The 57671-nt window shown below is 42.1% G+C and carries 32 protein-coding genes and 2 pseudogenes (2 of these 34 cut by a window edge); 28 read left to right on the top strand and 6 right to left on the bottom strand.

The genetic code is table 11. The features are described 5' to 3' along the window. From KTR07_RS11155 to KTR07_RS11085, 15 genes are all read left to right on the top strand, one after another. Positions 1-514, top strand: partial view of a DUF4992 family lipoprotein gene (locus KTR07_RS11155; protein WP_008765818.1) — the 3' end only. The gene continues 962 nt to the left of window position 1, outside the view; 514 of the gene's 1476 nt are visible here — the last part of the coding sequence; its start codon lies off the left edge, out of view; it ends in the stop codon at positions 512-514. A 29-nt stretch (positions 515-543) separates the two neighbouring features. Further along, positions 544-3852 carry a TonB-dependent receptor gene (locus tag KTR07_RS11150; RefSeq protein ID WP_011107583.1) on the top strand — a complete coding sequence of 1103 codons (3309 nt, stop codon included), beginning with the start codon at positions 544-546 and terminating at the stop codon, positions 3850-3852. A 14-nt stretch (positions 3853-3866) separates the two neighbouring features. After that, positions 3867-6080: a RagB/SusD family nutrient uptake outer membrane protein gene (locus KTR07_RS11145; RefSeq protein ID WP_008765815.1), complete on the top strand. Its 2214-nt coding sequence runs from the start codon at positions 3867-3869 to the stop codon at positions 6078-6080. A gap of 385 nt (positions 6081-6465) precedes the next feature. Further along, entirely contained in the window at positions 6466-6636 is a 171-nt protein-coding gene (locus KTR07_RS11140; protein WP_162303119.1) for a hypothetical protein, read from the top strand. Positions 6637-6728: 92 nt separating this feature from the next. After that, positions 6729-8174, top strand: a complete 1446-nt coding sequence (locus tag KTR07_RS11135) for a DUF4992 family lipoprotein (RefSeq protein ID WP_008765814.1) — start codon at positions 6729-6731, stop codon at positions 8172-8174. Between the two features lie 32 nt (positions 8175-8206). Next, a complete protein-coding gene (locus KTR07_RS11130; RefSeq protein WP_008761665.1) occupies positions 8207-11515 on the top strand; it encodes a TonB-dependent receptor in 3309 nt (1102 codons plus the stop codon). Positions 11516-11531: 16 nt separating this feature from the next. Then, entirely contained in the window at positions 11532-13799 is a 2268-nt protein-coding gene (locus tag KTR07_RS11125) for a RagB/SusD family nutrient uptake outer membrane protein (protein WP_008765813.1), read from the top strand. Between the two features lie 226 nt (positions 13800-14025). Beyond that, positions 14026-15765, top strand: a complete 1740-nt coding sequence (locus KTR07_RS11120) for a thrombospondin type 3 repeat-containing protein (protein WP_008765812.1) — start codon at positions 14026-14028, stop codon at positions 15763-15765. A 73-nt stretch (positions 15766-15838) separates the two neighbouring features. Beyond that, positions 15839-16507, top strand: a complete 669-nt coding sequence (locus KTR07_RS11115; RefSeq protein ID WP_008765811.1) for a DUF3826 domain-containing protein — start codon at positions 15839-15841, stop codon at positions 16505-16507. A gap of 243 nt (positions 16508-16750) precedes the next feature. Further along, positions 16751-17680, top strand: a complete 930-nt coding sequence (locus KTR07_RS11110) for a glycoside hydrolase family 43 protein (protein ID WP_055217731.1) — start codon at positions 16751-16753, stop codon at positions 17678-17680. 51 nt (positions 17681-17731) lie between these two features. After that, a complete protein-coding gene (locus tag KTR07_RS11105) occupies positions 17732-21061 on the top strand; it encodes a glycosyl hydrolase family 65 protein (RefSeq protein WP_008765809.1) in 3330 nt (1109 codons plus the stop codon). A 32-nt stretch (positions 21062-21093) separates the two neighbouring features. Further along, complete coding sequence (locus KTR07_RS11100) at positions 21094-23955, top strand: glycoside hydrolase family 78 protein (protein ID WP_008765808.1); 2862 nt, start codon at positions 21094-21096, stop codon at positions 23953-23955. A gap of 36 nt (positions 23956-23991) precedes the next feature. Beyond that, the gene (locus KTR07_RS11095) at positions 23992-25329 is read left to right on the top strand and encodes a glycoside hydrolase family 28 protein (protein ID WP_055217737.1); all 1338 of its coding nucleotides are present in this window, start codon (positions 23992-23994) and stop codon (positions 25327-25329) included. Positions 25330-25366: 37 nt separating this feature from the next. After that, entirely contained in the window at positions 25367-27328 is a 1962-nt protein-coding gene (locus tag KTR07_RS11090; protein ID WP_055217740.1) for a DUF3826 domain-containing protein, read from the top strand. 169 nt (positions 27329-27497) lie between these two features. Continuing rightward, complete coding sequence (locus tag KTR07_RS11085) at positions 27498-28280, top strand: patatin-like phospholipase family protein (RefSeq protein WP_055217742.1); 783 nt, start codon at positions 27498-27500, stop codon at positions 28278-28280. Here the strand turns inward: KTR07_RS11085 and KTR07_RS11080 are convergent. The 5 genes from KTR07_RS11080 to KTR07_RS11060 form a co-directional block, all read right to left on the bottom strand. After that, entirely contained in the window at positions 28268-29155 is an 888-nt protein-coding gene (locus KTR07_RS11080) for an SDR family NAD(P)-dependent oxidoreductase (RefSeq protein WP_055217745.1), read from the bottom strand. The genes KTR07_RS11085 and KTR07_RS11080 overlap by 13 nt on opposite strands. Positions 29156-29330: 175 nt before the next feature. Beyond that, entirely contained in the window at positions 29331-33203 is a 3873-nt protein-coding gene (locus tag KTR07_RS11075) for a family 78 glycoside hydrolase catalytic domain (RefSeq protein ID WP_113748511.1), read from the bottom strand. Further along, the gene (locus tag KTR07_RS11070; protein ID WP_011107572.1) at positions 33196-34647 is read right to left on the bottom strand and encodes a glycoside hydrolase family 140 protein; all 1452 of its coding nucleotides are present in this window, start codon (positions 34645-34647) and stop codon (positions 33196-33198) included. Before KTR07_RS11070 ends, KTR07_RS11075 begins: the two co-directional genes overlap by 8 nt. Before the next feature lie 36 nt (positions 34648-34683). Beyond that, entirely contained in the window at positions 34684-35886 is a 1203-nt protein-coding gene (locus KTR07_RS11065; RefSeq protein WP_011107571.1) for a glycoside hydrolase family 88 protein, read from the bottom strand. 13 nt (positions 35887-35899) lie between these two features. Beyond that, positions 35900-38368, bottom strand: coding sequence for a glycoside hydrolase N-terminal domain-containing protein (locus KTR07_RS11060; RefSeq protein WP_181981938.1), 2469 nt, complete (start codon positions 38366-38368; stop codon positions 35900-35902). A 228-nt stretch (positions 38369-38596) separates the two neighbouring features. Between KTR07_RS11060 and KTR07_RS11055 the strand changes: the two genes are divergently transcribed. The 10 genes and pseudogenes from KTR07_RS11055 to KTR07_RS11010 all read left to right on the top strand — a co-directional run bounded on the left by KTR07_RS11055 (position 38597) and on the right by KTR07_RS11010 (position 52620). Further along, positions 38597-39595, top strand: a complete 999-nt coding sequence (locus KTR07_RS11055) for a quinone-dependent dihydroorotate dehydrogenase (protein WP_008765799.1) — start codon at positions 38597-38599, stop codon at positions 39593-39595. Positions 39596-39600: 5 nt separating this feature from the next. After that, positions 39601-40389: an alpha/beta hydrolase gene (locus KTR07_RS11050; RefSeq protein WP_008765798.1), complete on the top strand. Its 789-nt coding sequence runs from the start codon at positions 39601-39603 to the stop codon at positions 40387-40389. A 66-nt stretch (positions 40390-40455) separates the two neighbouring features. Next, positions 40456-41247 (top strand): head GIN domain-containing protein, encoded by a 792-nt coding sequence (locus tag KTR07_RS11045; RefSeq protein WP_008765797.1) that lies wholly within the window; start codon positions 40456-40458, stop codon positions 41245-41247. 234 nt (positions 41248-41481) lie between these two features. Further along, on the top strand, positions 41482-42210 hold the full coding sequence (locus KTR07_RS11040; RefSeq protein WP_008761650.1) for a nitroreductase family protein: 729 nt from the start codon (positions 41482-41484) through the stop codon (positions 42208-42210). 7 nt (positions 42211-42217) lie between these two features. Then, a pseudogene (locus KTR07_RS11035) lies at positions 42218-42409 on the top strand (PD-(D/E)XK nuclease domain-containing protein); the annotation flags it as partial. Between the two features lie 540 nt (positions 42410-42949). Next, complete coding sequence (locus KTR07_RS11030) at positions 42950-43684, top strand: DUF5131 family protein (RefSeq protein WP_008765796.1); 735 nt, start codon at positions 42950-42952, stop codon at positions 43682-43684. Between the two features lie 135 nt (positions 43685-43819). Next, on the top strand, positions 43820-45916 hold the full coding sequence (locus KTR07_RS11025) for a glycoside hydrolase family 127 protein (RefSeq protein WP_008765795.1): 2097 nt from the start codon (positions 43820-43822) through the stop codon (positions 45914-45916). 19 nt (positions 45917-45935) lie between these two features. After that, positions 45936-47795: a right-handed parallel beta-helix repeat-containing protein gene (locus tag KTR07_RS11020; protein WP_008765794.1), complete on the top strand. Its 1860-nt coding sequence runs from the start codon at positions 45936-45938 to the stop codon at positions 47793-47795. 6 nt (positions 47796-47801) lie between these two features. Further along, a complete protein-coding gene (locus KTR07_RS11015; protein ID WP_061473207.1) occupies positions 47802-50006 on the top strand; it encodes an amylo-alpha-1,6-glucosidase in 2205 nt (734 codons plus the stop codon). Between the two features lie 205 nt (positions 50007-50211). Further along, a complete protein-coding gene (locus KTR07_RS11010; protein ID WP_008765792.1) occupies positions 50212-52620 on the top strand; it encodes an ABC transporter permease in 2409 nt (802 codons plus the stop codon). A gap of 481 nt (positions 52621-53101) precedes the next feature. Here the strand turns inward: KTR07_RS11010 and KTR07_RS11005 are convergent, their stop codons facing one another. After that, entirely contained in the window at positions 53102-53647 is a 546-nt protein-coding gene (locus KTR07_RS11005) for a GNAT family N-acetyltransferase (RefSeq protein ID WP_008765791.1), read from the bottom strand. 147 nt (positions 53648-53794) lie between these two features. Between KTR07_RS11005 and KTR07_RS11000 the strand changes: the two are divergent. The 3 genes and pseudogenes from KTR07_RS11000 to KTR07_RS10990 all read left to right on the top strand — a co-directional run. Then, positions 53795-54556 (top strand): annotated as a pseudogene (locus KTR07_RS11000) (CDGSH iron-sulfur domain-containing protein). A gap of 156 nt (positions 54557-54712) precedes the next feature. Then, the gene (locus tag KTR07_RS10995) at positions 54713-57412 is read left to right on the top strand and encodes a hypothetical protein (protein ID WP_061473743.1); all 2700 of its coding nucleotides are present in this window, start codon (positions 54713-54715) and stop codon (positions 57410-57412) included. Positions 57413-57473: 61 nt separating this feature from the next. Further along, a protein-coding gene (locus KTR07_RS10990) for a malectin domain-containing carbohydrate-binding protein (RefSeq protein ID WP_055228946.1) crosses the window boundary here: on the top strand, positions 57474-57671 show its beginning. The gene runs 4068 nt beyond the window's last position; 198 of the gene's 4266 nt are visible here — the first part of the coding sequence; its start codon is at positions 57474-57476; its stop codon lies beyond the right edge, outside the window.

The following is a 57671-nucleotide window of genomic DNA, read 5'->3' as shown; positions in this document are numbered from 1 at the left end:
CAGTACTATTTATTATACGGTTCCCGGATCTGCCTATTTTGTTCAGATGAGAGGACGTACTCCGTCAAACTTTAGCGGATCTGGCTGGAGTACATCGCTTCGGAAAATGAGTAATTGTACGTTCTATCAAATTGGCACTAACAATCGTTTCTTTAATAATGTAATAAACAGTAATAGTGCTGTGTTCTTTTTGGAAATGCAGAATACTATTTTTGCAGACTGTGTCGTAAGTTCGGCCACAGGAACTGAAGGTGTTTTCAGACGGATCTGTAATGCGGGAAATTATGGTAATGTAAATTATACACTTGGATATAATACTTATTATTATAGTGCTGTTCCGGGAGGATTCCTTGATTATGATACTAGTGATGAGAATGGACGAGACCATTCGGGAACAGCTATTAAGGTAGAGCCAAAGTTTGTGAATGCTGCTAACGGTGATTTTACTTTGAGTAGCTCGGAGCATATTGCGAATCGTTGTGGAGATCCACGTTGGCTTCCGACAACAGAATGAATACAATGTATAAACAATAACAGAATACTATGAGTAAAAGATATTTCATTTTAGGCTTATGTATGCTTTTTATACAAGCCTTTGCGCAAATCGTCTATGCCCAAAATGCACGTACGGTGACCGGGGTTGTTGTGGACGAATTTGGTGACCCAATTATTGGGGCTGCAATTAAGATTGTAGATTCTACGGTAGGCACGATAAGTGATATTGATGGTAAATTTAGCCTTCCCGTCCCGGAAGGGGGAAGATTGGCTGTTTCATTTGTAGGATACGTTTCTCAAACAATAACGAATTTGAATAATCCAAAGATTGTATTGAAAGAAGATGTAGCTAATCTGGATGAGGTGGTTATTGTAGGTTATGGTACACAAAAAATGAAAAACATAACGGGGGCGATTGAAACCATTACTCCGGATGAGATTAAAGATCTTTCGGTGGGTAACTTAGGTGATGCATTGAGCGGAATGATGAGTGGTTTGCATGTAAATTCGGGTGGTGGTCGTCCGGGTAGTACCCCAAGTCTACAAATACGCCAAAGTAATATCAATACCAGCATTACTCCCAATTCAACGCGTGGAGGTGATGCAGATCCTAGCCCATTATATGTAATTGACGATTTTATTTCTACAGAGGATGCATTTAATAATTTGGATGTGAGTGAAGTAGAAAGTATTACGGTTTTGAAAGATGCTTCGGCAGCTGTATATGGGGCACGTGCGGCTTACGGTGTCATATTGGTGAAAACCAAGCGCGGTAAGGTAGGTACACCTTCCATATCTTATACAGGGCAATTCGGTTTTACTGATGCTTTGAAAAAACCTAAGATGCTAAGTGCTTATGATTATGGACGTATTTATAATGCCGCACGTGTAGCTGGAACTTCTACCGGTGAATCGGAATCGGATAATAGAAGAACGCAATATTTCCAGGCTGACGAATTGGAAGCAATGAGAGGACTGAACTACGATTTGCTGGATGATGAGTGGAGTGCGGCTTGGACGCAACGCCACAGTTTCAGTATTAATGGCGGTACAGAGAAGGCTACTTATTTTGCGGGTGCATCTTACTATAATCAAGAAGGTAATATGGGACGTTTAGATTATGATCGTTGGAACTTCCGTGCGGGTGTTAATGCTAATATCGGTAAGTGGATTAAAGCCTCCTTACAGTTCTCAGGTGACATGGGTGAACAGAATAACTCACGTAATGGTATAACCAGTGGTGGGACAGATGCTGATTTTAATTCTCTAATGACACATTTGCCTTTTGTGCCCGGATATGTAGGTGGACGTCCTGTTATATATACAGGTATGGAAAATGTGTCTTCGGGCTTAAGTGCTGTACGACTATTCCATTTTGGAGCAGTTCAGGATTCTCCTGACAATACTCAAAATCAGACAAATAATATGTCCATAAACGGTTCATTGGAATATGATTTTGGTTGGAGCAAATGGTTGAAGGGGCTAAAAGTGAAAGGTTCTTATTCGAGGAGCATTATCAATAATAAGAGTAATAATATCGGTACTAAAATGAATGTCTACAGGCTGCTGGAACGTGGTGGCAGTGGAAATCACCTTTATACTGGCGATGATATAAATATAGATGATAGCAATTTTGGTACTTTTACTTTGGATAATGGTAATTTATTGAGCCGTGCGATGAATAAAACGGATAACTACCAGATGAACTTGACAGTCAGCTACGCACGTCAGTTTGGTTTGCATAATGTGAATGGATTGTTTTCTATTGAAAAGGCAGAATCGGAATATGAATATCTGACCGGTACTGTAACTGATCCTTTCAGCTTTACCGATGGACAATCTAATTCGACAGCTACCGGTGCGGATCAAACGACTACGTTCGGTCGTACGGAATCGGGTATGCTCTCTTATATCGGTCGTCTGAACTACTCGTATGCAGACAAGTATTTGTTTGAGTTCCTGCTTCGTTCGGATGCATCTACCAAATTTGCTCCTAGTAACTACTGGGGAATGTTCCCTTCATGGTCAGCAGGTTGGGTTATCTCGGAAGAAAGCTGGTTTAATAAAGAAAAACTAGGTATTGATTTCTTGAAAATTCGTGGTTCATTCGGTATTTTGGGAAGAGATAATATACAACCTTGGTTGTGGACACAACTTTATAGCCGAAATGCAGATGGAGGTCCTATATTTGGTACAGCCACCAATACCTATAGTGGTGCAACATTCCAAATGCCGCAAAGAGGGGTCAACGCAGATGTACATTGGGATAAAACCTACAAGACCAATTTAGGTATCGATGTCAGGATGCTGGATAGTAGACTGGGTATTACATTAGATGCTTACTATGATATGGGACGTGAGTTGTTCACAACTTTCACGGGTACTTCTTTCTATCCGACTACTGTAGGTACGCAGGCTACTCCTGAGAACTTTGGAGAAGTTGATACGTATGGTTTAGAACTTACTTTGAATTGGAAAGATAAAATCGGTAAAGATTTTTCTTATTGGGTAAAAATGACTACCGGTTACAGTGATAACAAGATTAAAGAAGCCGGATTCCAGGCTACTCCCGGTTTTGATGACATTGTTCGGGGTGAACGTTCCGACCGTGGTGTGTGGGGATACGAATGTATTGGCATGTTCCGCACCTATCAGGATATCGAAGAGTATTTCGCAGTGAATAAGATCACTTCTTATCTTGGGAATACGAAAGATAACATTCATCCGGGTATGTTGATCTATCGTGATGTACGTGGTCAGCGTAATGCCGATGGTACTTATGGTGAAGCAGATGGCGTGATTGATCAGAATGACTATGTGAAGATTTCCAATCGTGCCAATAATCCTTATGGATTGACTTTTAATTTTGGTGCTTCGTATAAGAACTTCTCATTCAGTGCTCAATTTGGTGCAAGCTGGGGTACTTATGCTCTTGTACAGACAGACTTACGTCAGGAAAAATACGATGATCTGGAATATAAAAATGTATCTGCCATGTGGAAAGATATGTATGTGTATGAAGATGTATTGGATGCCGGTGGTAATGTAGTGGCGCCAATGAACCGGAGTGCTAAATATCCAAACTTAAGATATAGTGCCATAAACGGTCAGGCTTCTACATTTTGGAAAGTTAGCGCAGCCAGCGTTCGATTACGTAATTTGACAGTTGCTTATAGCCTTCCGAAGGAATGGACAAATCGGATCGGCATCAGCAGTTGCCGTCTGAATTTGACTGCTCAGAACCTTTTAAACTTTTACAATCCTTATCCTGATGGTGTTTGGAGTACATGGGGAGGCACTTATGGAAGATATCCTAATTTGCGTAAAGTAACTTTAGGTGTTAATGTCTCATTCTAATATCAAAGAAGATTATGAAAGAAAAGATAAATAAAATATGTTTGACAGCATCGATGGTGACAGGACTAATCTGTTTTACTGGATGCAGCGATGATTTTCTGAAAGACAAGAAAGTATATGGAAGCTATGACGCTTCGGTTGTGTACGAAAATTATGAAACAGCCAAAAGTCGTGTGGACTTTTTATATCAGTCTTTATTGCCTAGTTCTACCGGAGGTTCCAATGCTTTGACCGATATAACCAGTGCGGGTATTGATGACGATTTTTCCAAATGTACGGAGGAATATGGAGACTACTCTATTTTCAATGATCCTACGGCATCTCTTACTATTCAGACTGTTCCCGATTATTTTTATGTAATCAACAGTGAAAGAAGTCCTTGGGGACGTATCCGCGAATGTAATAATGTGATTGAAGGTGTGACGGGAAGTGCGACTCTTTCGCAGACAGAGAAAGAACAATTACTCGGACAAGCTTACTTTTTTCGTGCATGGCGTTATTATCTGTTGGTGAAAATGTATGGTGGTGTTCCCATTGTAGACCACGTCCAGAATCCGGTGATAGGTGATGGTAATGGTGAGAATCTGGTCATTCCTCGTTCCTCGACTAAGGCTTGTATAGACTTTATATGCGATGACTTGGAACTGGCAGCCAGCTATCTTCCTGCACGTTGGCAGAATGAAGGGCAGGATTACGGACGCATAACCGCCGGTGCAGCACTTGCTCTAAAAGGTCGTACATTGTTGCTTTATGCTAGTCCACTTTTTAACCGTGCCGATGACGCATCTCGTTGGAAAGATGCTTACGACGCCAATTTTGCTGCCATCACTAAACTGAATGAAGGTAACTTCGGACTTGCTTATGAAGGCAATGGCGGAGAAGACAATGCCAAGAATTGGGCCAGAATGTTCGCCACTTATACAGGTGGAAGCGAAGCCGTATTTGTTACTTTATATAATAATGTGTCTCCTATTGCTTCACAAAACATCAACCGATACAACTTGTGGGAGCAGGGAATCCGACCAGGAAATATAAACGGAGGCGGAGGAAAGACTCCTACAGCGGAAATAATAGACATCTTCCCGATGATTGACGGTAAGAAACCGATGGAATCAGGAGTTCATTATGACCCTAAAAAGTTCTTTCTAAATCGTGACCCGCGTTTCTACCGTACATTTGCATTTCCGGGGGTAGAGTGGAAATTCAACAGTGGCAATGTCGATTTTTCAGGAGCAACGATGTCTGGTTTATGCCCAACCCGTTATACCAGTGGTGCGAACTATGAACTTTGGAATTATTGTTGGTATACTACGGCTGATGAGCGTAATAATCCGAGTAGAAGCGGTTTTGCAGCCGATATGCTGGGCACTAAGAATAGAGGAGTCTATGTTCGTAAACGTTCGGATGATTTTGATTTGGGCACTAGTCTTTATGTGTTTACTGATAACAGCAGTGGTGATCAGCAGGGATTCAGACGATCGGCAGCTCCTTACATGGAGATACGGTATGCGGAAGTATTGCTGAATCTGGCAGAATCAGCTTGTGGTGCGGGCGGCACTTATCATGCGGAAGGGGTCAAGGCGCTGAAAGCCGTACGTGGCAGAGTAGGCTATACGAGTGCAAATAATTATGGCCTGGATGCGGCGATTGAAACTGACCGTGCTAAATTGTTTGAAGCTATATTGTATGAACGTCAGGTAGAGTTGGCTTTTGAAGGTAAACGTGCGTATGATATGCGTCGTTGGATGCTATTTGACGGAGGTGTAGGACAAGGTGCTTTGAATGCAAGTTGGGCATTGAGTGGCTTTGGAGGTAATACTTGTACTTATTTGGGTGTGACTCCGATGAATGAACGTGGTAAGAGATATCGCATAGAAATCAATGTTGAAGGTACCGGGTCTGCAAATAATGACAGTGATCCGATTAAAAACGTAGAGCGACCAGCAGCACTGACATTGAATGAGAAGATTGCTACGGAAGCAGACGGAGAAACGATTCTTGATCCGGCTGTGTCAAGTATATGTACATTCTATGATACCTATTTCTCACGTAAAGATATCAGTCTTGATGGTAATGTGCTGGACATTAATCCTTATTTCCAACCCAGATATTATTTCTTTGGATTGCGTCAAAGTGCACAGCAAACTAATGCGACATTGTATCAGACCATTGGTTGGGAAGATTATGCTCACGGTGGTATGGGTACTTTCGACCCATTGGCAGAATAAAAGATTTTTCTGATTCCCGGAAAAAAGTAATTTAATATAAAAAGGTGGCCTCAAGGCACTTTCCTTTTAATAGGAAAAGTGTCTTGAGGCCTTTTTTTGCATATAATTTCCAATTAACTTCATTTTTGTTCTTTTTATGTGATTACATATCTTTAAATCATACGTCCTTTTTATGTATGAAGAAAAAGAAGAGTGGTATATGTATTTTATGATTATTTAAGTAGTTTACTAACATGTCTTCATTCAAGAGCTTATGGGAAGCTTCTTATAATTGTTATCAAGATGGAAAGCAATTCACAAGATTAACTGACTGTCAAAGTAGGGAGCTGAATAAATTGCATTTTCACTTTAATGCCTCACTCATCAGAGTGTGAATATAGCTAAAGTGAAAGTATTAGAAAAAGGAAAGGCATCATTAATGGTATCAGTTAAAGTGCTGTGCCATAATATATTTCTCATTAAACGATTTATTTTAGTGTTAGGAATCAAACCGAACAAAGAAATAAATCGAAAACTGTGGAAAGAAGCCATTAGTTTTGCAGCCATTACTGCATAAATGTGAATGAAATGTTTAACGGACTATTGTATATAATATTCAACTTAAATATTGATAACATAAGAACGTATTGTTTAATTTAAATTTAATGTATGAAAAGTAATCGTTTATTTTTACGAAGAAGAACACGTGGACTGTTATTCGCTACGTTATTATTTCTTTTAAGTAGCTGTACCATAGGGTATCACGAAGACGAATCTTTTGAGTCGGATGTGAAAAATGCTACACTGGAATCTCCCCAATTGGAGAATGTAAAAGTGGAACTTGATGCCACAGGAGAAAATGCAACTATTGAATGGCCTGTAGTGCATGGAGCAGAAGGTTATGAGTTTTCTTGGTATGTAGTTGATGATCCTGAAAATCCGATAGCTGTAGTTGAAGGAGAGTTTATCGATGGTTGTAGCGTTGAATTGGAAGTAGAAGAAGATACAAAATATAAATTCTTAATTAAAACCATTGGAAATAAACAGTTTAATAACAAAGATGCAGAAAAAGCCTGTGAAATAAGTTTTTCAACTTTACTTGAAACATATGCATCCATTCCTAGTGGAGTAGATTTGACTCAATGGTTTATTGATAATCCGCTTCCAGAGACTGATATGGAACCTAATGAAGATGGCACTTTAAAAGAGTTGGCATATGAATTAGAGGCTAACGGTGAATATACTATATCAGGTCCAATAGATTTTGGAGCACGTAAAGTTACAATTCGTGGAAATAAAATTAATCATTCGAAAATTACATTTGGTCAAAGTGGTAGAATATTAACACAGAATGGTTTGAAGATAAAGTTTATGGATTTCTATTGTAATGCAATGGAGAAAGGTTCTTCTGATGCTTCATTAATTGGATTAAGTAAGACTCCAAATGAACAATTAAAAGTATCTTCTGGAGAATACGTTATTAAAGATCCCATCGTTATTCAGTTTTGTAATGTATATGACCTTAATAGGCATTTATTATATGATTCAGGGAAAAAATATTGTGTGGAAAACTTTACAGTAAAAGCTTCTTTTATTAGATGTAATCAGTCTAATACGATTGTGTATTTTAATAAAGGTAGTTTTATTAATATAACATTTAAAGAGAGTACTCTTTGCAGTACTGTACAGAATGGAAGTTATTTTGCACAGGTAAATGGTAACAGACCTAACAAGATTACTGGATATTCAAATGGAACTTTTAATTTTTATAATTGTACAGTATACAATCTTGCTTATAGCAAAGACTTTACTAATTGGAATAGCTATAGAGGACAAGCATGCTTAACACTAAATTTCTCCAGAACTATTTTTGTAGATTGTGGTAAAGGAGATATGACGAATAAAATAATGGGTAATGCAAATATGTCTAGAAATTTTGAATATAATACTTATTGGTATAATGGTAGTCAAAGTAATGATAAATATGATACAAATACTCTTGATACAGATCCTGGCTTCATTAATGCTGCGAATGGTGATTTTACTGTAACTGGAGCAAGCCAGCTTGAAAAGAGAACTGGTGATCCACGGTGGCTTCCACTTGTTGAAGAGTAAGTAAAGTAGTATGATAATAAAAATTAAATGCAATGAATAAGAAAAATATTATTCTCAGTTTATTCATCGGTACACTGTTGACTTTTGTTATGCCATTGTGTGCCCAGAATCAGACAGTAACTGGACTTGTTGTAGATGTAAGTGGTGAACCGATAATAGGTGCTACTGTCATGGTGGTAAATGGGACAGTAGGTACAGTGACAGATATTGATGGGAAATTTAATATTAAGGTTGCTCCAAAAAGCAAATTGAAAGTTTCCTTTGTTGGATATACTTCACAAATTATATCTGATTTAAAAAATCCTAGGATTGTACTTTTAGAAGATCAACTGAAATTAGATGAAGTTGTAGTACTTGGTGATTATGGTTCTCAGAAATTACGTAATGCAACAGGTGCCATTGAAACGATTTCCACCGAAGAATTGAAAGATTTGTCAGTGGGTAGTTTGGGTGACGCGTTAGCTGGTAAAATAAATGGTTTACATGTATCACTTAGTGGTGGGCGCCCAGGTAGTACACCAAGCTTACAGATTCGTCAAAGTTCAGTGAATACTACCATTACTCCAAGTTCTGATTTAGGAGGTAATGCAAGCCCTACTCCACTATATGTTATTGATGGCTTTATTGCAGATGAAGGTGCTTTCAATAATTTAGATATAAATGAAGTAGAAAATGTGACTGTTTTAAAGGATGCTGCAGCGGCTGTATATGGAGCACGTGCTGCGTATGGTGTTGTGCTGGTTAAGACTAAACAAGGAAAAGTCGGTGCTCCCAAAATTTCTTATTCAGGACAGTTTGGTTATACAGATGCATTGATGTTACCTAAGATGCTAAATGCCTATGATTACGGTCGTATATACAATGCTGCTCGTGCTGCTAATACTGCTACTAAGGATCAAGAATCCGATGACTTGAGGGTACAACTTTTTCAATCTGATGAATTGGAGGCAATGAAGGGTATGAATTATAATTTATTAGATAAAGAATGGAGTGCGGCTTTGACGCAGCGTCATAGTGTCAACATTAGCGGGGGAACAGAAAAAGCAACTTATTTCGGTGGTGTTTCGTATTATCAGCAAGAAGGTAATATAGGGCGCTTGGACTATAATCGTTGGAACTATCGTGCTGGTGTAAATGCTAATATTTCAAAATGGATGAAAGCTTCTTTGCAGGTATCTGGTAATTATGGAGAGACAAATAAACCTAAAAATGTAAAAGGTGGTGGCTCTGATGGTGATTTTGAATCTTTAATGTTACATGTACCTTATGTGCCTGATCAAGTAAATGGATATTATATTTTTCATTCAGGTATGGAAAATATAACTAATCCAAGTGATCAGCAGAAGTATAATTTTGCAGCAGTACAGAATGCGTCAGATAATGTTGAGAATCAGAATCAGAATTTTTCTCTTAACGGTTCATTAGAGTATGATTTTGGTTGGAGTAAATACTTACGTGGTTTGAAGGTAAAAGCTTCTTATTCAAAAAATATAAGTACAGGGAAAACAAATACTATCGGTACAAAAATCGATGTATATCGCCTTATATCCCGTGGTGGCAGTGGTGGTCACCTTTATGTTGGTGACGAGATTGAATACAATGCTAATACATTGGGATTGTATGAGTTGAATAATGGCAACTCTTTGGGGCGTAGTATGAATCGCTCAGATAGTTATCAAATGAACTTAACAGTAAGCTATGCACGTCAGTTTGGTAAGCATTATGTCAGTGGTTTGTTCTCTATTGAAAAAGCAGAATCAGAATGGGAAGATTTGAATGGTAGTCTTACAGACCCATTACCTTTTACAGATGGCCAATCTAGTTCTGTGGATTCCAATGCAGAAGGTTTTGCTCAAACTGTGACGTTTAACCGCAGTGAGTCTGGTATGCTTTCTTATGTTGGTCGTGTGAATTATTCATATGATGATAAATATTTGTTTGAGTTTATGCTCCGTTCTGATGCCTCTGCCAAATTTGCTCCTCAGAATTATTGGGGAATGTTCCCTTCATGGTCTGCCGGCTGGGTTATTTCAGATGAAAAATGGTTTGATAAAGACAAGACAAAAATCGACTTTTTGAAGATACGTGGTTCGTTTGGTATTCTTGGTAAAGATAATGTGAATGCTTGGCTTTGGACTCAGCTTTACACCCGTAATCCAGACAAAGGACCGATCTTTGGAACTAATTCTAGTACAAATACAAGTGCTACGATTCGTATGCCGAAACAAGGAGTAAATCCTGATGTACATTGGGATAAGACTTATAAAACTAATTTTGGTATTGATATGGCCTTTTTGAAGAATCGAATGAGCGCTAATTTGGACTTCTATTATGATATGGGCCGTGAAATGTTTGCTTCACATCAAGGAACTTCTTATTATCCGAATACGGTAGGAATACAACCTGCTCCAGAAAACTTTGGTGAGGTAGATACATATGGTGTTGAATTGTCATTAGGATGGAAGGATAAAATTGGAAAAGACATGTCATATTGGGTAAAACTTACAACAGGATACAATGATAATAAAATCAGAGAGACAGGTTGGAAGGCTGCATATGATTTTGATAAATTAGTGAGAAATGAACGTTCTGATAGAGGACTATGGGGTTATGAATGTATAGGTATGTTCCGTAGTTATCAGGAAATTAATGAGTACTTTGATAAATATAGTATTACTAAATATTTAGGAAATACAAAAGAAAATGTACATCCTGGTATGCTGATTTATAAGGATGTACGTGGACAATATGATGAATCAACTGGAACTTTTGGTCCGGCAGATGGTATTGTTGATGAACAAGATTATATAAAAATTTCTCACCGTGCTAGTAATCCTTACGGTGGAACTTTAAATTTCGGTTTCTCTTATAAAGATTTTTCTATTAGTGCGCAGTTTGGTGCAAGTTGGGGAGCATATTCCTTAGTTCCTACAACTATGCGTAAAGAAAGTTACTCTGAATATAGTAATGTGTCGGCAATGTGGAAAGATATGTTTGTATATGAGGATATTTATGACGCTAATAATATAGTTACAGTAGCACAAAACAGAAATGCAAAATACCCGAATATTCGCTATAGTAGCGTAAATGGTGCACCCTCTACTTTTTGGAAAGTAAGTGCAGCAACAGTGCAACTTCGTAATATGACAGTAGCTTATGCATTGCCTAAAGAATGGCTAAAAATAATTGGCATTAGTAGTTGCCGTTTCAATCTTACTTGCCAAAATGTATTTAACTTCCTAAACCCTTATCCAGAAGGAGCATGGGCTTCTTGGGCGGGAAGCTATGGATATTATCCGAACTTACGTAAATTCACGTTAGGTGTTAATGTTTCATTTTAATAATTTGAATACAATGATGAAGAAAATAAATAAGTATGGTTCAATTGCATTACTGACCATAACAGCTGCCATCTTTACAGGTTGTAGTGATCAATTTTTGGAAGACAAAAAATTATATGGAAGTTTTAACGGTACGACTATTTATGAAAACTATGAGTCAGCTGATAACCGTATAGCTTACTTGTATTATATCATGCTGCCGAGTGCGACGGGTGGATCTGATCTGACTGGTTCTATGGGTGATATGCCAAGCACAGGAACAAGTGATCAATATTCGAAATGTACAGAAGAATATGGAGGGATATCAGGTTTGATGAATCCTAATTCTCCTCTAGATTATGAAACTGTTACTGATTATTTTAATCTAGATAACAATTATTCTCCTTGGGTGCGTATTCGTGAGTGTAATGATATGATCGAAGGAGTGATTGGCAGTGAAAGTTTAACTGAACGCCAAAAGCAGTTATTGTTGGGACAAGCATTTTTCTTCCGTGCATGGCGTTATTATTTAATGGTAATGATGTATGGTGGTGTACCTATTATTGATAATGTACAAAATCCTATAATTGGAGATAGTGAAGGTATTCATTTGGTAGTTCCACGCTCGTCTACAAAAGAATGTATTGATTTTATTTGCAAAGATTTGCAAACAGCTGCTGATTATCTGCCAGCACGTTGGGAGTCAGAAAATAAGAATTTTGGACGCATAACATCGGGGGCAGCATTGGCTTTAAAAGGTCGTGTGGAATTGTTATATGCCAGTCCGCTTTTTAATAGGGCGGATGATGTTACACGATGGGAAACTGCATATCAAACAAACTTAGCTGCTGTAAAAAAACTGGAAGAAGGTAATTTTGGATTGGCTTATGAAAACAATTCAGGAAAGAATGCAGCAGGTTGGGGAAAGATATTCTCCGATTATATTGGCTCAGAAGGTGGTGGAGGAACTGTTTCTGAGGCAGTATTAGTAACTTTATATAATAATGTATCACCAGCCGAGCACTTACAGCTTGAAAAATGGAATGGATGGGAACATTCTCTTCGCCCAGCTAATGCTGGAGGTGGGGGTGGTATGACTCCCACTGCAGAAATGGTTGATCTTTTTCCAATGGCGGATGGGAAGAAACCAAATGACATGAATGGATCTTATGATTATAATCAAGAACTTTTCTTTTTAAACCGCGATCCAAGATTTTATCGCACTTTTGCGTTCCCTGGTGTAGAATGGAAGTTTGATAGTGATGACTTGAAATCTTTTGGTGAAAAAGGTCAATTACCTTATGGCATTAATGGGTATACTACAGGGAATAATTACAAGTTGTGGAATTATTGTTGGTATGATAATGTAGATGATCGTAATAGTAACTCTAAGTCAGGCTATGCAGCTGATTGTCTAGGTACCAAAAATACGGGGATTTATTTGCGTAAGCGTACAGATGATTTAGCACTCAATTCTAATCCTTTATATATCTTTGAAAAGACTTCAGGTAATGGATTCAGACAGTCTGCTGCTCCATATATGGAAATACGTTTTGCCGAAGTATTATTGAATTATGCGGAGGCTGCTTGTGGGGCAAATCATTTTGACGAGGCAGTGAATGCTCTTAAACGAATTCGTAAGCGTGTAGGATATACAGATAATTGTGGATTAGATCCAGCTATTTTTAATGATCGTGCCAAACTATTTGAGGCTATACTTTATGAACGTCAAATAGAACTTGCTTATGAAGGTAAACGTTTCCACGATGTGCGACGTTGGATGTTATTTGATGGTGGAGTGGGCCAAGAAGCACTGAAATCGACTTGGAAACTTACAGGTTTTAATGGCAATACATGTAACTATTTAGGAGTTGAACCATTGAATGGTCAGAGAAGACATCGGATTGAGGTTTATGCAAAAAATTTTATTGCTGCTAAAAGTAATAATGTCTACAATGAAGATAAAACAATAAAAGAAACCTATGATGAATTATGGAATAAACGTCCGACAGCATTAAGTTTGACTGAAGATATAACTTGTACAGAATCAGCCGATGATGAAATAACATATGCAGATGCAAAGGTAAAGGCATTGGCTCAGTTTTATCAAGAACATTTTAAACGTAAAAATCTTAGTACTGACGGTAATGATGAAACTATTCTTCCAACATTTAAACCTTATTATTATATCTTAGGTTTTAAGAAGAATGCGATGCAAAACAATGTGTCATTAGAACAAAATATAGGATGGGGCGACTATTGGAGAGGTGGAGCTGATGGTACCTTTGATCCTTTGGCAGAGTGAATTCGTTTATCAAAATAATTACTTGATCTGAAGAATGTTCATTCTGAAATAAACCTAAGGACCATTTATCACTTTGATCTTTTGAAAAGAATATTAAGGAATAAGTGGTCCTTTTGTATTTAAAGTTAGAATAGAAAAATATATTATATTTTCTGATTACATATTTCCTTGTTTTGCGTCTTATTATTGTATTTTAGAATGATCAATCTCACAAAACCTAATAAAAATGAAGAAGAAACATGTACTTTTAGTAGCTTTTGCAGCTGCAATGTTGACTCCGACCGTTGTATGGGCACAATACCCGCAGATAACTGACGAAGCCAAAGCGAATTATACAAAGATGATGACCGAGGAACGGAAACGTTCTGATGAAGCATGGGAGAAAGCGTTACCTATAGTACTGAAAGAAGCAAAAGAAGGACGTCCTTATATCTCATGGGCTGGTCGTCCCTATGATTTGCCACAAGCTAGAATTCCCTCGTTTCCGGGTGCTGAAGGAGGTGGAATGTATAGTTTTGGTGGTCGTGGAGGTAAAGTAATTACGGTTACTAATCTGAATGATCGTGGTCCGGGTTCATTCCGCGAAGCTTGTGAGACAGGTGGTGCACGTATTATTGTATTCAATGTGGCTGGTATCATTCGTCTGGAATCTCCGATTATTGTTCGAGCACCTTACGTTACTATTGCCGGACAGACAGCACCGGGTGATGGTGTCTGCATTGCCGGAGAATCATTTTGGGTGGATACACACGACGTAGTTGTACGTCATATGAGATTCCGTCGTGGAGAAACAAAAGTATGGCATCGTGACGACTCTTTCGGTGGTAATCCGATTGGTAATATCATGATAGACCACTGTTCATGTACATGGGGACTGGACGAAAATATTTCTTTCTATCGTCATATGTACGATCCGAGTGAAGGCCAATATGAAAGCAAGGACTTGAAACTTCCGACAGTCAATGTGACTATTCAGAATACAATTTCTGCAAAAGCTCTGGATACCTATAATCATGCATTCGGTAGCACACTGGGAGGTGAGAACTGTGCATTTATGCGTAACCTTTGGGCCAGCAACTCTGGTCGCAATCCGTCTGTAGGCTGGAATGGAGTATTCAACTTCGTTAATAATGTAGTATTTAATTGGGTGCATCGTTCTTCTGATGGTGGCGATTATACCGCCATGTTCAATATGATCAATAACTATTATAAACCCGGTCCTGCTACTCCAAAGAATAATACGGTAGGCTGCCGTATTCTGAAACCGGAAGCCGGACGCAGTAAACTGAATTATAAGGTATACGGTCGCGTGTATGCTGATGGTAACGTTATGGAAGGCTATCCGGAAATCACGAAAGATAACTGGAATGGTGGTATCCAAATCGAGAGTCAGCCAAATACAGCCGGATATACTGAGAATATGCGGAGCTATGAGCCGTTTGCAATGCCTTATATCAAAATTACATCAGCTAATGATGCTTATGATTATGTGACAAAACATGTCGGTGCCAATATACCCTGCCGTGATATCGTGGACGAACGCATCATAGAAGAAGTAAAAACAGGTATTCCTTATTATGATAAGAAACTTGCGAAGGATGCTAATGGTGATCTTACAGGCCTGTCTCCTAAGTCAATGGGAGAGGACGGTCAGTTTAAATATCGTCGTTTACCCAAAGATTCTTATAAGATAGGTATCATTACTGATATTCGTCAGATGGGTGGTTTCCCCGAATACAAAGGGACTCCGTATGTAGATACTGATGGTGACGGTATGCCGGATGAATGGGAAATTGCTAATGGATTGAATCCGAATGATCCAAGTGATGCTAATAAAGATTGTACAGGTGATGGATATACGAATATTGAAAAGTATATCAATGGAATCAGTACAAAACACAAAGTAGACTGGAGAGATTTAAAAAATAACTACGATACATTGGCTGAGAAAGGAAAATTAATGTAATCTGCAACCGGTATCGGTATAAGATACCGGGACTGGGTTTCCTTTTGGCATATGGTATAAAAAATAAGATGAAATGAAAAAGATAGTTTTAATGTCTCTGTTGTTTCTTTGCGGTTGGATATCTGCTGGAGCAGTCGATTTGAACAAAGAGAATCGTGATCCGAAATATGTGGAGTCTATCGTCAACCGTTCGCAAAAGATTGTAGATAAACTCGGACTGACGGATGCAAAAGTGGCTGAAGATGTTTGTAATGTGATTGCCAATCGCTATTTCGAATTGAATGATATTTATGAAATACGGGATGCAAAGGTGAAGGCAGTCAAAGAATCGGGGTTGACCGGTGATGCGAAAAATGAAGCATTGAAGGCTGCTGAAAACGAAAAAGATGCGGCTTTGTACCGTTCTCATTTTGCCTTTCCGGCCAGCTTGTCTCTCTTCTTGAATGAAGAACAGATAGAAGCGGTGAAAGATGGAATGACTTATGGTGTGGTGAAAGTGACTTATGAAGCTACGCTTGATATGATTCCTTCTTTGAAAGAAGAAGAAAAGGTACAAATCTATGCCTGGTTGGTGGAAGCGCGTGAGTTTGCCATGGATGCGGAAAATTCAAATAAGAAACATGCGGCTTTCGGCAAGTACAAAGGACGTATCAACAATTATCTGGCCAAGAGGGGATATAATTTGACGAAAGAACGTGAAGAGTGGGCCAAACGTGTGAAAGCACGGGGAGGAACGCTGTAAAAGTATAGAATCCGGTAAAAAAAGGATTGGTAACCAATGAGATACTATAAAAAGAAGTGGAATTCTTTCCCATTATTAAATGGTTAGTTTGTTTGATGGAGGAAAAGGGTGGCTCGGAGAGTCGCCCTTTTTATCGTCTCTAAATTTTGATTCTGACGAATCTTCCAATCTATTTGAGTACAAATCCGGCTTTTCATCGTCTCTGTATAAAGGATATTAGTATAGTGTAAAAGAATCATAGAAATGGGAAAGTTAAGAAATACATTAGCTGCAATAAGCATCCTGCTTTTAGCTTCTTGTGGAGGGAATAAAGATTATTATATGTTCACTTCATTTCATGAGCCGGCTGATGAAGGTTTGAGATATCTGTATAGTGAAGACGGAATGCACTGGGACAGTATTCCCGGTGTTTGGCTGAAGCCGGAATTGGGACAACATCGCCTGATGCGCGACCCTTCCATGGTGCGTACGCCGGATGGTACTTATCATTTGGTATGGACCACCAGCTGGAAAGGGGATTTAGGCTTTGGTTATGCAAATTCCAAAGACTTGATTCACTGGTCGGAGCAACAAATGATTCCTGTAATGGCAGACGAACCGACCACTGTCAATGTATGGGCTCCGGAGATTTTTTATGATGACGAGAGCGAACAGTTTATGGTAGTATGGGCTTCATGTGTACCAGGTCGTTTTGAAAAGGGAATCGAAGAAGAAGAGAATAATCATCGTTTATACTACATCACTACAAAGGATTTTAAGACAGTATCCAAGGCGAAAGTATTATATGATCCCGGTTTCAGCTCGATTGACGCTGTCATTGTGAAGCGGGCAAAAAATGATTATGTAATGGTGCTCAAAGATAATACACGTCCCGAACGTAATCTGAAAATTGCTTTTTCTGACTCTCTGACAGGACCTTATTCGCCGTCATCACAACCATTTACCGAATCGTTTGTAGAGGGACCGACTGTCGAGAAATTAGGTGATGATTATCTGATCTATTTTGATGTTTATAAAAAGAAAATATACGGTGCCATGCGTACCCGTGATTTTAAGAACTTCACGGATATCACAGAAAGTGTGAGTGTGCCTGTCGGGCATAAACACGGAACCATCTTTAGAGCTTCAGAATCAGATGTTAAAACATTGCTGGAAGAAAGCAAGAAGAAATAAACTTAAACTAGATAAGTTGAATCCGGAATAAACTAAAACCTGAAATAAATCATGAACAACTCAACGAAGATTCTTCTTGTATTGGCTGCCGGATGGATGGCGACTACCATTCAGGCGCAGACTCCGCAGGACAGAATCCATTACACAGGAAAAGAATTATCGAATCCCACCTATCACGACGGACAATTGTCTCCGGTAGTGGGAGTGCATAATATTCAACTGGTGCGTGCCAACCGCGAGCATCCGGAAGCGTCGAACGGCAATGGATGGACTTACAACCATCAGCCTATGCTGGCTTACTGGAACGGTCAGTTTTATTATCAGTATCTGGCAGATCCGTCAGATGAACATGTACCACCTTCCCAAACGTTCCTCATGACCTCGAAAGACGGTTATCAATGGACAAATCCGGAAATAGTGTTTCCTCCTTACAAAGTGCCGGACGGATATACCAAAGAATCCCGTCCGGGTATGCAGGCAAAAGACTTGATTGCTATCATGCACCAGCGTGTAGGCTTTTATGTATCTAAGTCGGGCAGATTGATTACGATGGGAAATTACGGAGTAGCTTTGGATAAGAAAGATGATCCGAACGACGGAAACGGTATCGGTCGGGTAGTACGTGAGATAAAGAAGGACGGTTCGTTCGGACCGATTTATTTCATTTATTACAATCATGGATTTAACGAAAAGAATACCGATTATCCCTATTTTAAAAAGAGCAAAGACCGGGAATTCGTAAAGGCTTGCCAGGAAATACTGGATAATCCGCTTTATATGATGCAATGGGTAGAAGAAGCTGACCGTGAAGATCCGATCATTCCACTGAAAAAAGGATATAAAGCGTTCAACTGCTATACATTGCCCGATGGACGCATTGCGAGTCTTTGGAAACACGCTTTGACTTCGATCAGTGAAGATGGGGGACATACCTGGGCAGAACCTGTGCTTCGTGCAAAAGGATTTGTCAACAGTAATGCAAAAATCTGGGGACAACGTCTGAGCGATGGAACCTATGCTACGGTTTATAATCCGTCGGAATTCCGCTGGCCGTTGGCTATTTCGTTGAGTAAGGACGGATTGGAGTATACTACATTAAACTTGGTACATGGTGAAATTACTCCGATGCGCTATGGAGGAAATTACAAATCATATGGTCCTCAATATCCCCGTGGCATTCAGGAAGGAAACGGAGTGCCTGCAGATGGTGATTTATGGGTTTCATATAGCGTGAATAAAGAAGATATGTGGATTTCCCGCATTCCTGTTCCGGTACAGATTAATGCTTCTGCACACGCGGATGATGATTTTTCAAAGTCGGGATCAATAGCTGAGTTGACCAATTGGAATATTTATTCTCCGGTTTGGGCACCCGTTTCTTTAGAAGGAGAATGGTTGAAGCTACAAGATAAAGATCCCTTCGACTATGCGAAGGTAGAACGTAAGATTCCGGCTTCGAAAGAATTGAAAGTCTCATTTGATTTGTCGGCAGGACAGAATGATAAAGGTATACTTCAGATTGATTTCCTGGATGAGAACAGCATTGCCTGTTCACGATTGGAACTCACTCCGGACGGTATTTTCCGTATGAAAGGTGGTTCACGTTTTGCAAATATGATGAACTATGAAGCAGGAAAGACTTATCATGTAGAAGCTGTTCTTTCGACTGCCGATCGTAATATTCAAGTGTATGTGGATGGTAAGAGGGTAGGGCTGCGTATGTTCTATGCTCCGGTAGCAACGATTGAACGGATTGTTTTCCGTACCGGAGAAATGCGTACATTCCCGACTGTGGATACTCCTGCTGACCAAACCTATGATTTGCCCGATGCAGGCGGACAGGAACCATTGGCAGAATATCGTATAGCCAATGTGAAGACTTCGTCCACCGATAAGGACGCTTCTTCCGCTTTTTTGAAATATGCAGACTTTAGTCATTATGCAGAATCTTTCAATGGCATGGAAGATGAAAATATTGTTCAGGCTATTCCCAATGCCAAGGCTTCGGAATGGATGGAAGAAAATATCCCTTTGTTTGAATGCCCGCAGCGTAATTTTGAAGAAATGTATTATTATCGTTGGTGGTCATTGCGTAAGCATATCAAGGAGACTCCCGTCGGATATGGTATGACCGAGTTTCTGGTTCAGCGTTCTTATTCGGATAAGTATAACCTGATTGCCTGTGCTATCGGACATCATATTTATGAAAGTCGTTGGCTGCGTGATCCGAAATATCTGGATCAGATTATCCATACATGGTATCGTGGCAATGATGGAGGACCGATGAAGAAGATGGATAAGTTCAGTTCATGGAATGCAGATGCTGTACTGGCACGCTATATGGTGGATGGCGATAAAGATTTCATGCTGGATATGACGAAGGATCTGGAAACGGAATATCAGCGTTGGGAACGTACCAACCGTTTGAAGAACGGACTGTATTGGCAGGGTGATGTACAGGATGGCATGGAGGAATCCATCAGTGGCGGCCGAAATAAGAAATATGCCCGTCCGACGATTAACAGCTATATGTATGGTAATGCAAAAGCCCTTTCGATAATGGGAATCCTTTCCGGTGATGAAGGAATGGCTATGAGGTATGGTATGAGAGCGGATACATTAAAGAGTCTCGTAGAAAACGATTTATGGAATACACGCCATCAGTTCTTTGAAACGATGCGTACTGACTCTTCCGCCAATGTGCGCGAGGCAATCGGATATATTCCGTGGTATTTCAATTTACCGGATACAACAAAGAAATATGAAGTTGCCTGGAAAGAAATTATGGATGAGAAAGGATTTTCTGCTCCTTATGGATTGACTACGGCAGAACGCCGTCATCCGGAATTCCGCACACGCGGAGTCGGTAAATGTGAATGGGACGGGGCTATCTGGCCGTTTGCTTCTGCACAGACGTTAACTGCAATGGCTAATTTCATGAATAATTATCCTCAGACCGTTTTGTCTGACAGCGTATATTTCCGTCAGATGGAATTGTATGTAGAGTCGCAGTATCATCGTGGACGTCCATATATTGGCGAGTATCTGGACGAAGTAACCGGATATTGGCTGAAAGGCGATCAGGAGCGTAGTCGCTATTACAATCATTCTACTTTCAATGATTTGATGATTACCGGATTGATTGGACTTCGTCCGCGTCTGGATGATACGATAGAGATTAATCCGCTGATTCCGGCAGATAAATGGGATTGGTTCTGTCTGGATAATGTTTTATATCATGGTCATAATCTGACGATTCTTTGGGATAAGAATGGCGATCGTTATCATTGTGGAAAGGGATTGCGTATCTTTGTGAATGGAAAAGAAGCAGGACATGCAGATACGTTGACAAGACTTGTTTGCGAGAATGCATTAAAGTGATATATTTATAACAGATAAGAGACAGAGCAATAATGACTTTTAAGAAATATCTTCTTCTTCTACTTTGTCTGCCATGCTTCGTACAGGCAAAGAATATAACGATCAGCCGCCTTACCTGCGAAATGCAGGAAGGGCTGGTGGTCGTTGAAAGCTGTCCCCGTTTGGGATGGGCAATGGAATCACCGGAGAATGGCACGAGACAGACTGCTTATGAAATAGAGATTAGGGAGGCTTTTACCGGACGTTCCGTCTGGAATAGTGGAAAGGTTACTTCTTCACAGAGTCAGCTGGTTCCGACTGAAGGAGCGGATATATGTCTGAATAATCCATTTAATTATAGTTGGCGTGTGCGTGTCTGGGATGAGACGGATACTCCTTCCGAATGGAGTCAGGAAGCAAAATTCCGTTTGGCATCCGATGACCTTTCTTCAGGGAAATGGATCGGCGCCATCACTCGTAAGGATTCTCACCTTCCCGAAGGGCGAAAGTTTCATGGTGGCGAATTGAAGAAACCGGAGGTGAAAGCTGCTTGGGAAGCGGTAGATACTTTGGCAAAGAAAAGTATTTGCTTGCGAAGAACGTTTCAGACAGGAGAGGCAAAAGGGAAGAATGCGAATCGGAAATCCGGAAAGAAAATCGTGGAAGCTACTGCGTATGTTTGTGGCCTGGGATTCTATGAGTTTTCTCTGAATGGCAAAAAAATAGGAGATAGTGAATTTGCTCCGCTTTGGAGCGATTATGATAAGAGTGTTTATTATAATACATACGATGTAACGGAGCAGTTACAGGATGGTGAGAATGTTGTAGGAATCTTATTGGGGAATGGATTCTACAATGTACAGGGAGGGCGCTATCGCAAATTGCAGATTAGTTTTGGTCCTCCCACACTTTTATTTGAATTAGTAATCAATTATGAGGATGGAACACGCGAGACGATCCGTTCGGATCATGAGTGGAAATATGATCTGAGTCCGATAACCTTTAATTGTATTTATGGAGGGGAAGATTATGATGCCCGTCGCGAACAGAAAGGATGGAATCAAGTTGGTTTCAATGATAGTCATTGGCGTCCGGTAGTGGTTCAGGAAGCGCCGAAAGGAGTGCTCCGTTCGCAGATGGCACCTCCGGTGAAGATTATGGAACGGTATGATATTCAGAAAGTAACCAAGTTGAATTCAGAACAGGTGATGGCTGCTTCCAAATCTACCAAACGAACAGTAGACCCTTCTGCAGTTGTGTTGGATATGGGACAGAATCTGGCCGGTTTTCCGGAGATAACCGTACGTGGTAAACGAGGACAGAAAGTCACCTTGATAGTAGCGGAAGCATTGATGGATGAAGGAGCTTGTAATCAGCGTCAGACAGGGCGTCAGCATTATTATGAATATACACTGAAAGGTGAAGGTGACGAAATCTGGCATCCTCGTTTTTCATATTATGGTTTTCGGTACATTCAGGTAGAAGGTGCTGTATTGAAAGGGCAGAAAAATCCTCAGAAACTGCCTGTCCTTAAAAACATTCAATCCTGTTTTATCTATAATTCGGCAAAGAAAGTCTCTACATTCGAATCTTCCAACCGAATATTCAATGCAGCTCATCGATTGATTGAGAAGGCGGTTCGCAGTAATATGCAATCCGTATTTACTGATTGTCCGCATCGGGAGAAACTCGGATGGCTGGAACAGGTGCACCTTAATGGACCGGGACTGCTCTATAATTATGATCTGACAGCCTATGCTCCACAGATTATGCAGAATATGGCAGACGCCCAGCATCCGAATGGGGCAATGCCCACAACGGCTCCGGAGTATGTAGTCTTTGAAGGTCCCGGAATGGATGCTTTTGCCGAATCCCCGGAGTGGGGAGGTTCACTGGTTATTTTCCCGTTTATGTACTATGAAACTTACGGGGATGATTCTTTGATTAAGAAGTATTATCAGCATATGCGTCGTTACACTGACTATCTTAAGACTCGGGCAGATAACGGTATTCTTTCTTTCGGATTGGGTGACTGGTATGATTATGGAGATTTCCGCGCCGGATTCTCCCGTAATACACCTGTTCCGTTGGTGGCTACGGCACATTATTATATGACTGTCATGTATCTGATAAAGGCTGCCCGAATGGTAGGCAATGAATTTGACGTTCGTTATTACAGTTCATTGGCATACGATATAATGGTAGCGTTTAACAAACGGTTCCTGGATAGTAATACAGCACAATATGGTACAGGGAGTCAAGCTAGTAATGCACTTCCCATCTTCCTTCAGATGATTCAAAGTACAGGAGATAAAGGAGATTACACGCCGGATGCAAGTCTGGCTGCCAAAGTGTTGACGAATCTGATTAAAGATGTGGAATCGCACGGCAATCGTTTGACCACGGGAGATGTGGGAAACCGCTATCTGATTCAGACATTGGCACGTAATGGACAGCATGAGCTTATTTATAAGATGTTCAATCATGAAGAAGCTCCCGGATATGGCTTCCAGTTGAAGTTTGGTGCAACTACATTGACGGAGCAGTGGGACCCGCGTCAGGGTTCTTCATGGAATCATTTCATGATGGGACAGATTGATGAATGGTTCTTTAATTCATTGATTGGTATTCGTCCGTCTACAACATTATCAGCTTCTGTAAATGAAAAGGATGAGCCAATGCAAGGTTATCAGAAATTTGTCATTGCTCCGAAGCCGGTAGGAGACTTGAAATACGTTAAATCAACTTATGAGACTCTTTACGGTACGATTCTGGTAGACTGGACTCGTCAGAGCGGTACTTTTACTCTGAATGTATCTGTACCGGTGAATACCACTGCTATCGTTTATCTTCCGGGTGAAAAAGAACCGAAAGAAGTACAAAGCGGGACATATAAGTTTGTTGCTGCCGAATAAGATATAAAAAAGAAGAACTATTTAATAATATAGAATATGAATTTACGAATCACTCTTTTGGCTTTTCTTTGCCTTTGCGCAACAGCGATCCTTCGTGCCGAACGCGTTGATATGTTGAAAGCGGGTGCAAAAGCAAATGGGAAAGCTCTCAATACAAAGCTGATAAATTCAACGATTGACCGTTTGAATCGTGGAGGCGGAGGTACGCTCTTTTTTCCTGCCGGAACGTATCTGACGGGAAGTATCCATCTGAAAAGTAACATTACACTGGAACTGGAAGCCGGAGCTACCCTGCTTTTTTCAGACAACTTTGATGATTATCTTCCTTTTGTAGAAGTACGTCACGAAGGAGTCATGATGAAAAGTTTCCAGCCGTTAATCTATGCGGTTGATGCGGAAAATATTACTATTAAGGGAGAAGGTACACTGGATGGTCAAGGTAAGAAGTGGTGGATGGAGTTCTTTCGTGTAATGATTGACCTAAAAGATAATGGTATGCGTGATATTAATAAATATCAGCCGATGTGGGATGCTCAGAATGATACGACTGCCATCTATGCAGAGACGAATAAAGATTATGTCAGCACTTTGCAGCGTCGTTTTTTCCGCCCTCCGTTCATTCAGCCTGTTCGTTGCAAGAAGGTGAAGATTGAAGGAGTGAAAATTGTCAATTCTCCTTTCTGGACTGTTAATCCGGAGTTTTGTGATAATGTGACCATCAAAGGGATCACAATAAATAATGTCCCTTCTCCCAACACGGATGGAATCAATCCTGAATCCTGCCGGAATGTACATATCAGTGATTGCCATATTTCTGTAGGCGATGACTGCATTACGATTAAATCCGGAAGAGACGCACAAGCCCGCCGCTTGGGAGTGCCGTGTGAGAATATTACTATTACCAATTGTACGATGCTTGCCGGTCATGGTGGTGTAGTGATCGGCAGTGAAATGAGTGGCAGTGTACGTAAGGTCACAATCTCTAACTGTGTATTTGACGGAACCGACCGTGGTATCCGCATCAAGTCAACCCGTGGAAGGGGAGGAGTCGTAGAGGATATCCGTGTCAGCAATATCGTAATGAGTAACATCAAGCAGGAGGCTGTCGTCTTGAATCTGAAATACAGCCAAATGCCTGCAGAAGCAAAGAGTGAGCGTACTCCGATATTTCGTAATGTTCATATCAGTGGTATGACTGTGACGGATGTAAAGACTCCGATTAAAATAGTAGGACTGGAAGAAGCTCCGATTTCTGACATTGTATTGCGTGACATCCATATTCAGGGAGCCAGACAGAAGTGTATCTTTGAAGATTGTGAACGTATCACTATGGATAACGTAATCATTAACGGTGAAGAAATAAAACTGAAATAAACCTCTTGGAAGGTTACATATTTATAAATATAAGAAAATGAAACGAATCCTTTTCTCATTGCTTCTCGCTGCATCTCTTTCGGCAGAAGCACAGACGCAGACATACGAGACGGAATTTGCCCGTCCCTTGAATGAAGTATTGACAGATATTCAAAATCGTTTCGGAGTCCGTCTGAAATATGATATTGATACGGTAGGAAAGATTTTACCTTATGCTGATTTCCGTATCCGCCCTTATTCTGTAGAAGAATCTTTGACGAATGTGTTGTCACCATTCGATTATAAATTTGTCAGACAGAGCGGTAATCTATATAAGTTGAAGGCTTATGAATATCCTCGTCGTACAGATGCTGACGGAGAAAAAATGCTGGCTTATCTCAATACGCTTTATGCGGATAAGCAGGCTTTTGAACTTCGTGCCGATTCACTGAGAAAAGAGGTCCGTCAACGTTTGGGGATCGATACTTTATTGGCCCAATGTGTAAACTCAACCCCCATTCTATCGAAAATACGGAAGTTTGATGGCTATACTGTGCAGAATTTTGCACTTGAAACACTTCCGGGACTGTATGTTTGCGGGTCTGTTTATACGCCTCAATCGAAAGGGAAACACGCTCTGATTATTTGTCCGAACGGACATTTTGGTGGCGGTCGTTATCGGGAAGATCAGCAGCAGCGTATGGGCACATTAGCTCGTATGGGAGCTGTTTGTGTCGATTATGATTTGTTTGGCTGGGGAGAATCAATTCTCCAGGTGGGAAGTGCGGCGCATCGCAGTAGTGCGGCACATACTATTCAGGCAATGAATGGATTGTTGATTCTCGATTATATGCTTGCTTCCCGTAAAGATATCGATACCAAGCGTATTGGTGCCAACGGTGGTTCCGGTGGTGGAACGCATACTGTACTACTGACAACGTTGGATGACCGTTTTACTGCTTCTGCCCCGGTGGTTAGTCTGGCTTCTCATTTCGATGGTGGTTGTCCTTGTGAAAGCGGTATGCCTATTCAGCTATCGGCAGGAGGTACTTGTAATGCCGAACTGGCTGCAACATTCGCTCCCCGTCCGCAATTAGTGGTTTCTGATGGCGGGGACTGGACAGCAAGTGTTCCTGCACTTGAATTTCCGTATTTGCAGCGTATCTATGGATTCTATGATGCGAAAGACAACGTGACGAACGTTCATCTTCCCAAAGAAAAACATGATTTCGGTCCGAATAAAAGAAATGCAGTCTATGATTTCTTTGCCGAAGTCTTCGATTTAGATAAAAAGATGTTGGATGAGAGTAAAGTAACTATCGAACCGGAGTCTGCCATGTACAGTTTTGGAGAGAAAGGGGAGTTACTACCGGAAAATGCAATTCGTTCGTTCGACAAAGTGGCTGCTTATTTTGATAAGAAGGCTTTTGCCAAATTGAAATCGGATGCTTCTCTTGAAAAGAAAGCAATGGAATGGGTAGCTTCACTCAATCTGGATGATGAAAAGAAATCAGGTTTTGCGGTGACGACTATTTATAATCATCTTCGCCAGGTTCGAGACTGGCATAATGATCATCCATATACGACAATACCTGCGGGTATCAATCCTACAACGGGCAAACCGTTAACTCAGCTCGAACGTGAGATAATAGCAGACTCAGCTATGCCCAAGGAGGTTCATGAAAGACTGATGAAAGGGTTGCGCAGAGTACTGACGGAAGAACAAGTTGAGCAGATTTTAGATAAATATACAGTTGGCAAGGTAGCATTTACCATGAAAGGGTATCAGGAGATTGTTCCTGATATGACGGAGGAAGAAACAGCCTTTATACTTGAACAGCTGAAACTGGCTCGCGAACAAGCTGTTGATTACAAAAGCATGAAACAGATATCTGCTATCTTTAAAGCTTATAAAACGAAGATCGAACTGTATTTCTATGAGCATGGCCGTAACTGGCGCCAAATGTATAAAGACTATGCAGAAAAGCGAAAGGCGGAAAAAGCAAAGGAAAGGAAATAGAGCCTCAAAGATACTTTTTATTAATGCATACTATAAGCAGCAATATCTCTGACATAGAGAGGATTGCTGCTTTTTGCTTCATTTGCTTCTAGAATAATAGAGCTGGTCGGACATCTTTTATTGCGGAAAATGTGTTATATTGTGGACAGCTAATAAAAACGTATATTATATGGATAAGCAAAAAGTAGCATTAGTCCTTTCTATGGGTGGCGCACGTGGTATTGCGCATATTGGAGTTATTGAAGAATTGTTACGTCATAATTTCGAGATAACTTCTATTGCCGGAAGCTCGATGGGAGCGATGGTAGGCGCAATGTATGCTTCGGGAAAGCTGGAGGAATGTAAAGAATGGCTCTATAGCTGGGATAAACGTAAGATGTGGGAACTGGCGGATCTGACATTAAGTCGGGACGGCTTGGTGAAGGGGGATCGTTTTATCAAAGAACTGAAGCAGATTATTCCCGTTATGAATATTGAAGAATTGCCTATACCGTACGTAGCAATGGCTACTGATATTGTTTGCGATCAGGAAGTGAGGTTCGATAGTGGTAATTTGTATGATGCTATCCGTGCTACTATTTCTATACCGATGCTCTTCCGGCCTTTACGGAAAGATGGTATGGTTCTGATTGACGGAGGAATACTGAATCCCCTTCCGCTGAATCAGGTGCATCGTACGGAAGGAGATATTCTGATAGCAGTCGATGTCAATGCTCCGATTGATTGCGGTAAGAAAAAGAAAATGAGTCCTTATAACTTGTTGACAGAATCTTCAAGAATGATGATGCAGCAAATTACCCGTTATCAAATAGAACGTTGTCAGCCGGATATCTTAATTCAGATGTCCGGCAATGCTTATGATATGCTGGAGTTCCATCATGCAGCTTCTATTGTGGAGACGGGAATAGAGATTACACGGGATGCGTTGAATACAGAACTTTATTCCGTATAAATCATCTTTTTCGTCATACCTCCGTCAATGGTTATATTCTCACCATTGATAAAATCATTCTCATCCCGGCAGAGAAATAAACACATACGGGCAATATCTTCCGGTTTGCCCACTCGTCGGGAAGGGTGCTGAGAATGGTCTTCCGGTCGGAGTTGATCATAATCTTGTGTTTGTATCCATCCTGGAGCAATGGAGTTTACTGTGATATTCCATTCGGATAATGATAAAGCTAATGCATGAGTCAGAGAATAGATACCACCTTTGGAAGCTGCATAACCTTCACTTCCCGGTTCACTCATCAAATAACGTGTTGAGCAGATATTAATGATTCTTCCATAAGGATTAGAATCAGACTGTCCCTTACGATGAATGGCAAATAACCGTGAAGTAATAAATACAGGACGAAGATTGACAGAAAGAATCTTGTCGAAATCTTCGACACTTGTTTCTGTAATGGAAGAAAATTTGCTGATACCGACATTGTTGATGAGGATGTCAATGTCCTTCCATTCATCCAATATCTGTTGCATACAGCTTTCAAGTGCTTCTTTATCACTAACGTCAACAGGATGAAATATGGCTCCGGTATCTCTTGCCGTTTGTTGACCGGACACAGCATTAATGTCACAGAAGGCTACTTGATGTCCGTCTTTACAGAATGCTTCTACTATTGCTCTCCCTATGCCTTCCGCTCCGCCTGTCACGAATACTCTTTTTTTCAGGCTGTCCGGTTTTGAAACTATTTCACCTGCTACCTCCGTTTTGACTTGACTGCTGGTAGTCGTTTTCTTTTTCCCATATTTCTGTGCCTGTTTCCAAGCTGCTTTTCTGGCCTCGTATTGCTCTTGTTGTCTTTCTATATAATTATCTGCCATGATTGTTTTACTTTTAAATCTGAGGAACAAAAATAATATATTTATGTGGTCTATGCAATTTATACAGCAATTAGGAGTATTGATAAACCTGTAAACAACAAAATACCGCACTGATACGATCATTGTCAGTGCGGTATAATGATAACAGAGAATCTGTTTTTCTTTTATTCAGCTACTACTTAATCTTTGAGAGATCTATCTCCGTATACTTGATCCGTTGGCGACGCCAGGTATAGATTGCATGTAACTTTCCATCTTTTCCTTGAATAATGCTTGGATAAGAATATTGGCTGATAGGGCTGTCTTCTAATGTGAGAATAGGTTTCCAGTTGATTCCATCTTCTGATATGGCTACGCAGAGAGGAGTACGGGGACCTTTTGGTGTACCTGACAATGTGGAGAAATGATTGTAAATGAGAATGTGACGTCCGTCACTCATTGTCACGGCATCTGTTCCGGAATTGTTGTTCGGAACATTGCTTAATGTCACTTTACTCCATGTTTCACCATTGTCACTGCTCCATGATGTTGCAATCTTTGCATTGCGTGTACGGCAAAGTACCTGCAATCTTCCATCCTTATGCTTTAGGATACTGGGTTGGATGGCAAGAATCGGTTGTGCCCCTTCTCCCTGAATAGCTTCTCCCGCTTCCTGATCATCTACGTTAATACCACCTTTTTTACGGTTCTGAGTCGGGACAGACAGTTCGGCAGGTACCGACTCTGTCGTTTTCCAGGTTTTGCCTTTATCATCCGAATATTCAAAATGAATACGCCATCCCCCTTTGCCCTCTCTGCTTGACGGGCAGATGATGCGACCGTTGATGTATTCCGGTTTGTTCTTGATAGGACCGAGAAATCCTTCCGGCAAGACTTCGCGTTTGCCCCAAGTTTTCCCACCGTCTTTTGAACGAACCAGCCAGCCGGTCCAGTCGCCTACATTTAATCCTATTTTGTAGAACAGAATTAAATCTCCTCCCGGTATCTGGAAAAGTACAGGATTCCAGCAAGCTTTCCGGCGGGCAGTCAGTTTTCCTTTGGCATCCACTACAGGAGTGCAGGTCGAATCTATGCCGGCTAAAGCAGCCTGCGAATCTTTGAGTGAAAAAACTCCGTCGGCAGCCAGCTTGGGAGCCGTCCATTCTTTGGCACCTTTGGGCTTGCGGCAAACCCAGATGCAGCAATCCGGATTACGTTCTTTGGTTCCACCGAAGAAAGAAGCAACGAGGTCACCGTTTTTCAGTTCTACAATGGTCGCCCCGTGACATTCCGGGAAAGAAGCTTTCTCGTATAGAAATTCATCGCTGATGATGGCAGCATTCCGTGTCGGTATATCTACGCTGAAATGATATTTGCCGGAACCTATTTTTTCTTTTCGTCCATCCGGCAGATGTACTTCTCCTGTAGTATTGGCAGGAAGTTCGATATCCCATTCCAAATGCATAGGAGTCTTTTTCCATCGGCTGGTAATCTTTCCGTAGATACTCATATAAGAAGCATCCACATTACTCAATTCCTGAATTTCGAAAGCAGGCTGGAAAACAATATGTTTGTAACCGGATTTCCAACGGTCGGCACGGATACCTGCCAGATTGTTGAAACACCAGGGAAGTAAGTCTCCTAATAACATAACATGATTTCCGCTGTTCATTCCGGGATTTGCCGTGTCACCGTTCCAAAGTTCCCAAATAGTGGTGGCACCTTGTGCTGCCATATATCCCCATGAAGGATATGTATCATTGGTGACCAACAGATAAGCTACATCTGCATGCCCCCGACGACTCAATTCACGCATCAGCCATTGCGTACCGATTACTCCGGTACTGATATGCCCTTTGTTCGTTGTAATAATGGTGGTTACTGCATTCTTTGCTACTTCTTTGATATGCGCTTTGGGCACGAGACCGAAGGCAAGTGGCAGAATATTAGCTGTTACAGTATTATTCCCGTAGAAAACACTATCCGGATACAGAGTATGACCGGGTACAAGTGAAGTACCTTCCTTTATATGCAGGAAATGTGCATTGAATGCATCCTTCATTTTATGTTCCAGGTCTTCCCACTCTTTTGCATCCGCAGTCAATCCCTGAAGACTGGCGAAGCGATGCATCAGTTGCAACACTTTCAGGTAATAGGCGGTAGCGATCAAGGCACCATCCGTTTTGCGGGCAGGATCTTGACTGTGAATCATTTCCAACGATTCGGGTGGAACACACCAGTCTCCATATTTATCTTTGGTGATGATGTAGTCCTTTGTCATATAATACTCACGGATGTGCGATATCCATTTCTTGATAGCCGGATAATTATCTTCTATCGGACGTATGTCTCCATAATTAGTGAAGAGCATATCGCAGACTAAGGGCAGGGTAGCAGGCCATGTGACATTATCCGAATAATAGTTCCAGTAAGCCGGAGCTACATCAGGAATACAGCCGTCTTCGCGCTGTGCTTCGCGGATATCACGTGCCCATTTGTTGTACATGGCATGATTGTCGAAGAACATACTTTCTCCCCAAGAGCCCATTGCATGATCTCCCAGCCAGGGCTGACGTTCGTTACGCTGGGGACAGTCTACCGGCATACCTTTATAGTTACTCCGAATCCCCCAGAATGCATTACGTACAACTTGGTTCAATGTTTTGTCCGAACAGGAAAAAGAGCCTGTATGATCCATCTCATCTTCTACGACTTCCACTACGAAATCCTCGGTTTTGGCATCCGGATATCCGCTGATTTCCACATAACGGAAACCATGATACACAAAACGGGGAGCCCAGGTGGCACCTTGCGGTTCACGTCCGCTAACTACATATATATCCGTACAATGTGCGTCGCGCAGATTTTTCGTGAAGATTTCTCCATCTGATTCCAGACGTTCTGCAAAATGAAGACGAATGCTGTCGCCTGCCTGACCTTTGATGCGGAAACGTACCCATCCTGCCAGATTCTGACCGGTATCCATAATGTATTTGTCACCCATTTTTTGGATAGAAACAGGTTTCAGCGTTTCCGTTACTTTCATCCCCGGCATCATTTGGGCACGAAGTGTACCCGAAGGAATACTGACGCGTTCTGCCGGCATCCATTTTGTATCGTCATAATCTGTCTGCGTCCAGTTTCCCAGTTCTTTGCGGGCGTCATATTCTTCGCCGTCATATTCGTTATTGCTGCGGACAGGACCTTCGGTTGTCAGTTTCCATGAAGTATTCGTCGCGATTGTCTCCTTACTGCCATCAGCATATTCAACGATCAGATTCAGGCGCAGTTTGGGATATCCGAAGGTCGGAATCTTGTATGGCTTGTAATTCTGACGCATGGTATAAAAACGACCATTACCTAAAGTAACACCGATGGCGTTCTCTTGCTGAAGTTGGGAAGTGACATCATATGTGTTATACAAGATTGTCTTCCGGTAATCGGTAGGAGCGGGGGCCAGTACCTGATCACCTATGCGTTGTCCGTTGATGAACAGTTCATACAATCCCATTCCGGCAATGTGCACTGTGGCACGCTTTATTTCTTTCTTCAAGGCAAATTCCTTGCGAAGATAACGGGCTGCCAGGCGGCTCCATTGAGTTTCACTGTCCCCCGGAGCTGCACGGTCCAGACCGATCCACTGACCTTGCCAGTCTGCTTCATTGAATAGTCCCATGCTCCAGAAAGCCGGACTACTCCAATCACTTTCACCTTTATTGGTGTAAACCTTCACCTTCCAGAAGTAGGGAGCATTGCGTTTCAAAGTTTCTCCCTGGTAGGTTATCCATTGGGAAGCATCTGTTTCTACTTTTCCGGAATCCCACATATCTCCTTTCCCTTGTGCCAATAGCTCGGGGGAAGATGCAACAAGAATGTGATACGCGGTTTGCATCACATTCTGTTCGTCCGATTCGATACGCCAACCCAGACGGGGTTGGCGCGTATCGATACCCGACGGATTCTTTAGCTGCTCTGTCCGCAGGTTGGTTACGTCTATGGCTGCACGTATCGGACCTGCTGCAAGAAACAGAACAGATAAGAATGATAATATAAGTATCTTTTTATTCATGAGTGTCAATTTGATAGCAGTCTTTCTTCACATAATCCTTACTACTGTCTACTACAATCAAGACATGATCGTTTCCGCTGCTGTAGCCGCTGTCGTGCTGGAATTTGTGCACACCGTTGTCAAATTCACCGATATATTCCAGTTTACCATCCTTGGTTGTGTACCACCATGCGTTCTTCTTGGCACCGCTGATTTTGCTGAAATCAACTTCCATCGGGCGTCCGGTGTAGTTATATACCATCAGATAGTCATTGCCGCGTGTTGCGATGGCACGGTCATAACGTTCGCCATTCTGTCCGGCGATGACAGACTGATCCGGTACTCGTTCGAAGAATGGGAAGGTCAGCATCAGATTCTTCAGATATTTCATTTGATTGTATCCGGGATCATTCAGAGCATCATACCAAGGCTTTTTAGCACCATAAGCACCGCCTACACCCGGTTTGATAAACTGCATGATGGAGTTATGACCATACGTATGTCCGAAAGAACCGGCAAATACAGACCAGTAAGCGTACCGGCGTACATCATAATCTTTCCAAAGTAATTCGTTCTCATCATGCAGACCGTGCGGTATTTCTTCGTAGATGGGTTCACCGTCTATAACGGGCTTCATCGGTTTCATAGCCATACTGCGTTCTACAAAACGCCAGTTATCTTCTTCCGTATTTTCTTCGATGGGATAATCTCCGTCACCGAAACGTTGTCCATAACGGCGGTGTCCGCTCTGGAACATATTGAAATCCAGCCACGGTGCATTGTTGAACCAAGTAGCAGAAGTCGTTCTGCCACGCGGGTGGAATGTCATCAGATGGTTCTTGTCGATTGCTTTGATGGAGGTTGCCAATGCTTCCCATTCGGCAGTCTTCACATCACCACGGATATCCCCACCGATAAACCAGATAATGTTAGGTTCGTCTTTATAGCGTTCTGCCAGGAACTTGCCGTATGCTTTTGCCTGATCTACATTCATTTCGCCATGACTTACCGGACTTCCCCAGATGCAGACCATGCCGATATAAAGACCTTTCTTTGCTGCGGTACGGATAATGTAATCCATGTGATCCCAATAACCATATACGCCTTTCTGATTGATATTCTTGAAGTTGTAGCCGTCAGTCATGGAATACTGTCCGTAGATATTCATAGACGGGACATTATTCAATGTCTGAACCTGAATCACGTTATATCCGCGGCGTTTGCATTGTTCCAAATAATATTCGGCTTCGTCACGATTCAGACGCTCAGGCAGCAGCCAGCCGGTTTCTCCCAGCCAGAAGAAAGGAGTGCCGTTTTCGTGTTTCAGATAACGTCCTTCTTCAGAAACGACGAGTTTGCCGTTGCTCCATGGGATATACGTCTTTTGTGTTTTCTTTTGTGCTGCGGCAGAAGTTGCCAATGTCAACAGCAGCAATAAGAGAGGAAGAATCTTAAATTTTCTCATTGTACTTTATCGTTTTTGGAGTTCATATCTTTACATTTATTTGTCTGTCATTTTCTCATATTCGATGGCCGCCAGAATAAACGATCCTACTGATTTCGGGTCATTCTCTATAACCGGTTCGCTGATATAATATTCGAATGAACCGTCACGGTATCTTTTGGAGTCTCCGCCCAGTCCGGCTACCGCACAACAATTCGTAATGGTATAGCTACCGTCTTCTTCAAGACGGGTAAATGTCTTGACCATTCCATCAAAAGCTTTGCGGGTAGGTTCGATGTAATCCTTGCTGATATATCCCTTATTGACAGCTTTGGCAAGTGTATAGATAAATAAGGCGGTTGCCGAAGATTCCAGGTAATTTCCTTCACGCGCTCCCTGATCTGTTACCTGATACCAGGTGCCGGACTGAGGGTCCTGATATTTCATTAAAGTTTTTGCCAATCCCTGAAGAATCTGCATTACGCTGTCTCGTCCGGTCGTTTCCTGAGGGAGATAATCCAGTACGTCTACCAAGGCTGCTCCATACCATCCGATACTGCGGCTCCAGAAATTAGGAGAACAACCGGTTTCGGGATTTGCCCATTTCTGTTCGCGGCTTTCATCCCATCCGTGATAGTAAAGTCCTGTGGTGGGGTCGTAAGTTTTGCGTGCTATCAGAAGAATCTGTTTCACAGCTTCATCGTATAGTGCCGGTTCCTGGAAAGTACTGCCGTACTGTACCAAGTAAGGAGAAGCCATGAAGATGCCATCCAGCCACATCTGATGGGGATATCTTAGCTTATGCCAGAATCCTCCTTCACTTGTGCGGGGTTGTTCTGCCATCTGTTTACGTAGGGTATCCATAGCTATTTTATAGCGTTCATCTCCTGATTGTGCATAAAGATCAAAAAGAATCTTGCCGCCATTGACGTTATCAATGTTGAATGAAAGATATTTCATCGTTTTGATATGGCCGTCCGTATCGATCAGACTGTCTGCGTAGATTTTGGCATATTCATAGTAAGTGCTGTCTCCGGTATGTTTCCATTCTTCCAGCATAGACTTTACAACAAGTCCGTGGGTATATCCCCAACGGGGTACTTTTGCTTTTTCAATCATCCAGGGTTCGGGAAAACGTTTCATCTCAGAGCGTGCCATACGTTCGCTCCATTTTTCTGTTTCTGCTTTTTGAGGTGCTGTGCAGGCGATGAAGCAAGCAGCTCCGCAAGCAACAATCAGTTTTAACAAGTTTCTGTTCATATAGGTAGAGTTATTATTTTCCAATCAATATATATTCTTGCCCTGCTTTGGTAGGCAGGTCATACAAGTAAGTCTTTGCAATTTCCACTTTATTTAGGCTGGCTTTTTCATTCACCAATGGCTGGGGAATCGTGGGGACTGCATAGAGAGGGTTCGGGTTCTCTCCTTTGGCACGTTTCAAGCCCTTTCCGTTCAGCGGGTTGAGTGAACGCAGACGGCAGTTACCACCTTTATGAGATTTCACGACCAGGCGATTTACTTTTCCATTCTTCCAGCTTAAATCAAGTTCGAAACCTCCACGGGCAATGATACCTGTGACAGAACCGTCCTTCCAGAGAGTCGGAAGTGCCGGAAGCAGGTAAATAAAGCCATCGTAACTTTGCATCAGCATTTCGGCTATACCTGCAGCACAACCGAAGTTTCCGTCGATTTGGAAAGGTGGGTGAGCATCGAATAGGTTAGGGTAGGTGCCTCCTTTTTTCTTTTCGTTACGTACCAAAGTCAATTGGTCGGTTATCAGTTTGTAGGCATGGTCACCATCAAGGAGGCGTGCCCACAGGCAAACCTTCCATCCCATGCTCCATCCGGTGGACGGATCTCCACGATGAATCAGAGAAGTGCGTGCAGCGTCAAATAGTTCCGGAGTACGGTAAGGGGAAATCTGGTTGCTGGGGAATAATCCATATAGATGGGATACGTGGCGGTGTACATCGTTCGGATCATCCCAGTCGAACATCCATTCCTGCAATTGTCCCCAATGTCCTACCTGCATAGGAGCCATTTCCTTGAGGCGTTGTTCCAGATGAGCGGCAAATTCTTTGTCCGTATCCAAAATTCGGGAGGCTGAAATAATAGCTGTCCAAAGGTCGAATATCAACTGATTGTCCATCGTGCATCCGGCGGCTGTAGTTGCCTTGCCGTCGTTGCCGGAATGTACATTTTCGGGTGAGTTGCTCGGGCAGACTACCAGCCAGTTGTGTACAGGTTCTTTTACCATAATCTCGTCAAAGAACAGTCCGGATCCTTTCAATATCGGATAAACGGAACGCAGGAACTCTGTGTCTCCGGTGTACAGATATCGTTCCCATAGATGACGGCACAACCATGCACCGCCGCTCGGCCACATACCCGAAGGGGCTTTGTCCAGTGCTCCTGTGATACGCCATATATCCGTGTTATGATGTAATACCCATCCGTTGGCTCCATACATGATTCTTGCCGTTTCCTTTCCGCTTTCGCTCACCTCTTTTATCAGCCGGAAAAGTGGCTCGTTCAAGTCGCTTAAATTAGTCACTTCCGATGGCCAATAATTCATTTCCAGATTGATATTACAGGTATATTTGCTATCCCAGGAAGGGAAAAGTTTGTCATTCCAGATACCCTGTAAGTTAGCGGGTTGTCCACCCGGTTGTGACGAACAGATTAACAGATAACGGCCAAACTGGAAGTAAGTGGCAACCAGATGCGCGTCATGTGTGTCCTTAAAATTCTCTACACGCTTGTCGGTTGTCACATTTTTATATTGGTCTTCCCCTAAATCCAGAGATACTCTGGTCAGATATTGACGATAAAATTCGACGTGATTCTTTTTGGCTTCTGCGAATGGATGAACCAGCGCTTCCGACAAATAGCTCTTTGCACGTTCTGTCTGATTGCCTGTGATGTCCAGATAATTATTGAAGTTGGTGGCTATAGACACATAGATTGTGGCTTCGTCAGCTCCTTCTACAGAGAGGACGCCATCGGTACAAGCTATTTTTCCTCCTTGGTTGCGGGCGGTCAGCCTTCCCTGAAATTCTACTTTTCCCTTCAGTCCTTCATGCAAGGAAGACACCCCTGAAAGGGTTACGCAGTTTCCTTCTTCAGAGTTAATCATTGCATCCTGATGAGGGGAGGTGAGCTGTGCGTTGAAGGTAATTTGTCCCGGACGGTTGGCAGTCAGTCGTACCATAACTACCTGATCGGTAAATGAGGTGATCGTTTCACGTTGATATTGCACTCCGTCTACTTCATAACGGACGATGGCACGTGCCGAGTCCAGACTCAGTTCCCGATAATAATCGGAATAGCGGGTATGTCCGGGGAAGGCAATTCTCAGGTCGCCGAAACTCTGATAAGGCATTCCCGAATTTGTTTTTGCCATCACTTTCTCCGTAGCGAGCGTTTGTGCTTCCAGATATTTTCCGGCAAAAATAAGTTCACGTACCTTCGGAATATACTCCAGTGCGTTCGGGTTTGCGTTGTTGTTGGGGCGTCCTGCCCAAATGGTTTCTTCGTTTAGTTGTATTTGTTCTATTCCCGGCGTTCCATATACCATTGCCCCCAGACGCCCGTTTCCCAAGGGTAAAGCTTCGGTCCATACCTGTGCGGGACGGTCATACCATAGCTTATATTCCTGTGCAGATACTTTTTTCTCCTGCGCATGAATACATCCTGCAGAGACCATTACAAACAGATATCCGATTAATCTCTTTTTATTCATTTTCATCTAATCGCTTTTATACTTTTATAGGAGGACGATTAAAAAGGAATTTTGTACCCAATATACAGACAATAAGAAGCAGGGATAATCAAAAGTTATCGGGTATAAAAAAAATGAACTTCAATATCTGCTCAAAAAGGTCTTACTTTGCATACGTAAGAGCACTAGGAAGAAGTTATTTCCTGAGTGTGGATTTATTTCTTTAATCTAAAAAACAGATAATTGAAAATGTATAATTTAATCGTTAGACCGTTATTATTTCTCATTGATCCTGAAAAAGTACATCGAATGCTCTTGAACTGGTTAAAAATCTATCGTTATCTGCTTCCGGTTCGTGCCTGCGTAAGAGGACACTATCAAGTGGACGAACCTTTTTCATACGGAAGCCTGCGATTCAAAAACCGGATAGGCTTGTCTGCCGGATTCGATAAAAATGCGGAAACATTTGATGAGTTGGCAGATTTTGGTTTCGGATTTCTGGAAGTGGGGACTGTAACTCCTGATTATCAGCCGGGAAATCCTTCTCCCCGTATCTTCAGACTGGTAGAAGACGAATCACTGATCTCACGTACAGGGTTCAATAATTGCGGTGTCGATGTAGCTCTGGAGCATATCAGAAAATACAGAAAACATTCTTACAGGCTCGGAGTAAATATCAATAAGAATCCGCTTTCTGCCGGTGAGCAAATCATCAAAGATTTTGAGTTGGTTTTCACTCGCTTATATGAAAGTGTAGATTATTTTACGCTGAACTGGGGTAGTATAGATAAAGAATCATTTGCTAAAGTTTTAGAAAACCTCACAACATTTCGTCAGGCAGTGAACAAACGGTGCAGTATTTTCATTAAGCTCCCGGCGGATATCGATGAGAAGGCATTGGATCTGGTCATTTCCCTTGCATATAAATATTCCATAGAAGGCTTTATAGCTACGGGGCCGACGATGGACCGCTCAGAATTGCATCATACAAAAACAAAACAGTTGGAAAAGATCGGTAACGGTGGCGTCAGTGGTCGGGGTATCGGAAAGAAATCGCAGAAGGTAGTGCGTTATCTGTCCGGGCACACCGACCACCACTTTCTGATTATCGGGGCAGGAGGAATAATGACAGCAGAGGATGCAGCTGATATGATTTCCCAAGGGGCCGATATGATACAGATTTATTCGGCATTTATCTATTCTGGTCCGTCTGTTGTTCATAAAATAGGGAAGAAACTTAAACATTAATCGATATGAAGAAATTAATTTGTATTAGCTTGTATGAGGACTTATCCATGACGACCTATGATTTGTCGGAAGTGGACAATGTCGAACTGATTGGAATCGTAGAAAATGCTTCCGAAGGAACTTTATTTGTTTTTACTTGTGACAGGCCCAATGGAAGCAGTGTTATTATGTGTCCCGGAGGTGGATTTCTGAAGACTAATCTGGAGAATGAAGGCATTGATTTTGCCGAATGGTTTACGAAGCTGGGAATTACATATATCGTCTTTAAATATAGAATGCCTCGTGGTAATCCTGATGTTCCCGAACAAGATATCCGGTTGGCATTGAAGGTTGTGCGAGAAAAGTTTCCAGAGTTTTGTGATAAACTGGGAGTGATGGGGGCTTCTATCGGAGGATATCTGGCAACTTTTTCAGCTACGCTTTTACCTGATGATGAGAAGCCGGATTTTCAGATATTGATGTATCCGGTAGTCAGTGTCGATGATCGTTTGACACATTTTCCTTGTCGTGAACGAATGTTTGGTCATTCCTATTCACCGGATAAAATGGAGCAGTATTCACCGATTGAGCATATTACTTGCGGTACACCTGCCGCTTTCATTGTAGCAGCTGCAGATGATGCTGTGGTAAGCCCTCTGAATGGTATTATGTATGCTGCCAGACTACAGAAAGCAGATATCCCCATTTCTCTGCACATCTATCCTGCGGGAGGACATGGATTCGGTTATAATGATAGTTTTGTGTATAAGCAAGAGTGGCTTCAGGAGCTTGGAGAATGGTTGGCAAAATTGTAATTCTTTTCTTGTAATTCGAAATATACTTCCTATATTTGTCATTAGAATATTTAATGAAAAGAAATTATGAGAAATTCAAAGGTTACATCTATGTTGGTAGTGCTGATGTTTTTGTTGGTCACAGGAATACAGGCGCAGACCGTTACTCCCAGTAAGAAATATATCACAAAAGAACTGAATAACGTAAGCAACTTCAGTTCAATCAGAGTATTAGGCAGTCCTGATGTTGAGTATCGTCAGAGTAATGGTTCTAAAACGACAGTTTCTATATACGGTTCGGATAATTTGGTAGACTTGTTGGAAGTTTCTACAGTAAATGGAGTATTGCAGGTGAATATCAAAAAAGGTGTCAAGATTCTTAGTGGAGAGCGTCGTTTGAAAGTGATAGCTTCTTCCCCTTCATTGAATCAGGTAGATATTAAAGGTTCGGCAGATGTATATCTGAAAGGTACAATCAAAGGGAATGACTTGAATTTGAATATAGCCGGTTCCGGAGATATCGAAGCGGAGAATCTGCAATATGCTAATATATTTGCTTTGGTAAAAGGAAGCGGGGACATTGATTTGAAAAATGTGAAAGCGACTACTGTGATGTCAGAAGTTAATGGTTCCGGTGATATCAATATGAAAGGTTCTGCACAGAAGGCGACACTGACAGTAAATGGTTCCGGAGATATTAGTGCTGAAAAACTGGCTGCAACTAATGTCGTTGCTACAGTTGCCGGTTCGGGTGATATAGTATGCTACGCTTCCAGACAGTTGGATGCAAGAGTTAGTGGTAGCGGTGATATTGAATATAAAGGAAGTCCTTCAGTTGTAAATAAGCAGGGGAAGAAAAATTCAATTACCGGTAAGTAAGATACGAATCTTATTTTTTATAGAAAGCGGGCAAATATGTTATTTATCACATATTTGCCCGCTTTTATTTAGACATTCATAGATCTCTTATTGAAGTATATACAATGACTATATGTTAAAAATATAGTTAGCCAAGATACAATTAACTTGCAGATCTGTTTTATTTATATGGGCTTATCTGTATTTTCTGATATTGCACATTATGAAATATTATTCAATTAAGTCAAGTAGTATATGAATTTAGATGAAGTTTTAAACTATCGTCGCTCTGTACGGGTATATGATAAAGAAAAGGAAATAGATACAGAGAAAGTAAAGCATTGCCTGGAATTGGCAACTTTGGCTCCCAATAGTTCTGATATGCAACTATGGGAGTTTTATCACATCACACAGCCTGAATTGATGGCAAAGGTATCAAGAGCTTGTCTTGATCAAAAAGCAACTTCCACGGCTTCGCAGATTGTTGTTTTCGTCACACGTCGTGACTTGTATCGGAAGCGGGCGAAATTTGTTCTTGATTTCGAGACAGGAAATATACGGCGGAATAGTCCTATAGACAGGCAGGAGAAACGTATTAAAGACAGAAAACTGTACTATGGGATATTGATGCCGTTTGTTTATGCCCGTTTCTGCGGTATCTTAGGACTTTTCAGAGTACTACTTGCTAATATTATCAGCATTTTCCGCCCTATGATGCTCGAAGTATCTGAAGGTGATGTGCGTGTGGTGGTACATAAATCCTGTGCACTTGCTGCTCAGACATTTATGATTGCTATGGCGAACGAAGGATATGATACCTGCCCCTTGGAAGGCTTGGATAGCCGACGACTCAAAAGGTTGCTTAAGTTGCCTCATGGTGCTGAAATAAATATGGTAGTTTCTTGTGGAATCCGGAATGGAAATAAAGGAATTTGGGGAGAACGGTGCAGGGTACCGTTTGAGGAAGTTTATCGTAAGATTTGATGGCACGGACGCAGTAGTAAAAACGCCTAAATATATATATGTATTCGAATTCAAACTGAATGGGACTGCCGAGCAGGCTTTGCAGCAGATTGATGAAAAAGGCTATCTGATTCCTTATCAGACAGACGGACGTGAAGTCGTGAAAGTAGGAGTGGAGTTCAGCGCGGAGAAAAGGAATATTGGACGATGGTTGCTTTAACCAGATAACAATTAATATTAAAGTGAATCCTATTAGATGATCAGATGTGCGGAGATATGCTTGGCATATCTCCGTTTTAATTGACATAATCCGCCGGAGTAAAGGGATGAATGATGCTTACCGACGTGATTTAATCGTTTTTTAATAAATGAAATTTATTTTTTCCTGATTATACAAATAGTACAAAAGAATCTTCTTGTCTGGCCTTGTTTTTTATATTCCGCAACATTTCATCCTTTGTGTCATAGTATTAGTCACCTTCGAAACATTTATTGTTTGTATCCGACATGGATGGAGTTTGGCTAGTCCCCAAATATACGGATATTTGTGAAGTGAGATTTCACTATCAAAAGTATTGGTCCTTTCGGACCGGCCGCCTGTGAAGGTAGCTCTATTGTTTGTTTTGTTTGTGTTTGGTGCATCTTTTTTCAAGCGAGAAAGAAGATGCACTATTTATATCTATCTACCCTGACTAGCGGATATTGAATGAAAATTTGCCTATGAAACAGATAAAGCATACATTTGAAGAAAAAAAAGAAGATGGGCGGGAAAGCATCAATGTGGAACTTATGGCACGGCTGTCACAAATGGAGTGAAGGCTGCCGCCACTGCTATGTATATCGTACGGATGGCAAATATGGAAAAGACAGTTCGGTGGTGACAAAGACGGAAAAGTTCGGTTTGCCTTTACAGAAGAAAAAAAATGGAGAATATAAGATACCCTCGGGAAATCTGGTATATACCTGTTTTACCTCTGATTTTCTGATTGAAGATGCGGATGAATGGCGTGCCGAAGCATGGGAAATGATGCGGATACGGCAGGACCTTCATTTTATGTTTATAACTAAGCGGATAGAAAGGCTGCAACAGTGCCTGCCACCGGATTGGGGAGATGGATACAACAATGTGACGATTTGTTGTACAATGGAGAATCAGGACAGAGTCGATTATCGCTTACCTATTTATAAAGAAAGTCCTATTAAACATAAAATTATTATCTGTGAACCTCTTCTTAGTCAGATTGATTTCAGAGGAGAATTGGAAGGATGGGTAGAGCAGGTAGTGGCAGGAGGAGAGTCCGGTAAGGAAGCCCGCGTTTGCAATTATGACTGGGTGTTGGACATCCGCCGTCAATGTGTGGAAGCTCATGTCAGTTTCTGGTTCAAGCAGACAGGAAGTTATCTGTTGAAAGACGGACATGAGTATAAAGTCGCCCGACAGTTCCAGCACTCACAGGCGAGGAAAGCGGAACTGAATTATACTCCCGAAAAATAACGAAAGAACAAATAGGAATAAAGGAATGCGAAGGCTGTCGGACAGCTTTCGCATTCCTTTATTGAGTACAAAATATGGATAATCACGTCTCTCCTTAAAGAGATAGTGTGTAAATTTAAAAAATATCCATATTAAATGAAACAGATAAAGCTGTTATTTCTTTTAGCTTCCGCCTCCGTCACGGGAGCATTTGCGCAAAGCAATGGGCTGACGGATATGAGTCAGAGCCGTTATGCAAAAATGGCAAATACCGGAATAGATGCCGTACACTGGACGAATGGATTCTGGGGAGAGCGTTTTAATGTATTTAGCGGAACTTCCTTGCAGAGTATGTGGAATACATGGAACACGCCGGAAGTTTCTCATGGTTTCCGTAATTTTGAGATTGCTGCCGGTGTATGCAAGGGAGAACATTGGGGACCTCCGTTCCACGATGGAGATATGTACAAGTGGATGGAAGGAGTCGCTTCTGTGTATGCTGTCAATAAAGATCCGGAACTGGACAAGTTAATGGACAACTTTATTGCTTGTGTCGTAAAAGCCCAGCGTGCAGATGGTTATATACATACACCGGTTGTTATAGAAGAGCTGAATAAGGGAATAGACAGCCATACGCAGGCTGACTCCCAACAACAGACAGTGATTGGTACGAAAGTAGGCTCTGAGGACGAAAAAGGTGCATTTGCCAATCGGTTGAATTTTGAAACGTATAACTTGGGACACCTGATGATGGCAGGTATCGTTCACCACCGTGCTACCGGAAAAACAACTCTTTTTGATGCTGCCGTGAAAGCTACGGATTTCCTTTGTCACTTCTATGAAACAGCTTCCGCCGAGTTGGCGCGCAATGCAATTTGCCCTTCACACTATATGGGAGTGGTGGAGATGTATCGTGCTACAGGAAATCCCCGTTATCTGGAACTTTCAAAAAACCTGATTGACATTCGCGGTATGGTAGAAAGCGGCACGGATGATAATCAGGACCGTATCCCTTTCCGTGACCAATATCGTGCAATGGGACATGCCGTACGTGCCAATTACCTGTATGCAGGCGTGGCAGATGTGTATGCGGAGACGGGGGAACAACAACTGATGAAGAATCTGACTAGTATCTGGAACGATATTGTCACCCGAAAGATGTACGTGACCGGAGCTTGCGGTGCTTTGTATGACGGCACCTCACCGGATGGAACGTGCTATGAACCGGATAGCATTCAGAAAGTGCATCAGAGCTACGGTCGTCCGTATCAGTTGCCGAACAGTACGGCACATAACGAAACTTGTGCCAACATTGGTAATATGCTGTTCAACTGGCGCATGCTGGAAGTGACGGGAGATGCCAAGTATGCGGAGCTTGTGGAAACTTGCCTTTATAATAGTGTATTGAGTGGCATAAGCCTGGATGGAAAGAAGTATTTCTATACGAATCCTCTTCGTATCAGTGCCGATCTGCCTTATACACTCCGTTGGCCGAAAGAACGGACGGAATATATCAGTTGTTTCTGTTGTCCGCCCAATACATTGCGTACGCTTTGTCAGGCGCAGAATTATGCTTATACATTGAGTCCGGAAGGGATTTATTGCAACCTGTACGGTGCAAATACATTGACTACAAACTGGAAAGATAAGGGGGAACTTGCTTTGGTGCAGGAAACGGACTATCCTTGGGAAGGTAATATACGTGTAACGCTGGACAAAGTGCCCCGTAAAGCAGGTGCTTTCTCCCTCTTCTTCCGTATTCCCGAATGGTGTGGGAAAGCTGCGTTGATAGTGAACGGTCAACCGGTGTCCATGAATGCCAAGGCAAATACCTATGCGGAAGTGAACCGTACATGGAAGAAAGGAGATGTGGTAGAACTGGTCATGGATATGCCTGTTTGTCTGCTCGAAGCCCATCCGTTGGCAGAAGAAATCCGTAACCAGGTGGTAGTGAAACGTGGCCCGTTGGTTTACTGTCTGGAGAGTATGGACATTGCAAATGGAGAAAAGATCGATAACATCTTGATTCCTGCCGACATAAAGCTGACTCCGAAGAAAACGACGATTGAAGGCAGTTCGATAGTAGCCCTGGAAGGGAAAGCACGTCTGGCATCGTCTGAGTCTTGGGAAGGCGTGCTTTATCGTCCGGTTGCCCAAGCAGAGAAAACAGTGGATATTCGTCTGATTCCTTATTATGCATGGGGAAACAGAGGTAAAGGAGAGATGACAGTCTGGATGCCGCTTGCAAGATAACCCATTGTACAAAAGAAAAATGAAAAAGTTATTAGTAACAACTATATGCCTGTTGGGTGCACATCTGCTGTCAGCAGGCGAAATTTGGATTTCGCCGCAGGGGAATGATTTCAATGACGGCACACGTCCATCTCCGAAAGCGACGTTGACTTCTGCTTTGCGTCAGGCACGCGAATGGCGCCGGACAGATGATGAACGGGGGCGGGGAGGAATTACGATCTGCATGGAAGGCGGTACATATGCACTCTATGAACCGGTGTTTATTCGTCCGGAAGACAGCGGGACGGAGGATTCTCCCACGGTGATCCGTCCGGTAGCTGATGAAAAAGTGGTATTGAGTGGCGGCATCCGGATCGGTGGATGGAAGAAGCAGGGAAAACTTTGGGTAGCGGATGTGCCCATGTTCAACGGGCGGCCATTGGATTTCCGTCAGTTATGGGTGAATGGGAAGAAAGCTGTCCGTGCCCGTGATGTAGAGGATTTTGAGAAGATGAACCGCATTTGCAGTGTGGACGAAAAGAATGAGATTCTTTATGTTCCTGCGGTTGCCATACGCAGACTGGTAGACGGAAAAGGGGCTTTGAAGGCCAAATATGCAGAGATAGTATTGCATCAAATGTGGTGTGTGGCCAATCTTCGTATTCGTTCTGTCGAACTGGCTGGAGACAGTGCCGCAATACGTTTTCATCAGCCGGAGAGTCGGATTCAGTTTGAGCATCCCTGGCCGCGTCCGATGGTAACGACAGATGGGCATAATTCTGCTTTTTATCTGACGAATGCCCGTGAACTATTGGATGTAGCGGGAGAATGGTATCACGACATAGATGCCCGTAAGGTCTATTATTATCCTCGGGAAGGAGAGAAGATGCAGGATGCCGGCACGGAAGTGATAGTGCCGGCCATAGAGACATTGGTACAAGTAAAAGGGACCATCGACCGTCCTGTTTCACATATCCGTTTTGAGAAAATCACGTTCTCTCATACGACTTGGATGCGTCCGTCTGAGAAAGGCCATGTTCCTCTTCAGGCAGGAATGTATCTGACAGACGGTTATCGTATTGACCCGAAAATGGAACGGGACTATCTGAATCATCCCTTGGATAATCAAGGATGGCTGGGACGTCCTGCCGCAGCTGTAAGCGTGGCTACTGCCAATCAGATCGACTTTGAGCGCTGTCGGTTCGAGCATTTAGGCTCAACCGGGCTGGATTATGAAGAAGCCGTGCAGGGCGGTGTCGTTCGTGGCTGTCTTTTCCGTGATATTGCGGGGAACGGACTGGTGGTCGGCAGTTTCTCTCCGGCTGCCCATGAAACACATTTGCCTTACGACCCTGCCGACCTTCGGGAAGTATGCGCGCATCAACAAATCAGTAATTGCTACTTTACCGAAGTGGGTAACGAAGATTGGGGATGTCTTGCAATCCTTGCGGGCTATGTGAAAGATATTAATATAGAACACAATGAAATCTGCGAAGTTCCTTATAGCGGCATCAGCCTTGGCTGGGGCTGGACGCAGACAGTGAACTGTATGCGTAACAACAGAGTGCACGCAAATCTGATTCATCACTATGCAAAGCATATGTACGACGTAGCCGGAATTTATACACTGGGCTCGCAGCCGAAAAGTTATGTAACTGAGAATTGCGTACATAGCATTTATAAGCCAGGTTACGTACACGATCCCAATCATTGGTTTTATCTCTATACGGACGAAGGCTCTTCTTTTATCACTGTACGCGATAACTGGACGGAAGGGGAGAAGTATCTGCAAAATGCGAACGGTCCCGGAAATGTATGGGAGAACAATGGTCCGCAGGTAGATACAGTCATTCGTGAACGTGCAGGATTGGAAGCCGAATATAGGGACTTGAAGAAATAAGAAAAAATGAAAAAGAAATGCATGATACTTCTGGGTGCCTTGTCATTGGCAAGCAGCACCTTTGCCCAAACTTGGATATGGTATCCGGGGGACTATGAAATCTGGCTGGGCAACCAGATGAACAACCGACGTACGGAACGTGGTGCTTTTTTTCCTCCTTTTTGGAAAACAGACAGTCATTATGTAGTCGTAGAGTTCAGCAAAGTATTGAATCTTTCCGAACCGGAAGAAGTGTTTATTGCTGCCGAGGGAACATATAATGTGAAGCTGGACGGGAAACTTCAGTTCGGAATGCCTGAAACCTTGCTGCTTCCGGCAGGAAAACATAGCCTGAATATTAAAGTATGGAATCAGGCAACGCCTCCCACTATTTATGTGAAAGGAAAGACGGTAAACTCTGATTCGTCCTGGCGGGTAACTTATGAAGATAAGGAATGGATCGATGAAAGCGGTAAGGCTAGTGACACATCTGCCACCATCTATATGGATGCCGGATGCTGGAACTTTGACGATGCCACTCAGCGTCCTTCCCAATTCAGCCTGATGCGTGAACCTCAGCAACCTGTCGCTAAAACAGAACAGCCGGAAGGAGGCATACTTTATGATTTTGGAAAAGAAACTTTCGGATTTATCACATTAAAGAATCTTTCGGGCAAAGGAAAGATTGACCTCTATTATGGTGAAAGTCCGGAAGAGGCGAAAGACAAAGCATATTGCGAAACATTAGATAAACTCCTGCTGGAGCCTGGACAGATCACTGACCTCGCTATTCGCAGCACATCTCCTTTGCATCATTCTGATAATGAATATACACTGGAGAACAGCAAAGCATTCCGCTATGTATACATCACTCACGAACCGGAAGTACAAATTGGTGAAGTATCTATGCAATATGAATATCTTCCCGAAGAATATCGTGGTAACTTCCGTTGTAACGACGAGGAACTGAACCGTATCTGGGAGGTGGGAGCATACACGATGCATCTTACTACACGCGAGTTTTTTATAGACGGTATCAAGCGCGACCGTTGGGTATGGAGTGGCGATGCCATCCAAAGTTATCTGATGAATTATTATCTGTTCTTTGACAGTGAGTCCGTGAAGCGTACCATCTGGCTACTTCGTGGAAAAGATCCGGTGACCAGCCATAGCAACACCATTATGGATTACACTTTCTACTGGTTCTTAAGTGTATATGACTATTATATGTATAGCGGTGACCGGCATTTCGTCAACCAGCTATATCCACGTATGCAAACAATGATGGATTATGTATTGGGACGTACGAATAAGAATGGTATGGTGGTAGGAATGTCCGGCGACTGGGTATTTGTGGACTGGGCAGATGGCTATTTAGACAAAAAGGGAGAACTTTCTTTCGAACAGGTTTTGTTTTGCCGGAGTCTGGAGACGATGGCACTTTGTGCAGATTTAGTCGGAGATAAGGACGGACAACAAAAATATGAGAAGTTAGCTTCTGCGTTAAAAGCAAAATTAGAGCCGACTTTCTGGAATAATCAGAAACAGGCATTTGTGCACAATTGTGTGGATGGACGTCAGAGTGATGCCGTAACCCGATACGCTAATATGTTCTCTGTTTTCTTTGATTATCTGAATGCGGATAAGCAGCAGGCCATTAAACAGTCCGTTCTCCTGAATGATGAGATTCTGAAAATAACAACGCCTTATATGCGTTTTTACGAACTGGAAGCCTTTTGTGCTCTTGGTGAGCAGGAGACTGTAATGAAAGAAATGAAAGCTTACTGGGGTGGAATGTTGAAAGCAGGAGCAACCTCTTTTTGGGAGAAATATAATCCGGAGGAAAGCGGAACACAGCATCTTGCCATGTATGGCCGCCCATACGGAAAGAGCTTGTGCCACGCTTGGGGAGCAAGTCCTATTTATCTGCTGGGTAAATACTATTTGGGAGTCAAACCAACGAAAGAGGGTTATAAAGAGTTTGCTGTCAGTCCGGTATTGGGAGGTTTGAAATGGATGGAAGGTACCGTACCTACTCCGAACGGAGACATTCATGTCTACATGGATAATAAAACCATTAAAGTGAAAGCCACGGAAGGAAAAGGTTATCTGACCATCCAGAGTCGCCGTCAGCCAAAAGCCAATATGGGAACAGTGGAGAAGGTTTCGGAAGGTGTATGGCGCCTTTGGATTGATTCTCCGGAAGAAAGGATTGTTACCTATCGTTTGTAGTCAGAGATTCAGATTGAAATAAGGCCTTCGGTTGTATTGCTATAGCGGCAATAGGCCGGAGGTCTTTCTATCCGTGCATTATCGCACTCTTTTTGTGCGTATATGCACAAATAGAATATATGCTGATAAATCCAAATCGCTAGTATATAACGCTTTATATTTTGGCATAGGATTTGAAGTATTCTTCTGCAAACAACAGAATATAATGAAAACACTAAAGTATGCATGGCGTTTCCTTGTGCGCTCCAAATCATATACAGTCATTAATATTGTCGGCTTGTCATTAAGTCTGGCGTGTACAATCATACTGGTACGTTATATTCATCAGGAGACACGAGTAAATACTCATTGCATAGATGCTGAGAATGTATATATACCGCTTCGGGATATTGATGGGAATGTATTTGCAGGTAGTGTATCAGATGGATATAGTGGAGCAGATACAGTTTTCTATTCTCCGGAAGCTGTGAAGGAAAAGGCCCGTTTTGTAACTTTCAGCAATGATAATGTTGCCATAAATGGTAAGCCGTATACCGTACAATTATTAGCGGCAGATACCGCTTTCTTTCATTTCTTCACGTATCCCCTCAGTGGTACACCAATGAAAGCTCCCAATGATGTACTTGTTACCCGCCAGTTTGCCGAGCGTGTATTTGGAAAGGAAAATCCAATTGGAGAAAAACTAAGTTATTCCGGTGGTCATCTTCTCACTGTCTGTGGTGTATTGGATGAACCGACATGTAAATCTTCGTTGACATTTGACATCGTTTTAAACCTCGAACTCAAGAATGGAGAAAGAGGATGGGGAAAGATGCTGGTTGAACTTATCCGTTTTATGCCGGGAGTGGATGTAGATGCCATTAACGCTATTAGCAATATTTACCGTCAAGCTGATGGCGGTTACCGTATACGTTATGATTTTATTCCTGTCAGTGAACTTTATTGGAATAAGATATTAGCAGCAAAAGCCGATGCACCGGAAATGTGGCATTACAGCAGTCGATTTCATTTATGGGTACTGTCCTGTGTATGCCTGTTGCTCCTTTTGGCAGGTATTCTCAATTTCGTCAATATCTATTTGGTTTTTATGCTAAAGCGTTCCAAGGAGTATGGCATCAGGAAAGTATTTGGCATGAGAGGTCGTACACTTTTTTTTCAGTTATGGACAGAGAATGTCTTGATGGTACTCATCGCTTTATTTTTCGCATGGTTCTTTATAGAGATGTTTTCAGGATATGCCAATCGTTTGCTGGAAAGCAACGTTATGTATACAGCTTTCGATTGGCAGCTCTCTTTGGCAATATTTATATTGTTGCCACTGCTGACAACGATTTATCCTTATCTTAAATACAATTATTTGCCTCCGGTCGTGTCTATAAGTACGATTGGTACTTCACGTCAGTCAGTGAAAACACGCACCCTTTTCTTATTTGTGCAATATAGTATCACTCTTTTACTGATCATCTTATCGTTGTATTTTAGTAATCATCTTCATTTCCTGCTGAATACGCCTCCGGGTTTCAGAACCGAAGGAATCTTATATGCTGATCTGATGCCAAAGCTTCCTAACCAATGGTGGGAGGATAGTCAGGAAATACAAAATAAGCGGTGGCATGACAGAGAAGTTATGGAACAGAAGCTGAATGAATGCCCATATATTGAACACTGGTTTGCCGGAGATACTGGTCGCGAAGGCATTTTATCGGCTGGTAGCATGTCAAGTATGATAAATGATAAGGGAGGAAAGTTAAATATGGCAATGATGTGGGTAACAGTGGATTTCTTTAAGTTATATGGATTGCATATAGTTGATGGTTCATTGCCCGATGAAGTAAATGGGCATGCCGATTATCTGGTAGCTATGAACAAAGCGGCATTAAAAGCTTTTGGTTATACCCGTCGGGAAGATGCATTCGTCAAAGGTGAAAGTTCACTTTGGAGTTCTATATCTAATGGTAAAATAGTAGAAGGTGGATTGTCATTGATGCCTGTACAGGCTATTATTGAAGATTATTACTCTGGACATTTGACTGCTGGTAAAAAGCCGATTATATATATGATATCCAGCGCAGGAATTAATGCCCAGTGTCAAATATCCTGTGTGCCGGGAAAAGAAAAACAATTAGTTGATTATCTTAAGAAATGCAGGGAAGACATCTATAACTCTAATGAGTTCGATTATCGTTGGCTAAAAGATGATATTAGGGCACTGTATCAAGACGACCGCCGCATTGTAACTGTCTTCACCCTTTTTGCCACTATCTCTATATTTGTTTCCGCTTTGGGATTATTTGGTCTTTCGTTATTTGATATCCGCCAGCGATATCGGGAAGTAGCCATCCGGAAAGTGAATGGTGCCCGGCTCAGGAATCTTTATTCCATCCTGTTCCGCAAATATATATGGATTATAGGCGGTGCAACATTACTCACGATGCCATTATCATACTATCTGATATACATATATACATCAGATTTTGTGGTCAAAACTCCGGTAAGCATTTCTATCTTTGTGATAGCTTTGTTGGTTGTCGTAGCTATTTCCGCAGGTACATTGTTCTGGCAAGTGAATAAGGCGGCACGAATTAATCCTGCGGAGATTATAAAGACGGAATAAATCTGAATGGATGTATGAAAGAAGCATGGAGGACTTGACAAACCACTTTTAATGTTGTATCTTTGTAAGTGAAAACCGGAAGTAAATTCGATAACATTGATAATATAGACGAAAAATGAGCAATAATAAGTATAATATAATAACAGTTTGCAGGCATTCCCACTCCGGGTAATGCTTGTTGGATAGTCTGACACAAGCTAAGGGCTGCGATTCTTTATGGGAATTGCAGCCCTTTTTGTTGCTTAAAATTGATATTCCTTGCAGCAAGATCGAAATTAGAGTTTATAATAAACTTGGAGGACGTTTATAATAAACGATGAAAGAATTTATTAATAAATGACTGGAAGTTACTGTATCATTAGTCAATGTATTTCGTATAGATGTTGGTGCTGATTTTGAAAAGTTCTGTATCTTCTAAGCGAATTGATAAATTATCGCTACAATACTCCCTTTCTCTTTTTATGTCATTGCACTGAATACCTTACGATGAATGCTTTCTTAAATCTATGTGATACAACACGTGTCTATGTAACGGATACTCAGCAGGAACAAGCGGATGACCAAATTCTCTAACCCGTTCCATCCCTATTTTCTGCATCACCCTTTCCGAGCGTTGGTTGGGAAGAGAAGTAAACGAGAACAATTCTTTGATATCTAAACTCTCACGAGCATACTCCAAACAAGCGGTTGCTGCTTCCGGAGCATAACCACGTCCCCAATATTCGTGCGCCAATCGCCAGCCGATTTCTATACCCGGAGCAAAATCAACGTCAAATGTGATCTGATGCAGTCCGGTATATCCCATAAAAGCATGATCTTCTTTACGTTCTACAGCATACAAGCCAAAGCCACAGGTCTGAAACTCATTTTGGATACGGTGATAAAAAGCAAGTGATTCTTCCGGAGTCAGCGGATGGAGAAAAAATTCCATAACATGAGGATCGGCGTTCATGCGGGCAAAAGCCGGAATATCTTCTTCCTTCCAATCGCGGAGAATTAAACGGGATGTTTCTATGTAAGTCTGCATAATAATAATGATAAATGAGGTACAAAGATATACTTTTTAGTTCGAAAAGTTGAGATATTGTATTGCAGAACCGGAACTTTTTGCAATTGCCATCTGTTTTATAAATATGGCTGACATAAATAAATGAACACTTTAATACGTATCATTATGACTAAAAAAGAAAATTTCCCAATCGAGGAGGGTAGTAGAGAAGCACCTGAACAATTTTACATCAAAATTACAGCTGACGGTCCATATTTTGTGTATGGCAATCCGCCCATTGACCAAGAGATTATATTACCGAATGCAGAAGGTTCTTCTTGAGTGTATCAGAAAGGGAAACATTTTGAAACTTCAGAGAATCCGGTTCATCTGTGTAGATGTGGGCATTCCAAACATAAACCATTCTGCGACGGATCGCATAAGCACGCTGACTGGGACCCGAGAGAAACAGCTCCTCATCGTCCTTTGTTGCAAGATGCTGAGGAAATAGATGGTCCTACCATGATGCTGGCCGATAATGAGAGATATTGCGCTTTCGCACGTTTCTGCGATGCTCGTGGACGGATATGGAATCTGGTGGAGAAAGCAGAGAGCGAAGAAGAACGGGAACTGGTTCGTCGGGAAGCGGGACATTGTCCATCGGGAAGATTAGTTGTGTGGGATAAAGATACGGAGAAAGTCTTCGAACCGCCATTTAAGCCATCTATCGGAATTATAGAAGATCCCGGTATCAAAGTCAGCGGACCTATCTGGGTAAAAGGCGGCATTCGGATTGAAGGAGCAGATGGCAAAAGCTATGAAGTGAGAAACAGGGTGACATTGTGCCGTTGCGGACAGTCATCGAATAAACCTTTCTGTGACGGAACTCATGCCAGTATGCATTTTTGTGATGGCATTCCATTGGAAAAAGGAAAAGGAGAATGGTAAAAGAACGAAGCCAGTTATAGAAATATAGCTGGCTTCGTTCTTTTATGACGGTTTTAAGAAGTGGAAACATGGGCAAATTGAGTACAAACAGGGAGTTATTTCGTCTTCTTTTTATAAAAGAATGAAACTATACATTTTATAATATACATCAGAAGAATGAAAAATACCAAATTGTTCATGTTTGCGGCATGCACCCTTTTCTTAGCTGCGTGTGGTAAGCAAACCGTGAAAATAATGACTCCGCCGGATGCGTCAAACCGCGTTCTGTTCAGTGCGGAACAGTTACAGTCTACCCTGGATAAAGCCGGTTATCAGGTAATGATGCAACAAGGGGATACCACATTCTCCGATCCTGAAATAAAGACGATTCTGCTGACGGAAGTGAATGATACGACGCTTAAGAAAGAAGGCTTTCATATTACGACTGCCGGTAATCTGACAAGAGTATGCGGCAGAGACGGAAGCGGAGTGATCTACGGAAGTCGCGAACTGATAGACCGTGTGAACGACTCTGATGGCAAGCTTGACTTTCCGGAAGAGTTGAAAGATGGTCCGGAAATGGTGCTCCGCGGCGCTTGTGTCGGTCTGCAGAAGATGACTTACCTGCCGGGACACGGTGTGTATGAGTATCCGTATACTCCGGAAAGTTTCCCTTGGTTTTATGATAAGGAACAATGGATTAAATACCTCGATATGCTGGTAGCCAACCGCATGAATTCCTTGTATCTCTGGAATGGTCATCCGTTTGCATCGTTAGTCAAACTGGAAGATTATCCGTTTGCGCTGGAAGTAGACGAAGAGACGTTCAAGAAGAATGAAGAGATGTTTTCTTTCCTTACGGAAGAAGCGGACAAACGTGGTATCTTCGTGATACAGATGTTCTACAATATCATCCTTTCCAAACCATTTGCAGAGCATTATGGACTGAAAACGCAGGACCGTAACCGTCCCATTACTCCTCTGATTGCAGACTATACCCGTAAAAGTATTGCTGCATTTATAGAGAAATATCCGAATGTGGGACTGCTGGTTTGTTTGGGTGAAGCCATGTGTACGGTAGAAGATGATGTGGAATGGTTCACAAAGACCATCATTCCGGGTGTAAAAGACGGATTACAGGCATTGGGACGTACCGACGAACCGCCTCTTTTGCTGCGCGCACACGATACAGACTGCAAACTGGTAATGGATGCGGCATTGCCGATATATAAGAATCTTTATACGATGCATAAGTATAATGGCGAATCACTGACAACTTACGAGCCTCGTGGCCCCTGGTCGAAGATTCATACGGATTTGAGCTCTTTAGGATCTATTCATATCAGTAATGTACATATCCTGGCAAATCTGGAACCGTTCCGTTGGGGCTCTCCGGACTTCGTACAGAAGGCGGTACAAGCGATGCACAACGTGCACGGTGCCAATGCACTGCATCTTTATCCGCAGGCTTCGTACTGGGATTGGCCGTATACAGCCGACAAACTGCCAAATGGCGAACGGGAATTTCAACTGGACCGCGACTGGATCTGGTATCAGACCTGGGGACGTTATGCATGGAACAGCCATCGGGATCGTGCCGATGAGATCGGTTACTGGAATCATCAACTGGGACAGTTCTACGGAACATCCGACGAGAATGCAGGCAATATTCGCATTGCTTATGAAGAAAGCGGAGAAATTGCTCCGAAGTTATTACGCCGTTTTGGTATCACGGAAGGAAACCGTCAGACGTTATTGTTGGGGATGTTTATGAGCCAGCTTGTCAATCCGTACAAATATACCATCTATCCGGGATTCTATGAAAGCTGCGGACCGGAAGGCGAAAAGCTGATCGAATTTGTAGAGAAAGAATGGAAGAATCAGCCTCATGTAGGTGAGATGCCGCTGGATATTGTCGCTCAGGTGATTGAACACGGTGATAAGGCAATAGCAGCGATTGACAAGGCAGCCGGTTCCATCTCCTCCAACAAAGAAGAATTCGCACGTTTGCAGAATGATATGCATTGTTACCGTGAGTTTGCCTATGCGTTTAATCTGAAAGTGAAAGCTGCGAAACTGGTATTGGACTATCAATGGGGAAAAGACATGAAAAATTTGGAAGAAGCCATCCCTCTGATGGAACAAAGTCTGGAACATTACCGCAAACTGGTGGAACTGACAGACGAGCATTATTTATATGCCAACAGTATGCAGACTGCCCAGCGCCGTATTCCTATCGGTGGAGACGATGGCCATAATAAGACATGGAAAGAACTGCTGGTGCACTACGAAAAAGAGTTGGAGAACTTCAAGGCGAACCTTGCCATGCTGAAAGAAAAGCAAAATGGCAATGCGGTGACTGAAACGGTAGAGATCACTGCCTGGGCTCCTGCGGATGTGAACTTAATATCGAATTATCCGACAGTAAAACTGAATGAAGGTACTTCCTTGTTCACGGATCTTCCGGGCAAAATAGAAGCAATAGCTCCTGAACTGAAGGGGATGAAGGCATTCCGCTTTAATGGAAATGAACAACGTGAAAAAGGAACAAGCATTATCTTTGAGACAAATGCTCCGGTCAAACTGTTGGTAGCTTATTTTAAAGACGACCAAAAGAAGTATGCCAAAGCCCCGAAGCTGGAGATTGATGCATCTGCCAATGATTACGGTCAGGCGGAACCTGTACTGACTAATGCAATCCATATCAATGGAATGCCATTAGCAAATATACACGCATATAGCTTTCCGGCAGGAAAACATACGTTGATGTTGCCCAAAGGCTACCTTCAGGTCCTTGGATTTACGGCTGCAGATGTGAAAACTCGTAATGCCGGACTTGCCGGAGACGAAGAAACGATGGACTGGATGTTTTACTAATGAACAATTGCTGTAAAGGGCTGACTAAAAAGTCAATAAATAGATGATAGATAAAAGTATAATGAAGAAGTTATTACTGACATTTTTAAGTATAGCTGCCGCATACTGCTCACTGTATGCCCAACGTGAAGTCACGCAGGAACGGATGGAGCAGATTTATGAAGAGGTAAAGACGCCCTATAAGTACGGACTTGCTGTTGCCCCGACCGACAATTATCATAAGATCGATTGTCCTACTGTCTTTCGTCAGGGAGACAAG

Origin of the sequence: Bacteroides sp. MSK.20.82 (genome assembly GCF_019052485.1) — a bacterium.
GTDB classification, from domain to species: Bacteria; Bacteroidota; Bacteroidia; order Bacteroidales; family Bacteroidaceae; genus Bacteroides; species Bacteroides thetaiotaomicron.
Note: the sequence above shows the minus strand (reverse complement) of the source record. Positions and strands in the feature narration are given on the sequence as shown.

What these genes read in the sequence shown, in the direction of transcription:
- KTR07_RS11105 (WP_008765809.1), top strand. Translation starts at nt 17,732, where the DNA reads ATGAACAACTCAACGAAGATTCTTCTTGTATTGGCTGCCGGATGGATG.
- KTR07_RS11040 (WP_008761650.1), top strand. Translation starts at nt 41,482, where the DNA reads ATGAATTTAGATGAAGTTTTAAACTATCGTCGCTCTGTACGGGTATAT.
- KTR07_RS11095 (WP_055217737.1), top strand. Translation starts at nt 23,992, where the DNA reads ATGAATTTACGAATCACTCTTTTGGCTTTTCTTTGCCTTTGCGCAACA.
- KTR07_RS11110 (WP_055217731.1), top strand. Translation starts at nt 16,751, where the DNA reads ATGGGAAAGTTAAGAAATACATTAGCTGCAATAAGCATCCTGCTTTTA.
- KTR07_RS11130 (WP_008761665.1), top strand. Translation starts at nt 8,207, where the DNA reads ATGAATAAGAAAAATATTATTCTCAGTTTATTCATCGGTACACTGTTG.
- KTR07_RS11075 (WP_113748511.1), bottom strand. Translation starts at nt 33,203, where the DNA reads ATGAATAAAAAGATACTTATATTATCATTCTTATCTGTTCTGTTTCTT.
- KTR07_RS11085 (WP_055217742.1), top strand. Translation starts at nt 27,498, where the DNA reads ATGGATAAGCAAAAAGTAGCATTAGTCCTTTCTATGGGTGGCGCACGT.
- KTR07_RS11020 (WP_008765794.1), top strand. Translation starts at nt 45,936, where the DNA reads ATGAAAAAGTTATTAGTAACAACTATATGCCTGTTGGGTGCACATCTG.
- KTR07_RS11115 (WP_008765811.1), top strand. Translation starts at nt 15,839, where the DNA reads ATGAAAAAGATAGTTTTAATGTCTCTGTTGTTTCTTTGCGGTTGGATA.
- KTR07_RS11100 (WP_008765808.1), top strand. Translation starts at nt 21,094, where the DNA reads ATGACTTTTAAGAAATATCTTCTTCTTCTACTTTGTCTGCCATGCTTC.
- KTR07_RS11090 (WP_055217740.1), top strand. Translation starts at nt 25,367, where the DNA reads ATGAAACGAATCCTTTTCTCATTGCTTCTCGCTGCATCTCTTTCGGCA.
- KTR07_RS11125 (WP_008765813.1), top strand. Translation starts at nt 11,532, where the DNA reads ATGAAGAAAATAAATAAGTATGGTTCAATTGCATTACTGACCATAACA.
- KTR07_RS11135 (WP_008765814.1), top strand. Translation starts at nt 6,729, where the DNA reads ATGAAAAGTAATCGTTTATTTTTACGAAGAAGAACACGTGGACTGTTA.
- KTR07_RS11065 (WP_011107571.1), bottom strand. Translation starts at nt 35,886, where the DNA reads ATGAACAGAAACTTGTTAAAACTGATTGTTGCTTGCGGAGCTGCTTGC.
- KTR07_RS11025 (WP_008765795.1), top strand. Translation starts at nt 43,820, where the DNA reads ATGAAACAGATAAAGCTGTTATTTCTTTTAGCTTCCGCCTCCGTCACG.
- KTR07_RS11030 (WP_008765796.1), top strand. Translation starts at nt 42,950, where the DNA reads ATGGGCGGGAAAGCATCAATGTGGAACTTATGGCACGGCTGTCACAAA.
- KTR07_RS11005 (WP_008765791.1), bottom strand. Translation starts at nt 53,647, where the DNA reads ATGCAGACTTACATAGAAACATCCCGTTTAATTCTCCGCGATTGGAAG.
- KTR07_RS11045 (WP_008765797.1), top strand. Translation starts at nt 40,456, where the DNA reads ATGAGAAATTCAAAGGTTACATCTATGTTGGTAGTGCTGATGTTTTTG.
- KTR07_RS11010 (WP_008765792.1), top strand. Translation starts at nt 50,212, where the DNA reads ATGAAAACACTAAAGTATGCATGGCGTTTCCTTGTGCGCTCCAAATCA.
- KTR07_RS11060 (WP_181981938.1), bottom strand. Translation starts at nt 38,368, where the DNA reads ATGAATAAAAAGAGATTAATCGGATATCTGTTTGTAATGGTCTCTGCA.
- KTR07_RS11150 (WP_011107583.1), top strand. Translation starts at nt 544, where the DNA reads ATGAGTAAAAGATATTTCATTTTAGGCTTATGTATGCTTTTTATACAA.
- KTR07_RS11015 (WP_061473207.1), top strand. Translation starts at nt 47,802, where the DNA reads ATGAAAAAGAAATGCATGATACTTCTGGGTGCCTTGTCATTGGCAAGC.
- KTR07_RS10995 (WP_061473743.1), top strand. Translation starts at nt 54,713, where the DNA reads ATGAAAAATACCAAATTGTTCATGTTTGCGGCATGCACCCTTTTCTTA.
- KTR07_RS11145 (WP_008765815.1), top strand. Translation starts at nt 3,867, where the DNA reads ATGAAAGAAAAGATAAATAAAATATGTTTGACAGCATCGATGGTGACA.
- KTR07_RS11055 (WP_008765799.1), top strand. Translation starts at nt 38,597, where the DNA reads ATGTATAATTTAATCGTTAGACCGTTATTATTTCTCATTGATCCTGAA.
- KTR07_RS11080 (WP_055217745.1), bottom strand. Translation starts at nt 29,155, where the DNA reads ATGGCAGATAATTATATAGAAAGACAACAAGAGCAATACGAGGCCAGA.
- KTR07_RS11120 (WP_008765812.1), top strand. Translation starts at nt 14,026, where the DNA reads ATGAAGAAGAAACATGTACTTTTAGTAGCTTTTGCAGCTGCAATGTTG.
- KTR07_RS11070 (WP_011107572.1), bottom strand. Translation starts at nt 34,647, where the DNA reads ATGAGAAAATTTAAGATTCTTCCTCTCTTATTGCTGCTGTTGACATTG.
- KTR07_RS11050 (WP_008765798.1), top strand. Translation starts at nt 39,601, where the DNA reads ATGAAGAAATTAATTTGTATTAGCTTGTATGAGGACTTATCCATGACG.